A 57671-nucleotide genomic window follows, 5' to 3' on the forward strand; every position below is an offset into this window, starting at 1 on the left:
CCCATCCGCTGGCCAAGACACAGCCGCTGCCGGCGATAGCGATGGGTGTTTGTGCGGCACTCATTGTGCGTGCTCCTGGTATTTGCCCAGCACCAGGCAGGTATTGAGCCCACCGAAGCCGAATGAATTGCTCAGCGCCACGTCAACCCGGCGGTTGACCGTCTGATGGGCGCAGTAGTCCAGATCACAGTCGTCGGCGGCGCTGTGCAGGTTGAGGGTCGGGGTAATCCGGTCGTGCTGGCAGGCCAGTGCGGTGACGATGAACTCGGGTGCGCCAGCGGCCGCGATCAAGTGCCCGAACTGGGACTTGTTGGCGCTGATTGCCAGCCGTCGATAGTGCTCGTCCTGGGCGAATACCGACTTGATGGCCAGGGTTTCGGCGGCATCGTTGAGCGGGGTGGACGTGCCGTGAGCGTTGATCAGGTCCACCTGTTGCGGGCGGATGCCGGCATCGTGCAAGGCCGTCTGCATCGCCAGGGCGGCGCCTCGCCCTTGCGGGTCGGGTGCGGTGACCTTGTAGCCGTCCAGGCTGCTGCCAAACCCCAGCACTTCGGCATAGGGCACGGCGCCACGGGCAAGGGCGCTCTCCAGGGTTTCGAGCACTACAAAACCACCGCCTTCGCCAGCAACCAGGCCGCTGCGATGGCGATCGAATGGACGGCAAAGCCCTTCGCCCCAGCGTTGCTCGCTGCTGGCTGCGCCCAACAGGTAAAGCGCGGTCATGGTGTCCAGGCTCAACACCGAGTCGGCCCCGCCGGCGACAGCGACGTCGACTTCACCCCTGCGGATCATCTGGAAGGCATTCCCGATGGCCTGGGACGCCCCGGCGCAGGCGCTGCTGATGTTGATCACCGGGCCTTCGCAACCGCTGTCGTCAGCGATCACCCTGGCCAGCCGGTCGTTGCTCTGGCGCAGCGAGTGGGCCGCACTGACCTGGTCAGCCTTGGCCATCAAGTGGCGCCATGCAGGGCAAGCCTGCTGCTCGCCGGACACGGTCAGCAGCATGTCCTGAATGTTGTGGGCCGGTGCGCCGGACGCGCACAGGACGGCCGCATCGCGCAGTTGTGCGGCGCTCAGGCCGCTGTCGGTGATCGCTTGGCTGGCCGCCACCCAACCCAACTGGCTGCGTTTTTCCAGGGGCATCTGCCAGGCGCGATGGCCTTTCAAGTAGTCCGGCAGTTGGCGGGTGTCTACTGGCGCGGCGTAACGCACCGGGAAGCTACCGTCGGCCACGCCTTCGGGTTGCCATGGGCGGATGCAGTGCTCACCGCGCAGCATCTGCGCCCACATTGATTGCCATTCGAAACCGAAACCGGTCACGGCACCCAGGCCGGTTATCACAATCCTTGGTGGGCTCATGCCTGTTTCTCCATGGCTTCTTTGGCCAGTAATACGGCGCCCCAATGACCCGCACGGCTGTGATTGAGCAGCAATGTGTACCCATCGCGCTGGTCGTGAAGGGTCAGGGCGATTTCAGTCAACAGGGCGCTTGCTCCCAGGTCGCCGGTCATGGGCCGGGAGCTGTGAAGCGTCGCCTGGGTGTCTGCGAGCAGAAGCGGCAGGAAGGGGGTGTCCGGCGCGGCGACGACGTGTGCTACGTCGCGCAAACCTACTTTCTCTCGGCTTAATGCTTGTTGGATGACCTTGTGCGCCACGGCGTTCGAGCGTTCGGGGCAAGCACTGTAACCACGGGCGAACCCGGCGATGCGCAAGGCGCCGTGGGTTGGCGTGCACGACGTCAGCAACAGGCACGCTGCGCCTTCCCCATAACGATCCGGCGCCGGGAGTGCAGGCTGTTCGGTGCTGTCGCGCAGGTACAGCGCAGGCGAGAGGTTCGGGCTACTGCTGACCACAACCCCGGCGTCGGCCCGGCCACCGGCGATGTGTTCGAACGCCTCAATCAGCGCATCGACTCCCGCATTTCCCTGTGAGCAGAAACCGCCCATCGGGCCACGGCAGTGCAGCGCCTCGGCTACATAGGCCATGACGCTGCTGTTGAGCATCATCAGTGCGTGCAGCGGCGGGGTATAAGCGAAGAGTTGTGCGAGCAGTGCGTCCGGTTGTTCGGCGATGGCCTGCACGGCTTCCCAGCAGGAACTGGGGCCGTCCACTTCCGGAATGGCGGCCATCAGCGCCACGCGCTCGCCAGGCAGCTGCAAGTCATTCAACGGGCCGGCAAGCTGCCCGGCGCAATACAGCAAACGGGCGCCCTGAGGTTCGACGCTGCGTTGAATCTTGCGGTCGAACACCGTGGTGGGCAGTCGCGGTACGGTCACGGGATAGGCCAGGTGGTCCGGGGCAAAATCCAACGGCTGGGCAGCCCGCACCGGGCCATGTAAATCGGCGCACTCAGTGCCTGCGTGGTTGAACACCGACGCAGCGATCAAGTAGACGGGTTTTGTCTGGAGGCTGTTCATTTCATGCATTTCCCAACACCAGCGAACTGTTGACGCCGCCGAAACCGAACGAATTGGACAGCACCACCTTGATGGGCTGTTGCTGGGCTTCGGTCAGGAAGTTCAACTCAGGGAACTCGGCATTTGCCGGGTCATAGTTAAGGGTGGGGAGCAGCACGCCTTGCTGCAGACTCATCAGTGACAGCACCGCCTCAATGGCGCCGCTGGCCGCCAGGGAGTGGCCAATGGCCGATTTGTTGGCGGTGAATGTCATCGTGCTCACGGCGGTGCCGAATACCCGCTCAATCGCCAGGGCTTCACTGCGATCGTTGGCCTGGGTCGAGGTGCCATGGGTATTGACGTGATCGACGGCGTCGCAGTCCAAGCCGGCATTCGCGATGGCGGCTTGCATGCAGTGGGCGTAATGGCTGCCATCGCGGCTGCTGGAGGTGATTTTCTGCGCTTCGCAATAGTTGGCGTAACCCAGGACGCGGCCGATCGGGGTGGCCTTGCGTCGTTCGGCATGTTCCCTGGACTCCAGCACGATCATTGCCGCGCCTTCGCCGAGGACGAAACCGCAGCGGTCGTTCATGAACGGGCGGCTCTGTTGTTCGGCAGTGAGGTCGGCCCGCTGGCAAATGGCACCGAGGCCGTCGAAGCTGTAATAGGACAGTTCATGGGCCATCAACTCAACGGCGCCACAGATGGCCAAGTCGATCTCGCCGCGCTCAATGGCGCGAAACGCACTGCCGATCGCCATGGTGCCGGCCGCGCAGGCATCGGAATGGGTGCTGATATGGTCGCGAATGCCGAGCAGGTTGGCGATGTGCCAAGTCTGCTGATCAATCCGTCGAGCAAACGGGCCGCCCGCCAGTGCGTGCTGATCCAAGTAGCGATCAAGGTCGACGCTGCCGGCGTCGTCCATATAGCGGCTGGCCTCTTGCAGGTCACGGCTCACGCAATGCTTGTTGGCGCCGAGGAACACACCGCTGGCCGCGCGGGAGAAGTCCGCGGGAACCAGGGCGGCCTGCTGGAGCGCTTGCCTGGCAACAAACTCGGCGAGCAGGCACTGACGGGGCAGTGGCGTGGCGCCCACCGCAATCTGAGCGCCAATGGCGTGCCACTGATCGTGATCGATATAACCTGCGGCGTTTACCGCAAAACCCAGCTCGGCAAACACCGGGTGTTGACGAATGCACGACCGCTTGGAGCTGATCTGCGAAAACAACGTTGCAGCGTCCAGTACCGTGGGCGCTACCAGCCCGTAGCCTGTGACTAAAACCTCTCGCGGCCCCATGAAAAACTCCTAGGCCGTTTCTGGCAAACGGGACGCGGCAAACTGCTCTACCAGTTGGCGAGAAATTTCGTCGCCTTCCAGCGGCGTCAGTCGCGCACTGCAACCGCCGCACACCACTTGGCGACGCTCATTGAGACGTGCCTGCTCGGCGTTGCACTCAGGGCAGGTGGCGGGCAAGTGGTCAAACATCCGGTAGCACTGTTCGGCCCAATTGCGCACGGTCGTGGCCGCGAACACATCTGCCGGCTGCATGCCTGGACGCAATTGGCCGGGCGCAAATGCGCTCAGGCTTTGCTCCAGAAGGTCTACGCCGGACTGGGTGATACGGCCTTTTTCGACCAGCTCGCTCACGTCGCCAAACACCGCTACCGCATGGTCCAGCACGCTGGTCTTGGGCAATGTGCAGCCGTAATGGCGACCTAGCTGAAAACTCAGGTCGACGATATCCAGGGAGTCGGCATTGAGGTCCTCGACGATGCTGCTGTGTTCGTTCACCTCTGTGAGGTCCATCACCAACAGCTGCGCGAGGATTTCGCGGGTAGTGGTAATGACGCTGTTCAAGTCCAATGGATTGTTCATCGGCTATCTCCCTATAACGCGTGAATGGGGGGCTAAGCAGTGGCGCTGAGGGGCCATTTGCTTGAGGTGATGTGTGAAGGCGGCGCAGCGTAAACCCTCCCCTGAGGGGGAGAGTCAATGTGCCATTACCCTTTTTTGTCGGACAATCGAACGCGTCAAAAGCCAGATTAGGCTTTTGAATCCATTCGATATTCTGTAGCCTTGCGCAGCTTCACTTTTAGCCGTGCTTGATGAACACAATCACTTCGTCCGGCGGCGCCCGAAGGGCTCCAGAGCCGGTGGTACACTCGACTTTCGCGCTACTGCGCCTGCAGGTCTTGCGAACATGACGCAGATATCTGAACGCCTACTGGTTCAAGCCCACCTCGACGCCAAGCAGCCCAAGGCCCTCAGCGCCGATGAAGAGGCGAGCCTGCGTGCCGCCATCGCCGCCGAGCTGAAAGCTCAGGACGCGGTATTGGTTGCCCACTTCTATTGCGATCCGGTGATCCAGGCCCTGGCCGAAGAAACCGGCGGCTGCGTCTCCGACTCCCTGGAAATGGCCCGCTTCGGCGCCGCCCACCCGGCCAAGACCGTACTGGTCGCCGGTGTGCGTTTCATGGGCGAGACCGCCAAGATCCTCACCCCCGAAAAACGCATCCTCATGCCAACCCTGGAAGCCACGTGCTCCCTGGACCTTGGTTGCCCGGTCGATGAATTTTCGGCGTTCTGCGACCAGCATCCCGAGCGCACGGTGGTGGTGTATGCCAACACCTCGGCGGCAGTTAAAGCCCGAGCCGATTGGGTGGTGACCTCCAGTTGCGCGCTGGAAATCGTCGAAAGCCTGATGGACAACGGCGAGACCATCATCTGGGGACCGGACAAGCACCTGGGCACTTACATCCAGCATCAGACCGGTGCCGACATGCTGCTGTGGGACGGTGCCTGCATCGTCCACGAAGAGTTCAAGTCCAAGCAGCTCGAAGACATGAAGGCGCTATACCCCGATGCAGCGATCCTGGTGCATCCGGAATCGCCGACCGCGGTGATCGAACTGGCGGATGCCGTAGGTTCTACCAGCCAACTGATCGCTGCGGCGCAACGACTGCCGAACAAAACCTTTATCGTCGCCACCGACCGCGGCATCTTCTACAAGATGCAGCAGCTGTGCCCGGACAAGGTTTTCGTCGAAGCGCCCACGGCCGGTAACGGCGCGGCGTGCCGCAGTTGCGCGCATTGCCCGTGGATGGCGATGAACACGCTGGAGCGCACGTTGCAGTGCCTGCGTGAGGGCAGCAACGAGATTTTCGTCGAGCCGTCGGTGATTCCTCACGCTGTTCGACCGCTCAAGCGCATGCTGGATTTCACTCAGGCGGCGCGCCTGAAGCTGGCGGGCAACGCCTGAACCGAGGCGAGCTCGGTTAAAAATGTGAGAGGGGGCTTGCCCCCGATGACGGTGTATCAGTCAATAGAAATATTGAATGTAGAGCCGCTATCGGGGGCAAGCCCCCTCCCACATGTAGATCTTTAATTAAGAAGGGTTTTATTTCTTTTGCTTCGGGATGCGCACTAACTGGGTGTCCGAATAGATGTCATGCCAGCCGCGTTTCTGTTTATCGAACAACGCCCAGATAAACCCCAGCCCCACGCACAACCACGACGCAATCGACACCACAAAGCGCAACAGCGCCTGCCACAGGCTGATGCGCGAGCCATCGGCGTTCTGCACGCGCACGCCCCACACCTGCATGCCCAGGGTCTGCCCGGAATGGGTCCAGAACTTGGCGAAGAAGCCGAACAGCACAAAGAACAGAATCGTCGACAGCAGCGGGTCGCCGTCCAGGGCACCGGATTCGGTGAGGGTGCGCATCCTGGCTTCGCCTAGAAATGCCATCCACACCAGCTTGTAGATAAATGCGGTGACGATCAGCAGGGCGGTGCACAACAGGAAATCATAGAACATCGCTGCCAGGCGACGGCCCAGGCCAACGGCGGGGAATTCGCCTTGGGGGCTCAGCAGGGGTTTGGACATGGCAGGATTCTCTGAGGAAAAAACGCATTTTACGGAATCGCGTCCATAAAAAAGCCCCTGATGTCATATCAGGGGCTTTTTGTCGCAGTAAGGATCAACCTTCTGCTTGTACTTCGTCAGCCTGCATGCCTTTTTGGCCCTGCACCGCAACGAATGTCACTTTCTGGCCTTCTTTGAGGCTCTTGAACCCGTTGCCCTGAATAGCGCGGAAATGTACGAACAGATCCGGACCGCTTTCTGGAGTGATAAAACCAAACCCTTTTTCGTCGTTAAACCACTTGACGGTACCGCTCTGACGTTCAGCCATTTTCTTATTTCCTTGACGCTATAAATTGATGACAGTCCCTTTCACATGAAAGAGTACTGGGCTGGGTTGCAGGAAAGTAAGAGACGTCGAACGGGTTGTAGCACAACTACTTCAGCTACTGCCCAGGTCCAGGTTCCAAGCGACCCATGCAAACACAGTGGGCAAACTCTACGCCAACTAATAGAGAAAATACAAGCCCTGCAAAACTCCATGTTTTGCTCGGCCTCATGACACTTCGTTGAATAATGTAGAGCGGACTTATTCGATAGATTCGCTCACTTGTTATAGCTGTACACCTATAACAATAACTATCGTGAATGCACTGTTTTATGGCGGTTGCGTTACAGATTAGTGCACGTTAACGCAACCGCGTTACTTATAGGAACAGTCAATCAACCACGATAGTAACGCTGTGGCACGAATGGCATTTTACTTACACGAAGCGGCACCTTTTTCCCACGCACCAACGCAGAGACTTCGGTATCCAGTGCAATGAATGCGCTGTCCAGGTAACCCATGGCCAAAGGGCCGCCGAGGCTTGGGCCAAAGCCGCCGCTGCAGACGCTGCCGATCACAGTGCCGTGCTCATCGACAATTTCTGCCCCTTCGCGCACCGGAGTGCGTTCCTGGGGTAACAGGCCGACGCGTTTGCGGCTTACACCGGTCTGCTGCTGGGTGAAGATTCGGTCGGCACCCGGGAAGCCGCCGGCGCGTGCGCCATCGGCACGGCGGGCCTTGGAGATGGCCCACAGCAGGCTGGCTTCAATGGGCGTGGTTTCGGTGTTCATGTCGTGGCCGTACAGGCACAGGCCGGCTTCCAGGCGCAGGGAGTCGCGGGCGCCCAGGCCGATGGCCTGTACTTCGCTCTCGGCCAACAGGCTGCGCGCGAGGCTTTCGGCATTGGCCGCAGGCACGGAGATTTCAAAGCCGTCTTCACCGGTATAACCGGAGCGGCTGACGTAGCAGTCCACACCCAGCAGGCGCAGGGAAGCGAACTGCATAAAGGTCATCTTGGTCACTTCCGGCGCCAGGCGCGCCAGCACCTTCACCGCTGCGGGGCCTTGCAGGGCAAGCAGGGCGCGTTCTTCGAACAGCGGCTCGATGGTGCACTGATCACCAATGTGTTTGCGCAGGTGCGCCAGGTCCTGGTCCTTGCAGGCGGCGTTGACCACCAGGAACAGTTCGTCGTTGCCCAGGTTGGCGACCATCAGGTCATCCAGGATGCCGCCTTGCTCGTTGGTGAACATTGCGTAGCGCTGCATACCTACCGGCAGGTCGATGATGTCCACGGGCACCAGGGTTTCCAGGGCCTTGGCGGCATTGGCACCGGTCAGGCGGATCTGGCCCATGTGGGACACGTCAAATAACCCGGCGTGTTCACGGGTGTGCAGGTGTTCCTTCATCACACCCAGTGGATATTGCACCGGCATGTCATAGCCGGCGAAGGGCACCATGCGTGCGCCCAGTTCGATGTGCAGGGCGTGCAATGGGGTTTTCAACAGGGTTTCGGTGGACATATTCAGCTCCTGAAAAACGTGCTGCCGCGCCTTTAGGCGTCAGCACTCGATAATGTTGACCGCCAAACCGCCACGGGCGGTTTCCTTGTATTTGCTTTTCATATCGGCACCGGTCTGGCGCATGGTGCGGATGACCTTATCCAGCGAAACGAAATGCTGCCCGTCGCCGCGCAAAGCCATGCGCACCGCATTGATGGCCTTCACCGAGCCCATGGCGTTGCGCTCGATGCACGGCACCTGTACCAGGCCGCCAATCGGATCGCAGGTCAGGCCGAGGTTGTGTTCCATGCCGATCTCGGCAGCGTTCTCCACTTGGGACACGCTGCCGCCCAGCACTTCGCACAGCGCCCCGGCAGCCATGGAACAGGCCACGCCGACTTCGCCCTGACAACCGACTTCGGCGCCGGAGATCGACGCGTTTTCCTTGTACAAAATCCCGATGGCGGCGGCGGTGAGCAGGAAGCGCACCACGCCGTCTTCGTTCGCGCCTGGGATAAAGCGCATGTAGTAATGCAGCACGGCCGGAATGATCCCGGCTGCACCATTGGTGGGCGCCGTGACCACGCGTCCGCCGTTGGCGTTTTCTTCGTTGACCGCCAGCGCGTACAGGTTGACCCAATCGAGCACCGACAACGGATCACGCAGCGCCGATTCCGGGTGCTTGCACAGTTGGCGATGCAGCGCGGCGGCACGGCGTTTGACCTTCAGGCCACCGGGCAAAATCCCTTCATTGCGACAACCGGCGTCCACGCAGTCCTGCATCACCTGCCAGATTTTCAGCAGGCCGGCGCGGGTTTCCGCTTCAGGGCGCCAGGCACTTTCATTGGTCAGCATCACTTGGCTGATGGACAGGCCGTAAGTGGCGCAATGGCCGAGCAAGTCCTTGGCGTGTTTGAAGGGGAATGTCAGCGGCGTGGCATCTTCGACAATCCGGTCGGCACCGGCGGCGTCTTCATCCACTACAAAACCACCGCCGACCGAGTAGTACTCGCGGCTGCGAATCTGGATGTTGGCAGCGTCGAAGGCACGAAAAATCATGCCGTTGGGATGGTAGGCGAGGGGTTTGCGAATCATCGCCAAGTGTTCTTTCTCGTTGAACGCAATGCTGTGTTCGCCGAGCAGGTTCAAGCGGCCATCGCTGCGCATCTGTGCCAGGCGTGCGGCGACGGTTTCAGTGTTCACGGTGTCCGGGTGTTCGCCTTCCAGGCCAAGCAACACAGCCTTGTCGCTGCCGTGACCTTTACCGGTGGCACCGAGGGAACCGTAGAGTTCCACCTTGATGCTGCAGGTGGTGGTCAGCAGGTTGTCACGTTTGAGGCCTTCGACGAATCGAGCGGCGGCGCGCATGGGGCCGACGGTGTGGGAACTGGAGGGGCCGATGCCAATCTTGAACAGGTCGAACACGCTTAAAGACATGAGTGGTTCTCCGGTTTCTTATTATGTTTTGGGTGTACTCGGTCAGTGTGGGAGGGGGCTTGCTCCCGATGGCAGTGCGTCAGTCAACAGAGATGTTGAATGTAAAACCGCCATCGGGAGCAAGCCCCCTCCCACATTTGATTGAGTTCAGCCTCAGGTTACGCGTAGCTCTCGATTGAAGGGCATGCGCATACGAGATTGCGATCACCAAACACGTTGTCGACCCGACCAACCGGTGGCCAGTACTTGCCTTCGATCAGCGAAGCAACCGGATACACCGCCTGTTCACGGCTGTAGGGGTGGCTCCATTCGCCCACCAGTTCCGCCGCAGTGTGCGGAGCGTTCTTGAGTGGGTTGTCGTCCTTGTCCAGTGTGCCGTTTTCCACTGCGCGGATTTCTTCGCGAATGGCGATCATGGCGTCGCAGAAGCGGTCCAGTTCTTCTTTGGATTCACTTTCCGTCGGCTCGATCATCAAGGTGCCGGCCACCGGGAACGACATGGTCGGTGCGTGGAAACCGAAGTCGATCAGGCGCTTGGCCACGTCATCCACGCTGATGCCGCTGCTGTCTTTCAGTGGGCGCAGGTCGAGGATGCATTCATGCGCCACCAGGCCGTTGCTGCCGGTGTAGAGCACGGGGTAGTGCTCTTCCAGGCGGCGGGAGATGTAGTTGGCATTCAGGATCGCCAGTTGCGAAGCGCGCTTGAGGCCTGCGCCGCCCATCATGCTGATGTACATCCAGGTGATCGGCAGAATGCTCGCGCTGCCGAACGGTGCCGCACAGACCGCGCCTTCCTTGCGCTCCATGGCCGCGTGGCCCGGCAGGAATGGCGTGAGGTGGGACTTGACGCCAATCGGGCCAACGCCCGGGCCGCCACCGCCGTGAGGAATGCAGAACGTCTTGTGCAGGTTCAGGTGGGACACGTCGCCGCCGAACTTGCCCGGGGCGCAGAGGCCGACCATCGCGTTCATGTTAGCGCCGTCGATGTACACCTGGCCGCCGTTGTCGTGGATGACGCCGCAGATCTCGCGGATGCCTTCCTCGAACACGCCGTGGGTAGACGGGTAGGTGATCATCAGTGCCGCGAGGTGATCGCGGTGCTCGATGGCCTTGGCGCGCAGGTCTTCAATGTCCACGTTGCCTCGGGCGTCGCAGGCGGTGACGACGACGCGCATGCCAGCCATGTTGGCGGTGGCCGGGTTGGTGCCGTGGGCCGAAGACGGGATCAGGCAGATGTCGCGGCGTTCTTCGCCACGGCTCTGGTGATAAGCACGAATGGCCAACAGACCGGCGTATTCGCCTTGGGAACCGGCGTTCGGCTGCAGCGAGATCGCGTCATAGCCGGTGGCCGCGCAGAGCATGGCTTCCAGGTCGGAGGTCAGTTGCAGGTAGCCGGCGCTTTGTGCGGCCGGTGCGAAGGGGTGCAGGGCACCGAATTCGGCCCAGGTCACCGGGATCATTTCGCTGGCGGCGTTGAGCTTCATGGTGCACGAGCCCAGCGGGATCATGGTGCGGTCCAGGGCCAGGTCTTTGTCTGCCAGCTTGCGCAGGTAGCGCATCAACTCGGTTTCGGAGTGATAACGGTTGAACACCGGGTGGCTGAGGATCGGCGACTGGCGCAGTAGTGCGGCCGGCAGGGTGCTCTCAGTTGCCGCGAAGGCTGGCAGGGCCTTGCCGTCGGCGAAGATCGCCCATAGGGTTTCGATATCGGCTGGGGTGGTGGTTTCGTCCACCGACAGGCCAACACGCTCAGCGTCCACCACACGCAGGTTGATGCGCTGGGCGCGGGCCTTATCGTGCAGGGCGGCGGTGTGGGCGCCGGTGTTGAGGGTGAGGGTGTCGAAGAAGTGTTGCTGCTCGACGTTCAAGCCCAAGGCAGTCAAGCCTTTGGCCAGGATCGCGGTCAGCTGGTGAATGCGCTGGGCGATCTGGGTCAGGCCTTTAGGCCCGTGGTACACGGCGTACATGCTGGCGATGTTGGCCAGCAGCACTTGGGCGGTGCAGATGTTGCTGGTGGCCTTCTCGCGGCGGATATGTTGCTCGCGGGTCTGCATGGCCAAGCGCAGGGCCGGCTTGCCGAAGCGGTCAACAGACACACCGACCAGACGGCCCGGCATGTCGCGCTTGAACGCATCCTTGGTGGAGAAGTACGCCGCGTGAGGGCCACCGAAGCCCAGCGGCACGCCGAAGCGTTGCGCGCTGCCGATGGCGACGTCGGCGCCGAATTCGCCCGGAGGGGTCAGCAGGGTCAGGGCCAGCAGATCGGCGGCCACGGCTACCAATGCGTTGGCGGCGTGGAAGCGTTCGGTCAGTTCGCGGTAGTCGAACACGTCACCGTTGCTGGCCGGGTATTGCAGCAGGGCGCCGAAGAACGGGCTGACGTCGGTCAGTTCACGCTCATCGCCCACAACCACATCAATGCCCAGCGGTTCGGCGCGGGTACGCAGCACGTCGAGGGTCTGCGGGTGACTGTGCACCGAGGCGAAGAAGGCGTTGCTGCCTTTGTTCTTGCTCAGGCGTTTGCAGAAAGTCATGGCTTCGGCAGCGGCAGTAGCTTCGTCCAGCAGCGAGGCGTTGGCGATCGGCAGGCCGGTGAGGTCGCTGATCAGGGTCTGGAAGTTCAGCAGCGCTTCCAGGCGGCCTTGGGAAATTTCTGGCTGGTACGGAGTGTAGGCGGTGTACCAGGCTGGGTTTTCCAGCAGGTTGCGCAGGATCGGTGACGGCGTGTGGCAGTTGTAGTAGCCCTGGCCGATGTAGGTCTTGAACAGTTGGTTCTGGCTGGCGATGGCCTTGATCTTCGCCAGGGCCTCGGCTTCGCTCAGGCCGTCTTCCAGGCCGAGCACGCTGGTGCCCTTGATGCTTTCCGGGATCACACTGGCGCTCAGGGCTTCCAGGGAGTCAAAGCCCAAGCTGGCGAGCATGTGCTGCTCATCTTCCTGGCGCGGGCCGATGTGGCGGGCGATGAATTCGTTAGCGGTGCTGAGATTGATCGTCATGGTGCGCTCCTCAGGCTTCAGCGTTGGCTTTGATCAGGCGGTCGTACGCATCCTGATCCAACAGCTTAGCCACTGCGTCGGCATCGGCCGGTTTAAAGCGGAAGAACCAGCCTTCGCCCATCGGATCTTCGTTGACCAGTTCCGGGCTGCCATCGAGCTTGTCGTTCACTTCGAGGACTTCACCGTCCAACGGCATGTACACACCGCTGGCAGCTTTTACCGACTCCACGGTGGACGCTTCGGCGCCCTTGTCATAGGTCTGCAGCTCAGGCAGTTGCACGAAAACCACATCACCCAGCGCGTTCTGCGCAAATGCGGTAATGCCCACGGTGACGCTGCCATCGGCTTCGGCACGCAGCCATTCGTGATCTTCAGTAAAACGCAACTCGCTCATGGAAATTCCTCAGGGCCAGATTCGTCTGGTGGACGGGATTGGAATAATGGGGAGTTACTTAGCAAGATCGCGGCCAATGTTGTTAATCCTTTATAAATCAATAGCTTAATAATTAAGTCTGCAACGTTGGCCACGGCGGCTGTAGCGATTTCGATACAGTGCGGTGCGCGAAAAAAAGCCTATGTGGATCAAAGCCTTGCATGGCGCGTAAAAAGCAGGGCTGTAGCGATATCGTTCCGCTGTAGCGCTTTCAGTACGGTGAAGGTCGCTTTCAGCCCTTTGTGCAAGATAGATGTACTGCTTTGGGCGTTCCCTGACGCTTTAACGTGCCGTGATCTCGTTATCAGGATGCATCCCATGCGTGCTTCAACTGCAAATTCTCCGGAGCTCACCCAGGCGCGGATGTCCCGCGATTACTTATCCAAAGTGTTTGCCCATCGCTTGAGCCTGACCGCTGTGGCCCAGTCCATGATCCAGGGCTGGCTGGAGGAGCGGTTCGTCGGTGCGCGCCTGCGGGCGCCCACTGCTTGGATCGGTGTGATACAGGCTGGCGGTGGTTACACACAGCTCATCACGTTGAGCGATGCGCTGATCAAACGCTGCATGAGCGGCGAAGCGCTGAACTACACGCCAGGCCATCATCAACTGCTGACTCGCTCGGGCGAGCGGGTGTTCGAGGCGGTGACCGACGCGATCACCGTGGACGACATCGAACAGATGCTCAACGCCCTGGCCCCCGGTGTGCTGGAGGGGTTTGCCGAGCGGTTGGTGGACTACTGGAACGAGCGCGTGTCGGACGGTTCGGCGCACAGTCGCTGGGACGCGGTCGGCCGCCAATTGCGTGCGTGCCTGATGACGGCGCGGCAGAACCCGCCACTAAGCTCGGAGCACGCGCGCGCGCTGCTGGGGCAGGGCGATGAACATACCCAGGTCTGGAGCGACCGCGCGGATCGCGAAGCGTTGGGCCAGCCGCATGTATTGCGGATCTATCAGGTGTTTGCGGTCCAGAACGAACGCCAGGGCGAATGGCTGCCTTTGCTGGTGTTGCAACGTCAGGTGCAGGGCCAGCGTGTCACGCTGCTGTACGTCCCGGCGCTGAACCTGCTGACGCTCGATAACCTCGACGCGTTGGGCAATCTGTTGCCGCGCTATATGAACCACTATTTGCCCGGGGTTCCCGTCCACTGGGTGCTGCGTGAGCCCGAGGGCAACGTGTTCGATGCCCTGGCCCAGACGTTGTTGGAGCGCCAGTTACGCAGCCTGTATCGGGTCGATTGGTCGGCACTGCCGGAGATTGGCAGTTATGAACAGTTGTTCATTTCACTCACCTCACCGCTGGCCTGGTTCGACCCCGACGCACTGCAACAACCCCACGAAGAACAGTTGCCGCTCTGGTTGCAACTGGCCGGCAGCGCAGATCGTCTGGTTTATGGCCAGTGGCTTGAGCGCCTGCAGCAAACCACCGGTGGCGCATCATTTCTGGATGGCCTCGACTCAATAGATGTCTACGCGCGCAACGCCCTGCGCCGGCAAATGCGCCTGGACCGCCCCGGCCAGGCGATCATCGACCCGGATGATTACCAAGTTGGCTGGACCCAACGCACCGCCAGGACCTTGACCCAATGGTCGCTGGAAAACCCCTTCGTCACGGCATATGCCAGCGTGCAGATCAGCCATCAGACCCAGCCGGAAAGCGTGCCCGGCTGGCTGACAGCTGCGTACCTCAAGCAACTGATCGAACGCGTGGACGTGGGCAAGCACTATCCGACGCTGCTTGAGCGCGCGTTGATTTCGGACCCGGTGGACTGCCCACGTCGGCGTCGCTTGTTTGTTGATCAGATGACGATCCAACTGCCCATGCGCGCCTTTGAAAACAGCCTGCGCCGGCGCCACGGCTTTACCCGGACCGGCGCCCTGGTGGTGCGCACGATGCTGCAGGACGACCCGCTCAAGCGTGTGCTCAGTGGCGAGGTGATTGTGGCGCGGCCCCTGGCGTTCCTGCTCCATGCCGGCGGGCGTGCCCACAAGGCGGATAACCTGTTTGTGATCGGCCCGCGCGATAACAGCCCGCTGCCCCACATTCTTTATCGGCCGGATCACGTCGACGCCGTGTTGCAACAATTCCCCAGTCGCCAGGCGCTACTTGATGAAATCGCCCGCGTCGACAGCGATCTGCAGCACCTGGTGCTGCAACGCTTGCCGGACGCCAGTCGGGCGTTGTTCGGCAATGGCGGTTTTCTGCGGCCCCACGTTCAGCGTTTTCTACCGGGGGATGAATACGACGCGCAGCCCACTTCAAGCCCGGTCCTGCTCAGTGATGAAGTGATAACCGGTGATTTTCTGGCGGTCGTGTTCGATGAAAACGCCGACGGCCTCTGGCAACTGGCGGTGAAGCAGTCGGCGTCCAACGAGGCGTTGCGCTGGGCCGTGTTCAAGAATGATCTGTGGCAATTGTTCAATGCGCTGCTGCCCATGATTCGCGGGCCGGTGGCGGTCGCGGGCTGGCTGTTTCAAACCTTCAAGACGTTTCGCGCGGTCCTGGCGCTGCCGCCAGACGCCAGCCAGGAAGACGCCGCCGCTGCCCTCACCGAACTGATCGGTAGCCTGGCTGGCTTGCTCCTGAGCCCGGTGGTCAAACTGGATGAACGTTTGGGCCTGAGTGCGAGCAAAGCCGTCACCACCGGCACGGTGCACACCACGGACGTCATCCCGGTCGGCCAGGTTCGCCAACCAACGTCGACGTTTGCCTGGCCGCGTTCGCTCGCGGATATCACCGCTATGGATTATTCCTGGGCTAATTCACGGCTCAAGCTCAATCCGCAGCAGCAGGCAAAGCTTGAGACCTTCCAGTGGGCGCCTGGTCGGTTAGAGCGTGGGCCCGACAGGCCCGCGGTGTTCTCGGTCGACAGCCCGATGCGCGGCCAGGTCCAGGTGCTGCGCGACGGTGGCGCTGCGAGCCAGGAAAACTACACGTTGCTCGACAGCAAGATATACGGCGTGACGGCAGTGGAAGGTGGCTGGCGAATAGCTGATCTCAGGGATCCCCAGCGCCTGGGGCCGTGGCTCAGAAAGAGCGCGGATGACGTATGGACAATCGACCTCGGCCTGCGCTTGCTCGGTGGGCAGAAGAGAAGCCCGGCTGCGCGGCGCTATGCGCAAGTCGAGCGCAAGAGTCTCTTGATTAAGGATGAGTACGACGCGGCTGTCGCTGAACTCATAGCGTGCGAACGCAAAGTGAAGGCAGCCGAAAGCCTGTGCGAAAAGGCCCATTCAAGCGCTGAAGGGCAATTTACCGACCAGCACCGGCGCGATGCCAGGATGCGCTTTTTGGCGGAAATGGAAAAACAAGAGGGAGCGCAACAAAAACAACTCAATCTGCTTATCCGCAAGAACAGCATTAAGCCCATGGATGGTTTTGAAAGAGAGCATTGCGCGCAACTGAAGACCATGCTGGAAACCATGCGCCGACGCATGTACGTATTGACCTTCAATCGTCGTGAGGAGCAGTTGCCACCAGCGCGCATAGAGCAAGTGACCGCGCAGTTTGAGGATGCTGACGTGACGGTGTCCCAGGCCGCCGAGCGTGTGCTGAACGAAGAAGCGCATAAGATCGGCGAGTTTCAGCAATCCATGGTTAACCTGAGCTTCTGGGAACGTGTGTTCTACCAGCGTTTGCAGGGTGTACCTGGCTATAAATCCTTCGTCGGCGACTTGGCGCCTTCGTCCTATGGTGCGCCGCTCGACTGGAGGACGCTGCAGTTGCAGACCCTCAAACAGATGATCTGGCGTCGACGGCCGACGCCCGAAGAACACGACGATTGCATGCGGGTCAAGGGGGCGATCGACGAGGCGATTCAATCGGCCCAGTCGCAAAAAACCATTGATGAAGCGGGCGTGCTCAGTGTGCAGCAGCGCATTGAAGGTATTCGGGCGATTCTGCACGAGTACGCCAGCACCCTGGCGATACTCGCGGAGTACCGCGAAGCACTGCCGGAGGTGATTCACAGCGACATTGAAGTGCCTGTGGAGTCGACAATCCTCAGTCTGGATCAAGAGTCCCGAATATCGTTGGCCAAACTGCTGCGCGAGCAGGAGGGTAGCCCCCAGGCGACGGCATTGCGACGCCCTGGCGCCGATCAACGGCTGGTCCGTGACTCGAAAAAACGCTACCAACTGGGGCGGGTGCGTGCGCGTACGCCGGATTCGGGTGAAGAGATCGTCGACCTGATCAGCCCGGTTGATCAGCGCGTGGTGGTCAGTTTGCAGGAGCGGGCCGGTTCAACTGAGTTCGAAGCGATTGCCGAGGCGGCGCCCGTTGTGCCGCGTCCGACACGTTCCCTGGAAAACCTCAAGGGCGACGCCCGCCGTTTGTTGCAACGCGAACCCATGGTGCTGCAACAGGCGCGCAACGAGGCGCTCGGCAATACCCCGCCGGAGAACGTTGAGGCGCGGCTGACGCGGCAATCCGCGACCGTCCGGGCGGTTGCCGACAAGTTGCGCAAGGCGCTGCCAGCCGCGCCCGATGTTGTGTCGCAGACGTTGTTGGATGATCTGGAGAAGGTCGCGCGGCGGTACCTGGAACAGGGGCGATTGTTGCGCATCGAGATGATCAAGCGTATGCCGCCCAATGAAAGCGGGATCGCCTGGCTTCATGCTCAAGACCAACTGCAGATCGTGCGCATCGAGGGGCGTATTGCCCTCAAGCGCGTCGATGATTTTTTGCAGGAGTATGTGGTCAAGGACAAGCAGGGCAGGGTGCTGGCGTACGCGCACTTTCATTATTTGACGCCCACCGCAGCGGATGCCGATTTCAAGGCCGGGCATCTGAAACTTCCGGAGCAGCGCTTCACTAGTTTCCGCAGCCTGGCCGACAAGACCGATTCGGATGTGGTCGCGATCTATTACTCGCGCATCAGCGCGCCCATGGCCGAGCGGCTGTTCTTTCGCGCAACTGACTCGGTCAAGCACCGAGGGCGGCGGGCGTTCTGGTGACGATTGGGTTCAGGATTTGCCGGGAATGCCGTACTTGCGCAGGCGATGGGCGATGGCGGTGTGAGAGGTCTGCAGGCGGCTGGCCAGTTGTCGGGTCGAGGGGTAGCTGACGTAGAGCGTCTCCAGCAGGCCGCGTTCGAAGTCCTCGACCGCCTGTTCGAGGCTGTCGACTTCGCCGTCGCTCTGGCGTGCCACCGAGGTGCCGGCGATGTCCAGATCGCCGATGTCCACCAGGCTGCTTTCGCAGATCGCGGCGGCGCGGAAGATCACGTTCTGCAACTGGCGCACATTGCCTGGCCAGCGATTGCCCAACAGCGCCGGGTAGGTGCCTGGCGCCAGGCGGCAGACCGGACGCTGGATCTGCGCGCAGGCTTGCTGCATGAAGTAACGCGCCAGCAACAGAATGTCCTGGCCACGCTCGCGCAGCGGCGGTACTTCGACGTTGAGCACGTTGAGGCGGTAGAACAGGTCTTCGCGGAACGTGCCTTCGGCGACCATTTTTTCCAGGTCGCGGTGGGTGGCGCTGAGGATGCGCACATTGACCTTCACTTCACGGTCGCCACCCACCCGACGAAAACTGCCGTCATTGAGGAAGCGCAGCAGCTTGGCTTGCAGGTACGGCGACATTTCGCCGATTTCATCGAGGAACACCGTGCCCTGGTTGGCCAGCTCCATCAGCCCCGGCTTGCCGCCGCGCTGGGCACCGGTGAAGGCGCCGGGGGCATAACCGAACAGCTCGCTTTCGGCGAGGTTCTCCGGCAGCGCCGCGCAATTCAACGCCAGAAACGGTGCGCTGTGGCGCGTGCTGATAGCGTGGCAGGCGCGCGCCACCAGCTCTTTGCCGGTGCCGGTTTCGCCCTGGATCAACAGTGGCGCATCCAGTGCCGCGACCCGTTGGGCACGTGCCTTGAGGGTACGGATCGCCGGTGATTCGCCGAGCAGCGCATCAAAGCCTTCGGCGTGGTCGTGGTGCAGCGCCGACAGTTGTTCGCCGATGCGGTTGGGTTGGTAGAGCGTGAGCAGGGCGCCGGCGTCGGTGATCGGCGTGGCATCCAGCAGCCAGGTCTGACCGTTGATGCTGATCTCGCGCAAGGGCAGGCGAAAGCCCTGCTCCAGCAAGGTATCGAGCAACGCCGTGTCATTGAAAAGCTCGGCGATACTTTCCCCGGCCGGTTCGCGTCCGTACAACGCAATCAGCGCCGGGTTGGCCAGCAGGATCTTGCCCGCACTGTCCAGGGCCAGCACCGGGTCGGTCATCGCTGCCAGCAAAGCATCGAGTTGCAGGTGGCGGCGTTGGCCGGGGAGGATGTCCACCACCGTCACCGCCTGCACGCCCTGAACGCTGAACAGCGCGTCGCGCAACTCTTCCAGTACCTCGGCGCTCAGGGTCGGGGCGTCGATATAGACGTTGGGCGGCACCATTTCCACCGCATCCAGGTTGAGATTGCGCCCACCGAGCAAGGCCAGGACTTCCTGGGTAATGCCGACGCGGTCGATGAAGCTGACGTGGATACGCATGGGGCGCTAACAATTCTGGGGAGCGGGAGGCGGCAAGTATGCCTTGGCGCGGATGTAGATCAAAATGTGGGAGGGGCGGTGCAACGATTCGACTTGCTCCCGATAGCAGGGTGTCAGTCAGCTTATTTTCAGCTGACACACCGCCATCGGGAGCAAGCCCCTCCCACATTTGGAGCAGGGTTGTGTCAGTTATTCCAAGTGCTCAGGCTTGATCGGGTCGCCGGATTTCACATCCAGCTGATGCCGCACATCCTCGAACATCTGGTCGTACTGCTTGTGCATCGAGCCATTCAACACCGCGATCTTCGGCATCCCGTACTTCTGCGCGATGTTCATCGCGTGCCGCGCGAAGTCGAAAGCCTGGTCCTTGGGCAGATAGAACTCTTCGTTGATGTCCTTACCCTGCACCGAGCCGTGCAGCTTGAACAGCATGCCCGTGCCTTCCTTTGGGTCCTGGCTGACTTCATAGTCAATGCACAGGTTGTAGCTGTAGTCGTCCTTGTTAAGGGCGTGACGTTCGACGTGCAGGTGACCGGGTTCAAAGGTGGCCATAGGCGTATCTCCTCTACTTCACAGATAGGTGATGCCAGGTGTTGCCGTGCTGATGCGCGTGCCGGCGCTGCCCTGGACGATGGCTTCGATGTCCGAGAGTGAACCGATGACCGCAGTTTTGCCAGTCTGACGGGCGAATTCACAGGCGGCCTGCACCTTGGGCCCCATGGAGCCGGCGGCGAAGCCGAGTTTTTCCATGTCATCGGGATGGGCCTGGCCGATGGCCTTTTGCGTCGGTTTGCCAAAGTCGATGAACGCTGCGTTGACGTCGGTGGCGATCACCAGCAGATCGGCGTTCAGTTGCGAAGCCAATAGCGAAGAGCACAGGTCTTTGTCGATGACCGCTTCAATACCTCTGAGCTTGCCGTCCTCACCGTACATGGTCGGGATACCGCCACCGCCGGCGCAAATCACAATGGCGCTTTTTTCCAGCAGCCATTTGATCGGGCGGATTTCAAAGATGCGTTTGGGGCGCGGGCTGGCGACGACGCGGCGATATTTATCGCCATCCGGGGCAATGGCCCAGCCTTTCTCGGCGGCGAGTTTTTCCGCTTCTGCCTTGGAGTACACCGGGCCGATGGGTTTGGTGGGGTTCTGGAAGGCCGGGTCCTTGGCGTCCACTTCCACCTGGGTGAGCAGGGTGGCGAACGGCACTTCAAAGTCCAGCAGGTTGCCCAGTTCCTGTTCGATGATGTAGCCGATCATGCCTTCGGTCTCGGCGCCAAGCACGTCCAGCGGGTAAGGAGAGACGCTGGTATAAGCGGCCGCCTGCAACGACAACAGGCCGACTTGCGGGCCATTGCCGTGGGCGATCACCAGCTCGTTGCCGGAGTGAATCTTGGCGATCTGTTCGGTGGCGATGCGGATATTGGCGCGTTGGTTGTCTGCGGTCATGGGTTCACCACGGCGCAGGAGGGCGTTGCCGCCCAGGGCTACGACGATGCGCATAATTCAATCCTTCTATGGGTGTGAACACAGAGGCCAATGTGGGAGGGGGCTTGCTCCCGATAGCGGTATGTCAGGCAACTTATCTGTAGCTGATCCGCCGCCATCGGGGGCAAGTCGAATCGTCGCACCGCCCCTCCCACACTTAACCCGTGTAGCCTTTAGATATCCGCGAGTGCCGACACCAGGATCGCCTTGATGGTGTGCATGCGGTTTTCCGCTTGCTCAAAGGCGATGTTGGCCGGCGACTCGAAGACTTCCTCGGTCACTTCCACGCCATTGGCCAGGTTCGGATACCGCGCGGCAATGTCCTTGCCGACCTTGGTCTCGCTGTTGTGGAACGCCGGCAGGCAGTGCATGAACTTCACGCGTGGGTTGCCCGAGGCTTTCATCATCTTGGCGTTGACTTGGTACGGCAGCAGTTGCTCGATGCGCTCGTCCCACGCTTCCACCGGCTCGCCCATGGACACCCAGATATCGGTGTGGATGAAGTCCACGCCTTTGACTGCTTCTTTCGGGTCTTCGGTGATGGTGATGCGTGCGCCGCTTTCCTCGGCGAATGCCTGGCACTGTTTGATGAAGTCTTCATGGGGCCACAGGGCTTTCGGCGCGCCGATGCGCACGTCCATGCCGAGCTTGGCGCCGATCATCAGCAGCGAGTTGCCCATGTTGTAACGGGCGTCGCCCAGGTAGGCGTAGCTGATGTCATGCAGCGGCTTGTCGCTGTGCTCGCGCATGGTCAGGGTGTCGGCGATCATTTGGGTCGGGTGGAATTCAGCGGTGAGGCCGTTGAACACCGGAACCCCGGCGAACTTGGCCAGTTCTTCGACGATTTCCTGTTCGAAGCCACGGTATTCAATGGCGTCAAACATGCGGCCCAAAACGCGGGCGGTGTCTTTCATGCTTTCTTTGTGGCCGATTTGCGACGAAACCGGGTCGATATAGGTGACGTGGGCGCCTTGGTCATGGGCCGCCACCTCGAACGCGCAGCGGGTGCGGGTCGACGTTTTTTCGAAGATCAGCGCGATGTTCTTGCCTTGCAGGTGCGGACGCTCGGTGCCGGTGTATTTGGCGCGCTTGAGGTCGCGGGACAGGTCCAGCAGGTAGTTCAGCTCGCGAGTGGTGTGGTGCATCAGCGAGAGCAGGCTGCGGTTGCGCATATTAAAAGCCATGGTGGATCTCCTTAGGTTTCGGTTATCCCCTCGGCTGCTGCTGGATAAGCAGCGGCCAAGGCCAAAAATTAATAGTCGATAGGGTCGCGGATGATCGGGCAGGTCATGCAGTGGCCGCCGCCACGGCCACGGCCGAGTTCGCCGGCGCTGATGGTGATGACCTCCACGCCAGACTTGCGCAGCAGGGTGTTGGTGTAGGTGTTGCGGTCGTAGCCGATCACCACGCCTGGCTCCAAGGCCACTACGTTGTTGCCGTCGTCCCACTGCTCGCGCTCGGCGGCGAAGCTGTTGCCGCCGGTCTCGACCACGCGCAGGGCCTTGAGGTTGAGCGCGGCGGCAACGGTCTCGAGGAAGTTGGTTTTCTCCCGTTGGATGTCGATGCCGTGGGGCTTGCTGTCGTCAGGGCGCAGGGTGAAGGGCACGATCTGGTTGACCACTTCCGGGAAGATGGTCACCAGGTCGCGGTCGCAGAAGCTGAACACGGTGTCCAGGTGCATCGCCGCGCGGGATTTCGGCAGGCCGGCAACGATTACCCGTTCCACAGCTTTGTTCTTGAACAGGTTGCGCGCCAGTTGGCCAATGGCCTGGTGGGACGAACGCTCGCCCATGCCGATCAACACCACGCCATTGCCAATGGGCATGACGTCGCCGCCTTCCAGCGTGGCGGCACCGTGTTCCTGGTCGGGGTCGCCGTACCAGATCTGGAAGTCGGCGTTGGTGAACTCGGGATGGAATTTGTAGATGGCGCTGGCCAGCAGGGTTTCCTGGCGTCGCGCCGGCCAGTACATCGGGTTGAGCGTCACGCCGCCGTAGATCCAGCAGGTGGTGTCGCGGGTGAACTGGGTGTTGGGCAGCGGCGGCAGAATGAAACTGGCGTGGCCGAGGAAGTCGCGGAACATCTCGATGGTCTTGCCACCGAAGCTGCTCGGCAGGTCATCGGCCGACACGCCACCAATCAGGAACTCGGCGATCTTGCGCGGCTCCAGGCTGCGCAACCAGGAGCTGACTTCATCGACCAGGCCCAGGCCCACGGTGTTGGAGGTGATCTTGCGTTCCAGGATCCAGTCCAGGGCTTCGGGGATGGCAACGATATCGGTCAGCAGGTTGTGCATTTCCAGCACATCAATATCCCGCTCGCGCATTTTGGTCACGAAGTCGAAATGGTCGCGCTTGGCCTGGGCCACCCACAACACGTCATCGAACAGCAGTTCATCGCAGTTATTCGGGGTCAGCCGTTGGTGGGCCAAGCCTGGGGAGCACACCATGACTTTGCGCAGTTTGCCGGCTTCGGAATGTACGCCGTACTTCACTTTTTCCGTGGTCATTACAGATCCTCCAAGGAGCAACAGTTACAGAGTCAGGAAGCCGTCGTAGAGGCCATAGGCAGCCACCAGGGCGCCAATGACGACTGCGGCGAAAATCAGCTTCTCGACGTTGGTGAAAATCGGTTTGCCCAGTTCATGCTTAGCCTTGGCGAACAGGATCGCGCCGGGGGCATAGAGCAGGGCGGACAACAGCAGGTACTTGGTGCCGCCGGCGTAGAGCAGCCAGACCGCGTAGATCAGCGCGACTGCGCCGATGAACAGGTCTTTCTTGCGCTCTTTGAGGGCGTTTTCGTAGGTTTCGCCGCGCACCGCCAACAGTAGGGCGTAGGCCGCCGACCACAGGTAAGGCACCAGGATCATCGAGGTGGCGAGGTAGATCAGCGACAGGTAGGTACTGGCGGAAAACAGCGTGATCACCAGGAACACTTGGACCATGGCGTTGGTCAGCCACAGGGCGTTGACCGGCACATGGTTGGCGTTTTCCTTACGCAGGAACTCCGGCATGGTGTGGTCCTTGGCGGCGGCGAACATGATCTCCGCACACAGCAGCACCCACGACAGCAACGCCCCCAGCAGCGAGATGATCAAGCCGACGCTGATCAGCACCGCGCCCCAGTGGCCTACCACATGCTCCAGCACCGCAGCCATTGACGGGTTCTGCAACTTGGCCAGTTCCGGCTGGGTCATGATGCCCAGGGACAGCACGTTCACCAGCATTAGGAACAACAGCACAGTGATAAAGCCGATCACGGTGGCCTTGCCGACGTCGCTGCGTTTTTCCGCACGGGACGAGAAGATGCTCGCGCCTTCGATGCCGATGAACACCCACACGGTGACCAGCATCATGTTGCGCACTTGGTTCATCACGCTGCCCAGGTCTGGGTTTTTTACGCCCCAGATGTCAGCGGTGAAGATGTCCAGCTTGAACGCGAACACGGCGATCAACACGAACAGTACCAGTGGCACCACCTTGGCGACCGTGGTCACCAGGTTGATGAACGCCGCTTCCTTGATCCCGCGCAGTACCAGAAAATGCACGGCCCACAGCAACACCGACGCGCCAATCACCGCTGCGGGTGTGTTGCCTTCGCCGAAGATCGGGAAGAAGTATCCGAGTGTGCTGAACAGCAATACGAAGTAGCCGACGTTGCCCAGCCAAGCGCTGATCCAGTAGCCCCAGGCTGACGAGAAACCCATGTAGTCGCCGAATCCGGCCTTGGCGTAGGCGTACACGCCGCCATCGAGGTCGGGCTTGCGATTGGCCAGGGTCTGAAACACGAACGCGAGGGTCAACATGCCGATGGCGGTAATCACCCAACCGATCAATACCGCGCCAACATCAGCGCTGGCGGCCATATTTTGCGGCAGGGAAAAGATCCCGCCGCCGATCATTGAGCCCACGACAAGTGCAACCAGTGCACCTAATCGAAGTTTTCCGGGGGATTCAGACATTGCATAACTCCAATGCAGGAGAAGAGAGACCACAGAATAATTCCGTGTGCTAATCAAACAGCTGACTCAGATCACTTCATTGGCACATCCCATTGTGAATAAATGACTTAGGCTGGAAACTCGTGGGCGATAAAAATCCTTGGAAACGCGCTGCGCAGAGCGGTTAACCCCATTAAATTTAATTATTTGGCCGGTGAGATGGACGTTTGAAGCTAAACCTTTTTGCCGGATGTGCAAACTATTTGAGCGGTGTTTCACTTATTCGCTATAAATATTAAGAGTTGATGCACTATTTAAAATCTAAATAAGCCTAAATGTTGTTAATTTAAATGCCATTTGGTTATGAACGGATTGATTTAATCGCCATCCCTAATAAACGCTACACTCGCTGATTTAATTAGTTGAGTGCTCAGTTGTCAGCTCAACTCGGTCTTTCAGTCAGGAGTGTTCATGTCTCAACCGGCCCAGAAACTTCGACTCAGCGCCCTGATCGCCTTGGTGGTGGGGTCGATGATCGGCGGCGGGATCTTTTCCCTGCCGCAAAACATGGCCGCCCGTGCCGAGGTGGGCGCGGTATTGATCGGCTGGGCGATCACCGCCGTCGGCATGTTGACCCTCGCGTTTGTGTTCCAGACCCTGGCCAATCGCAAACCCGAGTTGGATTCAGGGGTGTATGCCTACGCCAAGGCCGGTTTTGGCGATTACATGGGGTTTTCGTCGGCTTGGGGCTATTGGATCAGTGCCTGGATGGGCAACGTCGGTTACTTCGTGTTGCTGTTCAGTACCCTTGGCTACTTTTTTCCGGTATTCGGCCAGGGCAATACGCCGGTTGCCATCGGCTGCGCATCGCTGTTGCTGTGGGCGGTGCATTTCCTGGTCATGCGTGGGATCAAGGAGGCGGCATTCATCAACCAGATCACTACCGTGGCGAAGATCGTGCCGCTGCTGATGTTTATCGTGATCGCGGCCGTGGCCTTTAAAGCCGATATCTTCACCCGTGACATCTGGGGCTTGGGCAACCCGCAGCTCGGCAGCGTGGTGGATCAGGTGCGCAACATGATGCTGGTCACGGTGTTCGTGTTTATCGGCATCGAAGGCGCCAGCGTCTATTCGGCGCGGGCCGAGAAGCGCTCGGATGTCGGGCGCGCCACGGTGATTGGCTTTCTTGGCGTGCTGGCGCTGTTGGCGCTGGTAAATGTGCTGTCCCTTGGGATCATGAGCCAGCCAGAGCTGGCCAGCCTGCAAAACCCCTCCCTGGCGGGCGTGCTGGAGCATATTGTCGGCCCTTGGGGCGCCCTGCTGATCAGCCTGGGCCTCGCGGTGTCGCTGTTGGGTGCATTGCTGTCCTGGGCGTTACTCTGCGCGGAAATCCTCTACGCCACGGCTCACGACAAGACCATGCCGGCGTTCTTGAAGAAGGAAAACGCCAACCAGGTGCCGGTCAATGCCTTGTGGCTGACCAATGTGATGATCCAGATTTTTCTGGTGATCACGCTGTTTTCCCACAGCACTTACACCACGCTGATTTACCTGGCGTCGTCGATGATTCTGGTGCCGTACCTGTGGTCGGCGGCGTATGCCGTGCTGTTGAGCGGGCGGGGAGAAACCTATGAAGGTGCCCACCGCCATCGCATCAAGGACCTGCTGGTGGGGTTGATCGCCCTGGGCTACGCCCTGTGGCTGCTCTACGCGGGGGGGCTGAAATACCTGCTGCTGTCGGCGCTGCTGTATGCGCCGGGCGTGATCCTGTTCGCCCTGGCCAAGCGCGAACAGGGCCAGCCGTTGTTTACCCATGTTGAGAAGGGCATTTTCAGCTGCGTGATCGCCGGTGCAGGGCTGGCGGCGTATGGGTTGTACAGCGGGGTGTTGTCGTTGTAGTGGGGGGACGGTGCTGGCCTCATCGGGAGCAAGCCCCCTCCCACATTTTGATGGGTGAACATATTCAAAATGTGGGAGGTCCCACTACCTTTTCGACGTAGCGCTGTCGCGCAGCAAACGGGCGAGCTGGCTTGCCCCGTGTTGGGGGGGAAGCGCCCCTGATTAAGACGAATGCGGTGTATCAGGCACTCTTCTGCGCCTGGTTTTGGGGCTGCTTCGCAGCCCAACGCGGGGCAAGCCCGCTCGCCACAGTTACAGTGGTCCTCTTTAACTGACTGGCATTAGGACAAGCCCGCTCGCCACAGGAATGCGCTCGTCTGAAATGGTTTATGCAAGACTCAGGGCTTGCTCCCCATAGCGGCGGTCAAGTCACCATTGCGGCCTGTGCGAGCCCAACTCTCCAGCCGGCAAATCCCATTGCAATGGCGTACCGACGATGGTCAGCGGGGGCAGCAGCCGGTGGGCCTGGCCCCAGGCGGTTTGTTCCACGACCAGGCCTTGATCTCCAGGTTCTTCCTCTCGCAACGCCGGTTGCTCCGGAGCCTGGCCTGCTTCCACCAGTAACGTCGCGGTGCGCGCCAACGACAACCGCGCCGAACCACCGCGCCCGGACTGCAATCGTTCGTCCAGCGCCTGAATCGCACTGGCCGCCATGAGGTACCCGGTCGCGTGATCCAGCGCCTGCAACGGCAGCGGCACCGGTTTATCCGCGTGTTTCCAGAGCATGCCCGCCTCGGCGATCCCGCTGCTCATCTGCACAAGGCTGTCGAAGCCCCGACGATTTCGCCACGGGCCGCTCCAGCCGTAGGCGTTTAGGCTGACGTCAATCAGGCCGGGGGCGATGTGTTGCAGTTCTGGGGCGGTGTAGCCCAGGTGCTCCAGGGCGTCAGCGCGGTAACCGTGGAGCAGGATGTCGGCGTCCTTGAGCAAACGCTCGAACATCATCCGGCCTTCGGGCGTTTTCAGGTCCAGGCGCGCGCAGCGTTTGCCCAAGGTCATTTCCGGGACCACGCCGGGTTCGTTCCAGGTGGGGGAGTCGATGCGCAGTACATCCGCGCCGAGGCCGGCAAGAAAACGACTGGCCACGGGGCCGGCCAATACGCGGGTCAGGTCCAGCACCTTGAGGCCGGCCAGCGGGCGTGCCGCCGAACCGAGCCAGGGTTTGTCGGTTGTGGTTTCGAAAGTCCGGCGTTGGACCAACGCCTCGGCGTTCACCGCCAACCCTTGCGGATGTCGCTGCCAGGCGCGCCACGCACGCATCTGCGCCGCGCAGCCACCTTGGTCGACAATCGCCTGTTCCAGTTCGGCGGCGTTCCACGCAGCGACCTTGCCGGCCATCTCGGCGCGGTCGGCGACCTTGCCCAGCACCCGTTCGGCGGCTGCGCGGTGATGGGGCGCGTTGGTGTGCAGGCGAATCCAGCCATCGGCGCTGGCGTAGTCGCCGGCTACCGGGTCCCACAGTGGCGGCACTTGCCAGCCTATCGGGCGGATCGAGGAAGAAAACCAGAACGAGGCGAGGCGCCGGTCCACACTCACGCTGGGCAAGCGCCCGGTCTGTTGCTGGATCAGTTGTGCGACGGCCTGCCCGGCGGCGCCGATGCTGGCACTGGCCAGTTCGGTGACGGCGTAGGTCGAGGGCAGGGCGCCAGCCTCGGTGAAGGTCAGCGGGGTGTGGGGTAGATCGAGTGCGGCTTGGATGGGAGTCAGCAGGTCAGTCATCGAAGGCCCTCCGTAAGAGAAGGGCCACTATAGAAGATCATCACACCGGCGTTGCAACCCCTGGTTCCAACGGCAGGTCGATGCTGGCGATAAAGCCGCCGTCAGGATGATTGGCCAGGATCAGGCTGCCGCCATGGCGTTCGGCTGCACGCCGCGCAATCGCCAAGCCCAGGCCGTGGCCTTGGGCAGTCTGGCCGGGCGCGCGGTAGAACGGCTCGCCCAGTTGGCTCAGGTGTTCGGCGTCAACACCGGGGCCATGGTCGCGCACGCTGATCAGGATGCGCTCGCCGTGGCGCTGCGCCCGTAACTCGATCGCCTGGCCTGGCGGGTTGAACCGTTGGGCATTGCGCAGCAGGTTGTCGACGGCGCGTTCGATCATGGTCGGCCAGCCCTTGAGCTGCAGGTCATGTTCGCTGGCCAGTTGGACCACTTGGTCTGGCGCGCCGAGCTGGGCGTCTTTTTGCAGGGTCTTGAGCAGGGGGTTGAGGTCGACATCCTCAGCGCTGGCGTTGTCGGCATCGACGCGTGCCAGTACCAGGATCTCGCTGATCAAGGCTTCCAGGCGGTCGCATTCGCGAGTCAGGCGCGGCCAGAGTTTTTCTCGTTCTTCGGGCCCGGCGCGTTCGGCCAGGGCCAGCGCGATCCGCAGGCGGGCCAGGGGCGAGCGCAGTTCGTGGGACACATCGCGCAGCAACTGGCGCTGGCTGCCGATCAGGCTTTGCAAGCGCGCGCCCATGCGGTTGAAGTCAGTGGCGAGTACACCGAACTCATCACGCCGATTGGCCAGGCGCGCCAAGCTGTTTTGCTGGTAGGTGGCCTGGCCAAGGTCATGCACCGCACCGCGCAGGCGGCTCAGCGGGCGGGTGATGGATAAGGTGACGAACAGGCTGAACAGGGTCAGCACCACTAGGGCAATGGCCAATGCGCTCAATGGCCACGTCAGGCTGCTGCGGTGCCATTCGTCGAGCTCCGGGTGGGCGATGCGGTAGATCAGCAGGTACGTGTCGCCGGTTTTCTCGCTGGTGTACTCGGCGGTCAGACGGCGCCAGGGAAGGTGGCCTTCCTTGCTGTCGTTCTGTCGGGCTTCAAAGGCGGCGGCGCGGCGCGGGAAGGTGCCACGCACCACTGGCTCGCCGCTTTCGTTCAGCACTTGCACGTCGAGGTGATACTGGCGCTTGCGCTGTTGCAGCAATTCCTGGGCAGCATCTTCGCCCTGGGTTTCGTAGAGTTGGGTCCACTCTTCGGCCAGGTTTTTGAGGCCAGGGTGCCGGCTGAGAATCCAGGCGTCTTGATTGAGCATATGCCCAAGCAAGATCGACAACCCGGCAACCAAGGCGATGGCCAGCCAGAAACTGGCCAGGATGCGCCAGAACAATGAACGCACAGGAAACCCTCAAACAGGAAAAGCCCAGTGGCGGGAGCCACTGGGCTGGGAGCTTTAACGCGGGAGCATTATTGCGCTTTTTGCGGCTGTTGCGCTTTCCAGGCCTGGAATTCCTTCCATTCGGCTCGACGCTGTTCCTGCTTCTTGACGATCTCGTCAAACTTCTTCTGCTGGTCAGGTTTGAGCACGGCACGGATATCGGCCTGCGTTTTCTGCTTGCCGGCGGCGATTTCATCCTGCATGGCTTTCTGGTCAGCGGCCGGGAGTTTGTCCAGGTACTTTTTGGTCAGGTCTTTGCGAGCGTGCCATTGGTCGCCCATCAGCTTGCCGATCTGCTGGCGCTGTTCCTTGCTCAGGTCCAGTTGGCTGAAAGGGCCGCCTTTGCCACGCGGACCGTGTTCACCGCCGTGGCCCGGGCCGCCCATCATGTGGCCTTCAGGACCGCCCATCGGGCCTGGGCCTTCGGGCATCGCGGCCATGGCAACGGTTGGCAGGGCAGCGGCGAACATCAAAGCGATAAGGGTCTTGCGCATGGTGATTCTCCTGTCTCTATTCCGGTGAGTCCGGATGTGAGTAGGTTACCCAGATCAAGGTCAGCGGCAGTCAGGGGAGCGTAAAGCTTGGGTAAAGACGATTTTGTGCTAACTGACAAAACTTTCAGGGGGCGTAGTAATAGCCTCGGCTGCGCAACGCCACGATCCGTGGACGTCCGTCCGGGTGCGGGCCGATCTTTTTGCGCAGGTTGCTCACGTGCATGTCCAGGCTGCGGTCGTACAGGGTCAACTTGCGGCCCAGGGCGATCTGCGCCAGTTCCTGCTTGTCCAAGGGCTCGCCGGGCTGGCGCAGCAAAGCTTCCAGCAGGCGGCTTTCGGAGACGGTGAGGGTAAATTCCTGTTCATCGATGCTGACCACGCCACGCACCGGGCTGAAACACAGGTCGCCCAGCTCAAGCTGGCTGGACACGGCGGCCGGGTGGCTGCGGCGTAATACCGCGCGCAGGCGGGCGGTCAGTTCACGGGGGTCGCAGGGCTTGGCGAGGTAATCGTCGGCACCCAGTTCCAGACCGAGGATGCGGTCCAAGGGTTCGCCCCGGGCCGATAGCATCAGCACCGGCAGCTCCGGGTGATCGTTGCGCAATTGCTTGAGCAGCTCCAGGCCGCTGCCGTCTGGCAGCATTACGTCGAGCACGACCGCTGCCGGAGCACTGTCGGCCAAGGCCTTGCGCGCGCTCAAGCCATCGTGGCAGGCATGCACCTGAAAGCCTTCCTGGCTCAACCAACTGGTCAGCAGCTCGCAGAGCTCCTGGTCATCATCTATCAGTAACAGCTCGCTCATGACTCACTCAATTTAGCCATTGTCGACGGCGACGGTGCCCCCCGCTGGCGAAGATCCCGCACAGCAAGGCGATCAGTGCGACGGCCCCGCCGGTGACAAACCACTGCTGTTGCTCGGTCAGCCATCGGCTTAAGGTACCGCCCTGTGAATCTTTGAGTTGCTGGGCCAGCTTTTGGTTCTCTTGGCGAAGGCGACTCAATTGGGCGCTTTCGCGCGTAGCATCCGCGCTTTGCAGTTGTTTGGTCAGTGCTTCACGCTGCCGTTCGCTTTCTTTCAAACGTTGCTGCAGCTCGCTGATCTGGCTGCCGGCACTCAAGGACAAGGGCGTGGAACTGCCGGTGTTCGAGGTTTCTTCAGCGTGGGCCGTAGCCCCGATTGTTAACACTGCCAACAGACAAAACTGACGTAAGCGCATCGGAACTCCTGATTCCACACGAATATTCAGAACGTTGTCGGCAGGTTATCGAGAATAATGAGTAATAAGCAGCGCGCCGAACGCAATCGGTTCGGCGCAGCTTGGGTTAAGGCAGGACTTGTTTGAACGGCTTGATCACGACATCGGCGTAAACGCCCGCCGCGACATAAGGATCAGCCTTCGCCCAGGCCTGAGCATCGGCCAGGGAGGCGAACTCGGCGACGATCAGGCTACCGGTGAAGCCAGCGTCGCCTGGGTCGTTGCTGTCTACGGCCGGGTGCGGGCCGGCCAGTACGATGCGGCCTTCGGCTTGCAGCACTTTGAGGCGCTCGACGTGTGCCGGGCGAACGGAAAGGCGTTTTTCCAGCGAGTTGGCAACGTCAGTAGCAATGATTGCGTAGAGCATGTCAGTCCTCGGTTTTCGGCGTAGTGGTCTCGGCATCATGCAGGTGGCGCGACAGATAAATGCCCTGGGCGACCAGGAACAACACGGTCATGCCCAGGCTGCCGAACACTTTGAAGTCGACCCAGTAATCCTGGAAGGTAAAGGCCACGAACAGGTTGGCGGCGCCGCAGAAGATGAAAAACACGATCCAGGCGATGTTCAGGCGCGTCCAGACCGGTTCTGGCAGGGTGAGCGCGTGGCCCATGATTCGCTTGATGAGCAGGCGGTCGCCGATGAAGTGGCTGCCGATAAACGCCAGGGCAAACAGCCAGTTCACCACCGGGGCTTTCCATTTAAGAAAGGTTTCGCTGTGGAAGGCCAGGGTCAGGCTGCCGAAGACCAGGCACGCGACCAGGGTCAGCCATTGGCTTTTTTCCAGTTTGCGCTGGGAGATGAAGATAGCGCCGTAGACCACGACAGAGCTGATGATCAGCACAGCGGTGGCGCTGTAGATGCCGCCGAAGGTGAGCTCGTGGCCGGCCAGATCGATGACCCGAGGGTCGAGTTTGTAAACGATGAAGAACAGCAACAGCGGGATGAAGTCGATGAATTGTTTCACAGTAAGAGCCAGAAGCTGGATGTGGCGGCATAATAACAAACATCCTTGGTTGCGAAAGCGCCAGCTGACTTGAGGTTACACACTCCCGTGAATGTTGATTTGCACTGCCACAGCACGGCCTCCGACGGCGCCCTGGCGCCTGCGGTACTGGTTGCGCGTGCGTTTGAAAAAGGCGTGCGAGTCCTGGCGTTGACCGACCACGACACCCTTGAAGGTCTTGACGAAGCGCGCGCAACCGCCCACTCGTTGGGCATGCAACTGGTCAACGGTGTTGAATTGTCCTGCACCTGGGGCGGGGCCACCATTCACGTGCTCGGTTATGGTTTCGATCAAAACGCCGCGCCGTTGATGGAGGCTATCGCGCAATTGCACGATGGCCGCTGGCTGCGGTCCGAAGAAATAAGCCGCAAGCTGGCCCTCAAAGGCATGCCTAATGCCCTCGACGGCGCCCGCGCGATCCAGCAGGAGCTGGGCGACAGCGGCAATGCGCCGGCCCGTCCGCACTTTGCCGATTGGATGGTGCGTGAAGGTTTTGTTAAAGACCGCGCCGAGGCTTTTCGCAAATGGCTGGGCGCCGGCAAGTTGGGCGATGTGAAGCAACATTGGCCGACCCTTGAAGACACCGTCGAGACCCTGCGGGCCTCCGGGGCCTGGGTCAGCCTGGCGCATCCCTGGCATTACGATTTCACTCGCAGCAAGCGCCGCAAGCTGATCAGCGACTATATTGGAGCGGGTGGCCACGCAATCGAAGTGGTCAACGGGCATCAACCCGCCGAACAGGTCGGCAGCCTGGCGATTCTTGCCCGCGAATTTGGTCTGCTGGTCAGTGCCGGCAGTGACTTTCATGGCCCAGGCGGCTGGTCCGAGATCGGCGAGTACCGCGCGATCCCGGAAGATTTGCCGCTTTTGTGGGGGCGATTCAAGCATGACCCCATTGTTGCCACCGTCTGAACAGGTAGAGCTCGTGAGTCAATTCTTCCAGATTCATCCGGAAAATCCCCAGGCGCGCCTGATTAAACAGGCCGTGGAGATTATTCGCGCCGGCGGCGTGGTGATCTACCCAACAGATTCGTCCTACGCCATCGGTTGTCAGATCGGTGACAAGGGCGCGGTCGAACGTGTGCGGCGCCTGCGTCAGCTGGACGACAAGCATAACTTTGCACTGATCTGCAGCGATCTGTCCCAACTGGGGCTGTTCGCCAAGGTCGATACCGGTACTTTCCGCCTGCTCAAGGCCCACACGCCGGGGCCTTACACCTTCATTCTCAACGCCACACGCGAAGTGCCGCGCCTTCTGCTGCATCCCAAAAAGCGCACCATCGGCCTGCGTGTGCCGGAGCACCCGATTGCCCTGGCGTTGCTGGCGGAGCTGGGTGAACCGCTGATGAGCGTTTCGTTGATCATGCCCGGCGACACCGAGCCGCTGGAAGACCCGTACGAAATGCGCCAATTGCTGGAAAAGCAGGTAGACCTGATCATCGATGGCGGCTTCGGCGGCGGCAAAGCCTCCACCGTGATCAACCTGGCCGACGGCGAACCTGAAGTGATCCGTGTGGGTTGTGGCGATCCGGCGCCCTTTATGGTCGAGGCCTGAATGTCGTCAGTGGAAACCGTCGACCCCCAGGCAGGTGCGCAGCAGGAGCTGCCGTTTGCGATGGTGTACGGCCAGGCCGTGCTGGAAATGCCCCTGGATCTGTACATTCCGCCGGACGCCCTGGAAGTCTTCCTTGACGCCTTCGAAGGCCCGCTGGATTTGTTGCTGTACCTGATCCGCAAGCAGAACATCAACATCCTCGACATCCCGGTGGCGGAAATCACCCGGCAGTACATGGGTTATGTCGAATTGATGCAGTCGGTGCGCCTGGAGCTGGCAGCCGAGTATCTGGTGATGGCCGCCATGCTGGCCGAGATCAAATCGCGCATGCTGTTGCCGCGTTCGGAGACGGTGGAAGCCGAAGAGGACGACCCGCGCGCCGAACTGATCCGTCGCCTGCAAGAGTACGAGCGCTTCAAGGCGGCCGCCGAAGGCATCGACGGTCTGAGCCGCGTGGGCCGCGACGTGGTGGTGCCCAAGCTGGATGCTCCCGAAGCTCGCGCACGCAAGCTGCTGCCGGACGTAAGCCTGGAAGAGTTGCTGATGTCCATGGCCGAGGTACTGCGCCGGGGCGATATGTTTGAACACCACCAGGTCAGCCGCGAGGCCCTGTCTACTCGCGAACGCATGAGCGATGTGCTGGAGCGCCTCAAGGGCGGTGGCTTTGTGCCGTTTGTCGAGCTGTTCACTAAAGAAGAAGGGCGACTGGGGGTGGTGGTGACCTTTATGGCGATCCTCGAATTGGTCAAGGAATCCTTGGTCGAGCTGGTCCAGAATGAGCCTTTTGCGGCTATCCACGTGCGGGCGCGAGCCGAATAAAGAGCTGAATCGATGAATCTGACTGAACCCCGCGAACTGGCGCCGTTGCTGGAAGCCTTTCTCCTGGCCTCGGGTAAACCGCAATCCCTGGAGCGCCTGTTCGAACTGTTTGAAGAGGCTGAGCGCCCTGAGCCGCCGGTGTTCAAGAAAGCGCTGGAGATCTTGCGCAAGTCCTGTGAAGGCCGCGCGTTTGAACTGCGCGAAGTGGCGTCGGGTTATCGCCTGCAAATTCGTGAGAAATTTTCCCCGTGGGTTGGCCGCCTATGGGAAGAACGCCCGCAGCGTTATTCACGGGCGATGTTGGAGACCATGGCGCTGATCGCCTATCGCCAGCCGATTACTCGGGGTGAAATCGAAGATGTGCGGGGCGTGGCGGTCAACAGCCATATCGTCAAGACGTTGCTGGAGCGCGAGTGGATCCGCATTGTCGGCTACCGCGACGTGCCGGGCAAACCGGCGATGTTCGCCACTACTAAGGTGTTCCTCGACCACTTCAACCTGAAAAACCTCGACGACCTGCCGCCGCTGGCCGAATTGCGTGAGATGGAAGCCGAGCCGGTGCTGGACTTCGACGACGCCCCAGTGCCGCCAGGTTTGCAGGAACTTGCCGATGCCACGGCCGAGCCTGAAGAACCGAAAGACGAAACCAGTTTCCACACCCTTTTGCTGGAACTGGACGACATGGAGCAGGGGATCAAGACCGACTTCGATGATTTGCTGCGTGATGGTGCGGCTGAGCCTGAAGCCGAAGTGAACGTTGAAGTTGAGCCTGAAGTCGAAGCTGAACCTGAGGAAGATATCCTTGGAGTGGCTGAAGCCCGCGAGAAACTCCTGGCTGCCGTTGCCGCTCTCGAACCGCCGCCGCTGAGCGATGAAGAAGACGAAGCCCGTGCATTGGCCGAAGCTATTGAGGCGGAACGCCGCGAATTCGAAGACTGATGCGGTCAATGCGGGATGTGAGAAGACATGAGTTCAACCAAAGACCCTTGCATCAGCGTCTGCAAATTCAGCGATGAGATCTGCGTCGGGTGCGGTCGCAGCAAACGCGAAATCCGTGCCTGGAAGAAACTCGACAAGACCGACAAGCGCACTGTCCTGGCCGAAGCCGAACTGCGTTTGTTGGCCTTGGGCGCCACCGGTCGGCGGAAAAACAAATGACTTGGCGCATATCGACTAGTCTCTGATGCGCAACGCGCGCCTTACGCGTATGATTCGCGACCCTTTGCCGACCTATTCGGCCAAAGCCCCGCTTTCAACACTCTTCAGGCCACGCCTGAATCGACCCACCGGGAGGTGCTTAAGATGAACGATAAAGACCAGAACGACAGCCAGGAAATCGGCCCTGCAGGCGAAAAGCTGCAAAAGGTGCTGGCGCGTATCGGCGTGGGCTCGCGCCGCGACGTCGAAGCCTGGATCACTCAGAAGCGCATCAAGGTCAACGGCGTCGAGGCTACCCTCGGTCAGCGCGTCGATCTGCACGATGCAATCACCATTGATGGCAAAGTCATCAAGCGTGAAGAGGCCGCCGAATCGGTGCGCCGCGTGATCATGTACAACAAGCCCGACGGCGAGATCTGCACCCGTGACGACCCGGAAGGCCGTCCGACCGTGTTCGACAAAATGCCTAAGCCTAAAGAAGGCCGCTGGATCAACATCGGTCGTCTGGACATCAACACCACCGGCTTGCTGATGTTCACCACCGACGGTGAACTGGCCAACCGCCTGATGCACCCGTCCTACGAGATGGACCGTGAATACGCGGTACGTGTACGTGGCGAAGTCGATGACGAGATGATCGAGCGCTTGAAAGCTGGCGTCGTCCTCGAAGACGGCCCGGCCAAGTTCACCGACATCAAGCAGGCTCCAGGTGGTGAAGGTTTCAACCACTGGTACCACTGCGTGGTGATGGAAGGCCGTAACCGTGAAGTACGTCGCCTGTGGGAATCCCAGGGCCTGGTGGTCAGCCGCCTGAAGCGCGTGCGTTTTGGTCCGGTGTTCCTGAACTCCGACCTGCCGATGGGCCGCTGGCGCGAAATGAGCCAGTACGAAGTCGACATCCTCAGCGCCGAAGTGGGCCTGACGCCAGTTGCCATGCCGCAGATGAACGCCAAGAGCAAAGACAAGCTTGAGCGCATGCAGCGTAAATCGTCGCGTCCTGTGGCACGTGCCGAGCGCGTGGCGCGCACTGTGCGCCCGGCGCTGGATGCTCCGGCGACCGGCGGGCGTATCTCCCGTCAGCCGCATATTGAAGGTGAGCGTCGTCCAACGGCCCCATCGCGTCAGGAAGGCGAGCGCGCACCGCGTGCACCGCGTCCTGCGCCGGCCGGTGGTCGCAGCAACCGTGGCGAAACGGATCGCCCGGCCGACAACGCCAGCACCAAGCGTCCAGCCAAGCCGGCGGCGAACAAGCGTCCCGGCCCGAAACTGGTCGCGGACGAGCCGTCGGGCAAGCGCCGTGGCGCTCCAGCGGGTTCGGGTCAGCGTCCGGGGTTTGGTCGCAAGAAGCCGCAGTGATGCAATAAGCGCTGCATAAAAAAAACGCCAACTGTTGAAGTTGGCGTTTTTTTTTGCGGCGGGATTTGCGCCTGGAGCGTTTCACCGGATCGTTATTCGTCGAGTGATGGTGTGCGGTGTGGGCTAAACAGTTACCACCGGCGTTCACCACCGCGGCACTAGATTGAGCCCTGCACTCACTTATGCCACGAGGCGACGACCATGGATATCCGCATCAATCACCGCTACATGACCCGTGAACAGAAAGCCCTTTTTATCCAGGCCATCCTGCTGCTGAAAAACGACGTCCAAAGTGTCCTGCGTCCCGGACAGCAAATGCGCTATGACGATTACGTACAGGTTCACAGCAACGCCTTCGACGGCCCGGAGGCTTTCACGCCGATGCCGCACCGCTCGCCGCTGTTTTTCCCTTGGCACCGCGTATTCCTGCGTCAATTCGAGCGGGATCTGCAAAGCGCGGTTAACGATACCAGCGTCACCCTGCCATTCTGGGACTGGTCGATGGAGGGCTCAAGCAATCCATTCACACCTGGCTTTTTGGGCGGCGATGGCGACAGTGCTCAAGCCCAGCGTGTAACGTCGGGCCCATTCGCTTATCAGGACGGGCGCTTTGAAATTCGCCAAGGGGTTCCGGAGGGGGATAAGGGCTTGCGCCGCGAACTGGGCGCAGGGCCCGGCGCGCATCTGCCGAACTCCGAACAAGTGCTGGATGCGCTGGCCAAGACGCCGTATGCCCCGGGGCCGGACAGTTGGGGCAATTTCTGTGAAGGCGTGCTGCATGACCCTGTGCATCGCTGGGTGGGCGGTAACATGTCGATGCCGTCCTCACCCAACGATCCGGTGTTTTTCCTGCACCACTGTTACCTTGACCTGTTGTGGGAGCGCTGGAAGCGTCAGCATCCCACCTCTTTGCCCTATTATCCGGTATCGGATATGCCTGGGCTGGACCGTCAGGCCACACTGGTCTTCCATGCTCCGAACAATCCCGCTCCTTGGCCGGAGACCTGGACTGTTGACAGCGTGATCACGACTGAGAGTCTGGATTACACCTACGGTCTGTTCACCTCAGTACCCGCATCCCTCGGCTCGCCGACGCTGACGACATGCGAGATGGGCTCGCAGAACGTGTGACTTTCCTCTGACACACCTGATCGATCAAGAAAACAGCAGCAGGCTTGCTCGCGCAGACGGTGTGTCAGGCGCTTTACACAGGCGTTGTCATACGGCCTCGCGAGCAAACCCATACTGGGAATATCGTTAGAACGCAAAGGTGCCATCGAACACGGGCTTGTCATCCAGTGCCAGCACCCCACTGGCGAAGATCAGGTCCAAGTGATGGCTGCCTTTCTGCCCTCCACCCAGACCCAAGTGCAGTCCACAGTGGCGCTCCTCGAACCCGGCATTGCGCGCATACAAGTCTTTCACCCCTTCATTGGTGCCAATTCCCAATTCCTCCACCCGACGATTGGACGGGTTGGCGTTCAAGTATTTGTTGAAGTCATCCACCAGCCCGGGCACATCGCTGGCCACGCTGCAGACGGTCGAATTCTCAATCCACAGCTCCAGCGGTGATTGCAGCACGCCGTATTTGCGCGCGAACGGGATGGTGCTGAGAAAGGTGCCGACAAACCGTACCTGCCCGTTGATGGCCTCGCTGTGGGTGGCGATCTCACCGGGGGCAAGGTCGTGGTTGCCCACGCCGTTGATATTGGTCCACTTCTTGATGCTGCTCAGCGGCGCCTCAAGGCGTGAGCCGTGCTTGTCGGTAAAGCTCAGCACAGTGGCCTGGCCCATGCGTCGGATCAGCGTGGCGTTGAGGTCGGCAATGCGTTGCGGTTCGACGCTGAAGGTGTCGTAGAAGTAGTCACCGTAATCCTTGAACAGCAAGGACTTCTTCCAGTGTTCAGCCATCACACCCTGCAGGGCACGGATAAAGTCAGGGCCTTCGGCGCGAGGGTTGGGCAGGGTCGAGGAATCGTACAGAAACAGATACAGGTCACAGCCTTCAATAGCCTCGGCCAGGGTGTCGCTGGCGGTCAGGTCCAGGCGCTGCACCTGGAAGTTGAAGCGTGCGGCGTTGCTGTGGTTGATGGCTTGGGCGATGGCATCGTAGCGCTCAGTATGGCCCAGCAGTACGTTTGGGCAGTTCAGGCCGCTGAGGGCCGGGTGGTGGGCGAGGTAGTAGAGAAAGTGTTCAACGGCGCGGGCCTTGTCCATGACGTCTGTCCTTGTGTGCCTTGGGTAAGGGGGCAGGCGCCGTGCACAGCACCTGCCGGATGCCTGCCGGTTAGAAAGGCCACATCGCGGTGCCAAATGGCACTACGGCATCAGCTTGCATCATTTCTACGGCGGCCTCATGGGTCGGCGCTTCAAACCAGTCGTCGAGTTGCAGTTCGGTTTCCAGGTCGTTTTCCAGTGCTTGCATGGTGTATCTCCTAGAGGACGGTGTTTGAGAACGGCCTGCCAACGGGTGTCGCTGGCAAGTGGAATGAACCTAGGAGACCCTGTTGTTTAATGCAAAATATTTATTGACACGGTTTCATTTGGATTTTTTCTTCTATTTTTTTAGCGGGCGTTTTTTCTGAGGAAATACAGTGAGCTGCCAGCGCTTTTTGCGCGGAAATTTCTTACCGCCAATTTTTCCAAAGATGACAGCTGTAACGCAGTGTTTCCGCTATGTAACGATTAGTTTACGAGTAAGTCTCGGCGTTGTTGGTCGACTCAAGGCTGTAAGGAATCCCTGACAGATCGTCGCACGCACCGTTCGGGGGCGGGCGTAAGCTGTCGAGCGGTGTACAATGCGCCGCGTTTTACTGTGACCCCCTTTGCGTAACCCGCAAAAGGCCAAGACCTCGGGGTTTGCCGACCCTGATCATTCCGCCTGGCCACGAGCCTGGCGGGTTCGATTTCGTCACAGATAAAAACAAACAGGTGACGCATGACCGTTAGAAAGACGCTGTACTCCTGGTGCCTTCGCTGGGGTTTGAGCGGCGCTGCTTGAGGCGGAATTCAAGTCAGCCACGTGCATTCACATCATCAAACCTTGCGTGAGACCCTTTTCATGAGTGGACCCAATTCCTCTTCAGGCGAGCTGAAACGCGGCCTGAAAAATCGGCACATCCAGTTGATCGCCCTCGGTGGCGCCATCGGCACCGGCTTGTTCCTCGGCTCGGCCGGGGTGCTCAAGTCCGCCGGCCCGTCGATGATCCTGGGCTATGCCATCTGCGGCTTCATCGCCTTCATGATCATGCGCCAACTCGGCGAAATGATCGTCGAAGAGCCGGTCGCCGGTTCCTTCAGCCACTTTGCCCACAAGTACTGGGGCGGTTTCGCCGGCTTCCTGTCGGGTTGGAACTGCTGGATTCTGTACATCCTGGTGGGCATGTCCGAGCTGACCGCCGTCGGAAAATACGTGCACTACTGGTGGCCGGAGATCCCGACGTGGGTCTCGGCAGCGGCGTTCTTCGTGTTGATCAACCTGATCAACCTGGCCAACGTCAAAGTCTTCGGTGAAGCCGAGTTCTGGTTCGCCATCATCAAGGTAGTGGCGATCGTCGGCATGATCGCCTTGGGCAGCTATCTGCTGGTCAGCGGCAGCGGCGGCCCGCAAGCCTCGGTGAGCAACCTGTGGGAACACGGCGGGTTCTTCCCCCATGGCGTGGGTGGCTTGGTGATGGCAATGGCGATCATCATGTTCTCCTTTGGCGGCCTGGAAATGCTCGGCTTCACCGCCGCCGAGGCCGATCAGCCACGCACTGTGATCCCCAAGGCGATCAATCAGGTGATCTACCGCATCCTGATTTTCTACATCGGCGCCTTGGTGGTGCTGTTGTCGCTGACGCCATGGGACAGCCTGCTGGCGACCCTTAATGCGTCCGGCGATGCCTACAGCGGCAGCCCGTTCGTGCAGGTGTTCTCGATGTTGGGCAGCAACACCGCCGCGCACATCCTCAACTTCGTGGTCTTGACCGCAGCGTTGTCGGTGTACAACAGCGGCACTTACTGCAACAGCCGCATGCTACTGGGCATGGCCGAGCAGGGCGATGCACCCAAGGCCCTGGCCAAGATCGACAAACGCGGTGTACCGGTGCGATCCATCCTTGCCTCGGCGGCCGTGACCCTGGTGGCCGTGCTGATGAATTACTTCATCCCGCAACATGCCCTGGAACTGCTGATGTCCCTGGTTGTGGCCACGCTGGTAATCAACTGGGCGATGATCAGCTTCTCCCACTTCAAGTTCCGCCAGCACATGAACCGCACCGGCCAAGTGCCGCTGTTCAAGGCGCTGTGGTACCCGTATGGCAACTATGTGTGTCTGGCGTTCGTGGTGTTTATCCTGGTCATCATGCTGATGATTCCGGGGATTCAGGTGTCTGTGTATGCGATCCCGGTGTGGGTGGCGTTTATGGCGGTGTGTTACTGGATCAAGAACAAGCGCAGTGCCGAAGCGGCGCTGACTGCGGCAAGTGCGCTGAAGTAAGCCCGCTCGCATAAACAGGAAACCCGGCGCTTTGCCGGGTTTTTTGTTGGCTGGGCGGTGATTTGAGCGGATTTCGTCTCAATGATGCCAAACTGTTCAAAGGCGCCGTGATTTCCAAAGCCCAGGCGTCGATGTTGTTGTCCGAGTAGGGCTTGTCCGTTTCGTAAGGTTTTTGATTGATGCTGGTTATTTCCAACAACGTGCACCTGCCCGACGCCGAGATCGAGCTGACCGCCATCCGTGCCCAGGGCGCGGGTGGGCAGAACGTCAACAAGGTGTCGAGCGCGGTGCACCTGCGTTTTGACATTCCGGGGTCGTCGTTGCCGGAGTTCTACAAGGAGCGGTTGCTGGCGCTGCGCGACAGCCGGATCACCAGCGAAGGGGTGCTGATACTCAAGGCCCAGCAATATCGCACGCAGGAACAGAACCGTGCCGATGCGTTGGAACGTCTGGTGGAATTGATCCTCAGCGCCACCAAGGTGGAGAAAAAGCGCCGGCCGACCAAGCCTACCCTGGGTTCGAAGAAGCGGCGCCTGGAATCCAAGACCAAGCGCGGCAGCATCAAGGCGGGGCGTGGCAAGGTCGACTTTTAGTCGCCGCGTGCCTCGCGGGCCAGGGGTGCTTGCCGGTAGAGGTACACGCTCAGCAGCAAGCCACCGAGGGCGGCGAGGGCGGCGAACAGGAAGATCGACGCAAAACCGAAGCCTGCCGCCACGGCCCCGGCCAACGGACCGGTGATGCCTAGGGACAGGTCGATAAACAGCGAGTAGGCGCCCACCGCCGAACCGCGGCTGGACGCGGGCACCAGGTTGACCGCTTCCACCCCCAGTGCCGGAAACACCAGGGAAAACCCGAACCCGCTCAATGCCGCGCCGGCCAAGGCCAGGTTGGCGTCAGGCGCCAGCCACAGCAACAGCAGGCCGAGGATCTCTACTGACAGGCACGCAATCGCCACGCGAAAGCCGCCGATGCGGTTGATCAAATTCCCGAACAGTAGCCGTGCGCCGATAAAACTGGCGCCAAACAGGCTCAGGGCCCACACCGCGTTATCCCAGTGCTGAGTGGTGTAATACAAGGTGATGAAGGTGGCGATGGTGCCAAAGCCGATGGACCCCAAAGCCAGCGCGCAGCCGTGGGGAAATACGCGGCCCAGCACGTTCATGAACGGTAAGCGCACACCGGCCACGATCGGCGCGGCAACCTTGTTCCAGGCCAGCAACAGGCCGACGACGGCCAGCAGGATAATGCTGACGCCCATGCTCCACAGCCCGAAATTCTTCACCAGCATTACGCCCAGCGGCGCGCCGACGGCCAGCGCGCCATAGCTGGCAATTCCGTTCCAGGAGATGACCTTGGCCGTATTCGCCGCGCCAACTCGGCCGATGCCCCAGCCGATGGCGCCAGACCCCACCAGGCTTTCTGCGCTGCCCAGTACCAATCGACCGACGAGCAGGCTGCCCAGGCTGACAGCCGGCAGGTTTGAAAACCACGCAGCGAGCAACATGAACACGCCACTCAGGCCGCAGCCCGCCAGGCCGATCAGCACCGCGCGCTTGCTACCCAGGTTATCGATGATTTTGCCCGCGTAAGGACGGCTCAGCAGGGTGGCCAGGTATTGCACGCTGATCACCAGCCCTGCGATCACCGCGCCATAGCCCAACTCACTGTGGACATAGCCCGGCAACACGGCCAGGGGGATACCGATATTCAGGTAGCCGATAAAGGTGAACAACACGATGGAAACAACTTGCAGCGTGACCGCCATGGGGCGCTGGGTATCTGGCATGGGGAGAGGTCCACTGTCGCAGCAGGTAAAGATAGGCTGCTAATGATACCGGTGCTTTGACGTGTGCAGGGCGGTAAAACGCAAAAACGTCAGATCAAAAAGACGTCAGGTTTTGGTCGGGGCCAGTAATTGGGTGGTGACCAGAGCAGCCAAGGCGTTTTCCTGGGTACCGAAGCGCTTGAGCAGTACGGCTTGCTTGTCCGCGCTGAGGCGGTTCCACACCTCGACCATCTGCAAGGCGGCGTCGAGTACGGCGGTGTCCGGGGTATTGGGGAGGGTATCGGTCATGGCGGGGATCTCGGAGGATTCAGGCAGTGTGGAAAGCGCTCAAAGCTGCGCTTTCCACACGGTCTGGTACGGCGTCAGTCCTGGCTTTTGCTGTCGACTGGTTTTGCTTCTTTGGCCTCAGGCTGCTTCGCGCTGGCCTGCTGCGGTGTTGGCTGCTCAGTTTCGTGCAGGCTTGGGAAGGGGAGATTAGGTATCTCGTGCATCGTCGTCGCTCCTCGCAAGGTCTGTTTTTTCAATCGCAGGTGATTCCGCGCTCTCAAAAAGCTTTGGCAGGATACAGCACTGTAAATGACAAAAAGACTTTTATATCGGCGGATGCACGAACCTTTATGGCTTTACGCAAGTGACAAGAGGTCACACCGTTCAGAACGGCACCTTGCCCAGGATCATGTCGCGGTACATCACAAAATCTCCCAGCAGGCTGTAAAACGGGTGCTGAAAGGTTGCCGGGCGGTTCTTTTCGAAGAAGAAGTGTCCGATCCAGGCAAAGCTGTAGCCGGCAATCGGCACTGCCAGCAATAGGCCTAACGACCCCCTGCCAATGGCATAGGCCAAAATACCGATCACGAGGGTGGTGCCGATAAAGTGCAGGCGACGGCAGGTGCTGTTGGCATGTTCGGCCAAATAGTAAGGGTAAAACTCGGCGAAGCTATTGAATCGCTTGACGTTTTCCACGGTGACCGGCCCTTTTGATTGTTGTGCCGCCCAACAGATGTTCGGCGGGGAGCTTATTTGAGTCTAGAGTGATCAGTGGTAACAGCCAGTGACATTAGATGCCACTTTAGTATCCTTGGATTCCTGGCTGCCGTTATGAGCCTGCTTTATTAAGAAGACGCCATGAGCGAACGAACAACTTCTGCAAGCTGGGCGATGGGGATAGTCAAGGCACTGGAAATGGAAGGTCTGGATTGCCGCGCCCTGTTCAAGCAACTGGGCCTTGACTACGCCGCCCTCAATGACCCCGATGCTCGGTTCCCGCAAGACTCCATGACGCGCCTGTGGCAACGGGCGGTCGAGCTGTCGGGCAACCCCGCGATTGGCCTGAACATGGGCAAGGTAGTGCGCCCGGCGTCGTTTCATGTGGCGGGTTATGCGTTGATGTCCAGTAACACCCTGGCCGAGGGGTTCATGCGGCTGGTGCGTTACCAGCGGATCATTGCCGAAAGCGCCGACTTGAGTTTCCGACTGCTGCCCGAAGGCTATGCGCTGATTCTGACGGTGCATGGCGATCATCTGCCGCCCACAAGGCAAAGTGCCGAAGCCTCTCTGGCCTGTGCATTGGCACTATGCGGCTGGCTGACCGGCCGTACCTTGCAGCCGCGCAAAGTCATGTTGCAAGGTGAACAACCGGCGGATCTGGAGCCTTATAAGCAAGCTTTCCATGCACCATTGGAGTTCAACGCGCCCTATGACGCGTTGATTTTCGAACGCGCCGACATGGACGCACCGCTGCCGACGGCCAACGAGGCGATGGCGTTGTTGCACGACCGTTTTGCCGGTGAATACCTGGCGCGCTTTTCCGAGAGCCGCGTGACCCACAAGGCGAGGCAAGTGCTGTGTCGTTTGCTGCCCCAAGGCGAACCCAAGCGTGAAGTGGTGGCCCAGACGTTGCACCTGTCCCAGCGCACCTTGCAGCGGCGTCTGCAGGAGGAGGGCACGAGTTTCCAGACCCTGCTCGACGACACCCGCCGCGAACTCGCCGAGCAATACCTGGCACAGCCGAGCATGACGCTGCTGGAGATTGCCTACCTGCTGGGCTTTGCCGATCCGAGCAACTTCTTTCGCGCGTTTCGCCGCTGGTTCGATACCACGCCCGGCGAATACCGTGCGCGGTTGCAAGACACGTCGACCGTCAGTGACGCCAGAACGCCGGGATGCACAGAACAAAGACTGTGATGATCTCCAGCCGGCCCAGCAGCATGCCCAGGGACAGGATCCACTTGGCCGCATCCGGCAGGCTGGAGAAGTTGCCCGCCGGGCCGATCGTTTCCCCAAGGCCGGGGCCGACGCCGGAGACGGTACTGGCGGCGCCGGTGAGTGCGGTCATCCAGTCCAGGCCCAGGAGCGACAGGGCTAACGCGATAGCGCAGATGGTGATGGCAAAGAAAAACGAGAAGGTCAGGATCGAGCGCACGATCTCTTCGTCGAGACGGTGGCCGTTGTACTTCTGCTTGATCACCGCGCGCGGGTGAATCAGCTGGTTCAAGTTGGCCTTGAGGAGGATATAGGCGACCTGGAAGCGGAAGATCTTGATCCCACCGGCGGTGGAACCTGAACAGCCACCGATAAAGCCCAGGTAGAAGAACAACATCAGTGAGAAGTTGCCCCACAGGCTGTAGTCCCCCAGCGCAAAGCCGGTGGTCGTGACGACTGAGGTGACGTTCAACGCCACGTGCCGCAGTGCATCCAGCCAGTGCAGGTTGGTGGTCCACCAGTACCAGGTGCCGAGCACCAGCCAGGTCACTACCAGCAAACCGAGCAAGCCCTGTACCTGCTGGTCCCTGAGCAGCGCCCGGCGGTTGCCGCGTAAAGTGGCGACGTACAGGGTGAATGGCAGGCTGCCGAGGATCATCACCACCACCGCGACCCAATGCACCGCCGGTTGTTTCCAGTGGGCCAGGGATTCGTCGGAGGTAGAGAACCCACCGGTGGAAATCGCCGACATCGCATGGTTGATCGCGTCAAACAGGCCCATGCCGGCCCACCAGAACGCCAGGCTGCCGAGGATGGTGATGCCTACATACGCCGCCACAATCAGCCGCGCCACCATGTGTGAGCGGGGCATAACCTTTTCCGAACGATCCGAGGACTCGGTCTGGAACAGGCGCATGCCGCCAATGCGCAGCAGCGGCAGGATCGCTACCGCCATGCCGATAAAGCCGATACCGCCTAGCCAGTGCAGCAGCGAACGCCACATCAGGATGCCCGGCGACATACTGTCCAGCCCGCTGAGCACCGTAGAACCGGTGGCAGTAATGCCGGACATGCTTTCGAAAAACGAGTCGGTGTAGCTGATGTGCTGGGTCAGCAAAAACGGCAGCGCGGCGAATACACACACCACCACCCAACTGGTGACCGTGAGCAGGTACATGTCCCGCGGGCGCAGGTGCACGTGCTCGGGGCGACCGGGGATTACAAGGGCAAGGCCGGCGATAAAGGTGATGAGGCTGGCCCACAGGAACGAGGGCAGGTCGCTGGTGCGTTCGAAGATCACCAGGGTGGCCATGGGCACGACCATGGCGATCGCGAGGGTGATCAGGAAGATGCCGATGATGAAACCGATGATGCGTAGGGTCGGCAACGCCATGAAATGAGCTCGAAATAGGGCAGAGGCGTCATTCTACCTAGGGTGCAGGGCATGTAAACCGGGCCTTGAAAGCGACGCAAATCAAATGAGGGAGGGGGCTTGCCCCCGATGGCGGTGCGTCAGCGAAGGAAATATCTGCTGAACCAGCGCTATCGGGGGCAAGCCCCCTCTCGCATCGGTTCCTGGGTGGTGGTACTGCTGTGAAAGGCAGGTAAAAAAAAGGCGACCCGAAGGTCGCCTCATTCAACACGGCACTGATCAGAACTCGTGATCAGCGTTATCCGGGTTCAGGTCGCTGATGCCCAGCTTGCCCGCTGCGGCTTCGATCGAACCGGTCTGCTTGACCAGCGAAGCAATCGCGTCGCGCACGATTTGGTTGCCTGCGTCGTTGCCGGCCGCGATCAACTGGTCGTAGTGCTCACCCTTGTTGGCATGATCAACGATGACCTGCATCTTGGCTTCGGTCGCAGCCAGGTCGGCCTTCAGAGCGGTGTCGGCAGCCGGATCGGCCTTGGCTACCAGGGACGACAGGCTCGCGCCGGTCATCTTGGTGCCGTCGACGCGGGTGTATTCGCCCAAGTAGACGTTGCGGATGCCCTTGGCGTCGTAGAACTGCGAGTTGTGGGTGTTATCGCTGAAGCAATCGTGTTCGTCTTCCGGCGAGTTGGCTTCCAGGGAAACCTTCATGCGCTCACCGGCCAGCTCGCCCAGGGACAGGCTGCCCATGCCGAACAGCATTTTGCGCAGGCCGTCGGTGGCAGGTTCTGCCTCCAGGGTGGCGCGGTAGTTGTCTTCGACGTTGGGTTTCCAGTTGCCGACCATTTCCTGCAGGTCGCTGACCAGCAATTGGGTCACGGCGCTGAGGTAGGCACGACGACGCTCGTTGTGGCCGCCAGTGGCGCCATCGCCAGTCAGGTAGTCCGAGGCAGGACGGTTGCCGGCGCCAGGGCCGGTGCCGTTCAGGTCTTGGCCCCAGAGCAGGAATTCGATGGCGTGGTAGCCGGTGGCGACGTTGGCTTCGGAACCACCCAGCTCGTTGAGACTGGCGAGTTTTTCCGGGGTGATGTCCTTCACGTCGATCTTGTCTTCGCCGACCTGGATCTCGGTGTTGGCGATGATGTTGGCAGTGGCGCCTGGGTTACCCAGGGCGTGCTCGTAGGATTTGTCGACGTAGTCGATCAGGCCTTCGTCCAGGGGCCAGGCGTTAACCTGACCTTCCCAATCATCAATGATGGTGTTGCCGAAGCGAAACACTTCGCTCTGCAGGTACGGCACGCGCGCTGCAACCCAAGCGGCACGGGCGGCTTTCAGGGTTTCGTCGTTGGGCTTGGCGAGGAAGGCGTCGATCGCGGTTTGCAGGGTTTTTGCGGTGGATTCGGCATCGCTGTACACCGCGAAGACCATATCGGCGTAATGCGCGACAACGGCCTTGGCAGCCGCTTCGTCGACCTGACCGGCAGGAGTGGCAGCCGCTGGAGCGGTGGTGCTGGCGGCCGGGGTCGGCGCCTGGGGCGCTGCGGCCTTGTCTTTACCTTCGCCGCAACCGGCGAGAGAAATGGCAATGGCCAGCAGACTGGCGGTGGCCAGGGGCATACGAATCATGGCGAACATCCTGCTTCGGTTGTTAATAGGGCACGCGGGGGCGCGCAAAACTGCAACATAATGCGAAAGATTTGCATTTTGTGTAAAGGGTTAAACGCGGGAAATATTCAGTATCGTTTTGCCACGTCAGAGAATGGCTGCGTTATTACGCTCAGCCTGCTTCAGAAAAACTGCCAGCTCCCGGGCCTGCAAGGGTTTGCTGTAGTAGTAGCCCTGACCTTCATGACAGCCCTCAGAGATGATGTAGGCCTCTTGCTCGGCGGTTTCCACGCCTTCAGCGATGACCTGCATGCCCAGGCTTTTGCCCAGTTGGATAATCGCCCGCACGATGGTGGCATCGTCGTCGTCGTCCAGCAGGTCTTGGACGAAGCTTTTGTCGATCTTGATCTTGTCCAGCGGCAGGCTCTTGAGATAGCTGAGCGATGAATAGCCGGTGCCAAAGTCATCGATGGCGATCAACGCCCCGGAGCGGCGCAGGCTCAGCAGGTGTTGGGCGGCGGTGCTGATGTCTTCCATCAGCCCGGTTTCGGTAACTTCCAACTCCAGGCTGCGCGGCGGTAAACGGTAAATCTGCATCAGGTTATTGACCACCCGCGGCAATTCGGCGTGGTGCAACTGCACGGTGGACAGGTTGACCGCCATGCGCAGGTCGATGAAGCCCTGGTCATGCCATTCGCGCAATTGCCGGCAAGCCTGGTCCAACACCCATTCGCCGATCGCAATAATGGTGCCGTTCTGTTCGGCCAGCGGGATAAACAGGTCCGGCGGCACCAAGCCGTGTTCTGGATGTTGCCAGCGGATGAGCGCTTCCACACCGACCACATGCTGGTCGCGATAGCTGATCTGCGGTTGGTACACCAGGTGAAACTGGTCGCGTCCCAGGGCTTCCCGCAGGTCTTTCTCCAACTCACGGCGACGGCGCATCTCGCTGTCGACGCTGGCGATATAAAACTGATAGCGGTTGCGCGAACGGCTCTTGGCCAGGGTCATGGTCTGTTCGGCTTTTTGCAGCAGCTTCTCGGTGCTGTCGCCGTCTTCCGGGAACAGGGTGATGCCGATGGTGGCCCGCAGGCGAATCTGTTCGTGGTCGAGGGCGAATTCCCCTTCCAGATCGTCGAGGATACTTTGCGCCAGTTCGGCGGCTTCATAAGGCTGTTCGATATCGGCCTGTACCAGGGCGAACTGGTCACCCCCCAAGCGGGCGAGCGCGCCGAGGCGGCCGCTGTGGGCCCGCAGACGGTCGGCCAGGGCGAGTAGCAATTTATCGCCGGCCTGGTAGGTGAACTGCTCGTTCACGCTTTTAAAATCATCCAGCCCCACGCACAACACCGCCACGCGGCGCTGACGGCGGCCGGCGTCGATCAGGATCTTGTCCAGCTGCTCCTGCAGTTTCTGGCGATTCGGCAGGCCGGTCAGGAAATCATACTGGGCCATGCGCAGCAGGCTGCTTTCTGCTTCGTGGCGCAGATGGGTATTACGTTCGATAGATTCGAGTAACTGATTGGCGGTATTGATCCACAACCCTAATTCGTTGCGTTCATGGCCCTTGAGCTGCGGGATCTTGTGTTCGCTGGGGCGGTCCGGGTTGATCGACGTCAGGTGCCCGATAATCCGCGACAGCGGCTTGGTCAGCAGCCAGTGATACACCAAGTACAACACCAGGCCCATGGCCAATGCGCGTAATACCCCGGAAATAAAGATGATCACTGAGCTGACAATAAAGCCTTTGCCATAGGTGGCGGTGTCGAGGGTGATGCTCAGGTCGCCGTAGTACTCGCTGTAGGGGCCTTTGCCGACCAATGCGGTGGTGAACGTGCGCTCCTGTCCCAGAATCAGGTCGGTCAACCAGCGGCTGGAGGAATGCTGCAAAGCGCGGCTTTTTTCCGCGAGCATGGTTTCGTTGGGATGGCCGATGGAGGCCATGCGCACGGCATCGTCCTGAAACAGACCTTCAATCACCTGCATACCCATCTCGCGGTCCAGGCTGTAGACAGCCTGGGTCGAGGGGTCGCGGAACATGTCGAGGATGCGCTGGGCATCTTCGGCCACGGCCTGGCGCGTCTTGTAGGCATCGAAAACGATCTGCGCCACGCTCAGCGCAACGCCCACGATCAATGCCGACAGCAGCACAACCCGTAGCAACTTCACCGACAAGCTGTTTTTGAGTTCCAGCTTCAAAGGGGCATTCCTTGTCTCATGCGGGTGGCCTTCAATATGCCATGAGTATTGGCAATCTGGTGATGGCAGTCAAAGGAACATTGCAGTGAGAACGGGATGGATGTTTTGTTCGGGCAGGGGGCAGGAAAACGGCGGATTTGATCCGCCGTTATTTGTTACGCGTGCGAGTGCGAAGGGGCGTCAGCGGGTGGCGGATTAAAACTCAATCTTTGGCGGGGCTGGTGGCAGTTGATCCGCCCCTAACTGAGGGGCCTTGGCGCCCAATATGTCCTTAACCACATCCATCCCTATTTCCGCCGCTTTACCCAGGACAGGCAAGAGCGCGGAGGCTGCGCCGCCGATCATCGACATTGGATTCATCACTGATTCTCCGACATTGAGTGAGAGGTGTATTCCTCTCACCGGTTGGGTGGCGTATTCCGCTTATTGAGTTCCGCACTTCCCGGTCGGTCCAGAGTCGACGCCCACAAAAAAGCCCGGCAATCGCCGGGCTCTTTCTACTGCAAGGGTTGCTTAGGCAGTGAAGGTCTTGCCTTCGAACTGCTCAGCCACGAACTTCCAGTTGACCAGGTTCCAGAACGCTTCCACATACTTTGGACGTACGTTGCGGTAGTCGATGTAGTAGGCGTGTTCCCAAACGTCGCAGGTCAGCAGCGGGGTGTCGCCGCTGGTCAGCGGGTTGCCGGCGCCGATGGTGCTGGCCAGGGCCAGGGAACCGTCAGCCTTTTTCACCAGCCAGCCCCAACCGGAACCGAAGGTGCCGACGGACGTCTTGGTGAACTCTTCCTTGAACTTGTCGAACGAACCGAACGCAGTGTTGATGGCTTCAGCCAGAGCGCCGGTTGGTTGGCCGCCGGCGTTTGGCGCCAGGCAGTTCCAGTAGAAAGTGTGGTTCCAGACCTGAGCGGCGTTGTTGAAGATGCCGCCCGAAGAAGATTTGACGATCTCTTCCAGAGTCTTGCCTTCGAACTCGGTGCCAGGCACCAGGTTGTTCAGGTTCACGACGTAGGTGTTGTGGTGCTTGTCGTGGTGGAACTCCAAGGTTTCCTTGGAGATGTGCGGCTGCAGGGCATCGTGTGCGTAGGGCAGCGGCGGCAATTCGAAAGCCATGATGATTCTCCTAATCAGGTCAGTTGCGGTGAGCGCAAGGCCGATCACGGGCGGCCAAACAAGCGCCGGGGAGTTTGTACTCTTTGCGGCGCAGGGGCAGGATCATAGCACCGGGGGTGCGGCAAAACCACGCAACAACTGTGTGGGATAGAGGTTCCAGAGCCTTTTGGAATAAGTTCATGGCGCGCTTATTAATTGGTAAGCCACGCTGAACATCATCACTGCCACCACCAAGTCCAGCAGCCGCCATGTGGCCGGGCGTGCGAGCCAGGGGGCCAGCCACGCGGCGCCGAGTGCCAGGGTGGCAAACCACAGGAATGATGCACTTGCGGCCCCTGCTACGTAGGCGCCAGGTTCGGTCTGTTGCGCGCCGAGTGAGCCGATCAGCAGCACCGTGTCCAAGTAAACGTGGGGGTTGAGTAGTGTCACCGCCAAGGCACTGAGCATCACCGCGCGCAACGAGCGCACTTTGAGGTTGCCGCCTTGTTCCAGGCTCTGTGTCGAGAACGCCCGACGCAGTGCCAGGGTGCCGTACCACAACAGGAAGGCCGCGCCGCCCCAGCGGGCAACTGCCAACAGCAGCGGGTTCTGCGCAAGGACCGTGGCCAGGCCGAACACCCCGGCCGCCACCAGTAGCGCATCACACACCACGCACAACGCCGCCACTGGCAGGTGATGTTCACGGCGCAGGCTTTGCGCCAATACAAAAGCGTTCTGCGTACCGATGGCCATGATCAGGCCCAGCGCCACCAACAGCCCATTCAGATAGCTTTGCCACATAGGGTTTACTCCGAGTCCGTGGCCAGTTGCCGCAACACATGCATCGCGCGTTCTGCATCGGCCCGGCCGACAAATAGATGGTCGTGGTAGTAGCCGGCAATCACGTTACAACTGATCCCAGCCTTGCCCAGCGCACTGGCGAAGGCGGCCGTCAGGCCAACGGCTTCCAGGGCTGAATGCACATTCAGGGTGATCCAGGCGGCTACGTAATCGAAGGCCAACCCAGCGTGTTCGGCTTGCTGGCGTTCCAGGATCAGCGTCAGGCCTTCCTGTTCACGGAAGCTGCCGATCACTTCGCATCCTGCCGGGATGTTGTGATCGGGCAGGGTGCAGAACACGTAATCACCGTCATTGAGGTGAGGGCTCATACTGCGCAACAGGGTTGCCAGGGCGGTTTCGCCAGCCATGTGAGATTCCTTGATAGAGGTAAGCAATGCTGGTCATTCTCACGGGCTTACCTGTATAAGAAAAACCAATACTGCTGATCGCTCATTAGAGAAACTGATGTTCGACTATAAATTGCTTTCCGCCCTGGCGGCGGTGGTGGAACAGGCTGGCTTTGAACGAGGCGCCCAAGTGCTGGGGCTGTCGCAATCGGCGATTTCCCAGCGCATCAAATTATTGGAAGCGCGCATCGGCCAGCCGGTGCTGGTGCGCGCCTCACCGCCGACGCCGACCGATATTGGCCGACGTCTGCTTAACCATGTGCAGCAGGTGCGCTTGCTGGAGCGCGATCTGCAAAGCCAGGTGCCCGCGCTGGACGAAGAAGGCATGCCCGAACGCCTGCGCATCGCCCTCAATGCCGACAGCCTTGCCACGTGGTGGGCTGAGGCCGTCAGTGACTTCTGCGCCGAACAGCATTTGCTGCTGGATCTGATTGTGGAAGACCAGACCGTTGGTCTCAAACGCATGCGCGCCGGTGAAGTGGCTGCGTGTATCTGCGCCAGCGAACGTCCGGTGGCCGGCGCCCGCAGTCTGTTGTTGGGCGCCATGCGCTATCGGGCCCTCGCCAGCCCGGCCTTTATTGCCCGTCACTTTCCACAGGGAGTACGCGCCGATCAACTGGCCCGCACACCAGCGCTGGTGTTTGGTCCGGACGACTTCCTACAGCACCGCTACCTGGCATCCCTCGGCGTGGACGGTGGTTTCGAACACCATTTATGCCCATCGTCCGAAGGCTTTATCCGCCTGGCGGAATCCGGGCTTGGCTGGGGATTGGTGCCTGAACTGCAGGTGCGCGACCAGCTGGAAAAGGGTGTGCTGGTGGAGTTATTGCCAGATAAGCCCATCGATGTGCCGTTGTACTGGCATCATTGGCGCAGTGGCGGGCAGTTGTTGGGCCTGCTGACCGATCACTTGGCCCACGCATGTGGCCAATGGTTGGTGCCGTTGGACTGAGAGCGGTCGTCAAGGCAACAGCGATGAAAAACGAAAGAACACGGGGTAATACATGAAGATTCTGGTCACCGGCGCAAGCGGCTTCATCGGCGGGCGCTTTGCGCGTTTCGCCCTGGAGCAGGGCCTGGACGTGCGGGTCAACGGGCGGCGCGCCGAGGGTGTGGAACACCTGGTACGGCGCGGCGCCGAGTTTATCCAGGGTGATCTGAACGACGCCGACCTGGTGCGCGACCTGTGCCGCGATGTCGAAGCCGTGGTGCACTGCGCGGGTGCGGTGGGACTGTGGGGGCGTTACCAGGACTTTCACCAGGGCAACGTGCTGGTCACCGAAAACGTCGTTGAAGCCTGCCTTAAACAGCGGGTTGGGCGCCTGGTGCACCTGTCGTCGCCTTCGATTTATTTTGATGGCCGCGATCATCTGGGCCTGACTGAAGAACAAGTGCCAAAACGCTTCAAACATCCCTACGCTGCGACTAAATACCTGGCGGAACAAAAGGTTTTCGGTGCCCAGGAGTTCGGCCTTGAAGTGCTCGCCCTGCGCCCGCGTTTCGTTACTGGTGCCGGGGACATGAGCATTTTCCCGCGCTTGCTGAAAATGCAGCGCAAGAAGCGCCTGGCGATCGTCGGCGACGGCCTGAACAAGGTCGACTTCACAAGTATCCATAACCTCAACGAAGCCCTGCTCAGCAGTTTGCTGGCTCCCGGTTCGGCGTTGGGGCGGGCCTACAACATCAGCAACGGCGCGCCAGTGCCGGTGTGGGATGTGGTGAACTACGTGATGCGCCAAATGGAACTGCCCCAGGTCACCCGGTATCGGTCCTACGGCTTGTCCTACAGCGTGGCGGCGCTGAACGAGGCAGTCTGCGCACTGTGGCCCGGGCGCCCGGAGCCGGCGTTGACGCGTCTGGGCATGCAGGTGATGAACAAAGATTTCACCCTCGACATCAGCCGCGCCAGGCATTATTTGGATTACGAGCCGAAGGTCAGCCTGTGGACCGCCCTAGACGAGTTCTGCAGTTGGTGGAAGGCGCAGGATCCGGGGCTCAAATAAGGTCACACCAGGCAACACATCGGGAACCGAATTCAGGGTTCCGGGTCGATCAGTGCGACGGGGCTGGGGTTTATACTCCCGTCGCTCGGCCACCAGCCAGCTAACTCACCGATTCAGGGTTGATTCATGCGTAACGATGCTAAAGACGATTTCGACAACGTTCCCAGCCTGCGGGCCGATCATGGGGATGACGATGATTTCGAACCTTCCCCGGCCACCTCGGTGCGTTCGCGCAACGTGCCGGTCGTCAAGGTCAAGGGCGCCAGCACCGGCCCGCTGTGGGCATTGATCGGCGCGCTGCTGATCGCCTTTGCCGGCCTGGCCTGGTGGAGCTTCCAGCAGATATCCCTGATGGGCCAGCAGTTGGTTGCCACCCAGGAAAGTTTTGCGCGGATCAGCGAAGAAGCGGCGGGGCGCCTGCAGGATATCTCCGGCAAAGTGGTAGCCAGCGAAGCCAGCGTGAACAACGGCAGCGAAGCATTGAAACTGCAGATCAAGCAGTTGGAAAGCCAACTGCTAGAGCAGGGCAAGCAGCAACTCGGCGTTGCCGGCCAGGCCACCGAACTGGACAAGCGTCTCGCACAAATGACGTCCAGCACCAACGAGCTGTCGAGCGCCAATGCCAAGCTGCAAGGTCAGGTGCAGGCCCTGACCGACGCCGTAGCCAGCCTCAAGGCTGCGCAAGGTGATGCAGGCAAGCGCGACGGTGAGATAAAGGAGTTGGTCGCCGACGTTGCCGCGCTGAAAAAACAAGGCAACCCAAGCGCCGCCATCGCCCGTCTTGAGCAGGATTTGGTTGTGCTCAAAAGTGCGCAGGACAACCAGCCGGCCAATAACGATGCGCCGACCAATAAAGAGTTCGATGTGTTCCGCATCCAGACCACCCGCAATATCACTACCCTGCAAAGCCAGGTGCAGAACCTGCAACAACAGCTCAACGCACCGGCGAAGATCACCCCTCTGGGTCAATGACCAAAACCGGCCCTAATGTGGGAGGGGGGTTGGTCCCGATGGCGGTGGATCAGTCAATAGATGTAACGACCGACACTCTGCTATCGGGAGCAAGCCCCCTCTTACATTTGGATTGGATGTTTAGGGTGGAATAATGCTCACCTATAACATTGTCACTGCTTGGTGACATTTACCTTCCCCTTCGTTACTTGCCCTCATCTCGCCCTTGTTTAGACTCCGGTCACCCCACAAAAAATAATAAGGGCCACCCATGACTACGCAACGACTGCCTGCCAGCAGTTGGCTGAACGCACCTGCCCATCACGCTTGGCTCGCCGCCGAAGGGCAGCGCTTGCTGGCATTCGCCAAGGCCTCGCGTCTGCCTGAAGGTTTTGGCAACCTCGACGAAAAAGGCCAACTGCCAGCCAATGCCCACGCCGAAACCATGAATACCGCACGCATGACCCACAGCTTCGCCATGGCCCATGCCATGGGCTTGCCGGGCTATGCCGAATTGGTTGAGCACGGTGTTGCGGCCCTCAGTGGCCCTTTGCGTGATAGCAAACACGGCGGTTGGTTCGCCACGCCTCAGGCCTTCGATGGCAATACCGGCAAGGCCGCCTACCTGCATGCTTTCGTCGCCCTGGCAGCCAGTTCTGCCGTGGTGGCGGGCGCGCCTGGTGCGCAAAACCTGCTCAATGATGCGACCCACATCATCGACCAGTTTTTCTGGAGCGAAGAGGAGGGCGTTATGCTCGAATCCTTTGCTCAGGATTGGAGTGGCGTCGAAGCCTATCGCGGCGCCAACAGCAATATGCACGCGACCGAAGCCTTCCTTGCCTTGGCTGATGTGACGGGCGATACCCGCTGGCTGGACCGTGCACTGCGTATAGTCGAGCGCGTGATCCACACCCACGCCGCCGGTAACCAGTTTATGGTCATCGAGCATTTCGACCCGCACTGGCGCCCTTTGCTGAACTACAACGAAGACAACCGCGCCGACGGCTTCCGCCCCTACGGCATCACCCCAGGCCACGGTTTTGAATGGGCGCGGCTGGTGCTGCACCTGGAGGCCGCCCGTCTTCAAGCGGGGCTGGCCACGCCGGATTGGTTGGTGAGCGACGCCAAAGGCTTGTTCGCCAGCGCCTGCGAATACGCCTGGGCCGTGGATGGCGCCCCCGGCATCGTTTACACCCTGGACTGGAATCA

The 57671-nt window shown here is 60.5% G+C and carries 52 protein-coding genes (2 of these 52 running past the window's edge); 17 read left to right on the forward strand and 35 right to left on the reverse strand.

The window, feature by feature from the left end; all coding sequences use genetic code 11:
* The 5 genes in view from ACKZ62_RS05630 to ACKZ62_RS05650 are tightly spaced (at most 9 nt apart) and all read right to left on the reverse strand, a layout consistent with a single transcriptional unit that may run on beyond the window.
* On the reverse strand, positions 1-64 hold the 5' end (the start) of the coding sequence (locus tag ACKZ62_RS05630) for a beta-ketoacyl synthase N-terminal-like domain-containing protein (RefSeq protein ID WP_447096419.1). Its footprint begins 1154 nt before the window's first position; only the first 64 of its 1218 coding nucleotides appear in the window; its start codon is at positions 62-64; its stop codon lies off the left edge, out of view.
* Positions 61-1359, reverse strand: coding sequence for a beta-ketoacyl-[acyl-carrier-protein] synthase family protein (locus tag ACKZ62_RS05635; protein WP_447096420.1), 1299 nt, complete (start codon positions 1357-1359; stop codon positions 61-63). The genes ACKZ62_RS05630 and ACKZ62_RS05635 overlap by 4 nt, the downstream gene beginning before the upstream one ends.
* A complete protein-coding gene (locus tag ACKZ62_RS05640; RefSeq protein WP_241150256.1) occupies positions 1356-2417 on the reverse strand; it encodes a beta-ketoacyl synthase in 1062 nt (353 codons plus the stop codon). Before ACKZ62_RS05640 ends, ACKZ62_RS05635 begins: the two co-directional genes overlap by 4 nt.
* Position 2418: 1 nt before the next feature.
* Positions 2419-3693, reverse strand: coding sequence for a beta-ketoacyl-[acyl-carrier-protein] synthase family protein (locus ACKZ62_RS05645; RefSeq protein ID WP_339483697.1), 1275 nt, complete (start codon positions 3691-3693; stop codon positions 2419-2421).
* A gap of 9 nt (positions 3694-3702) precedes the next feature.
* Positions 3703-4272: an acyl carrier protein gene (locus tag ACKZ62_RS05650; protein ID WP_032890945.1), complete on the reverse strand. Its 570-nt coding sequence runs from the start codon at positions 4270-4272 to the stop codon at positions 3703-3705.
* 325 nt (positions 4273-4597) lie between these two features.
* On the opposite strand from ACKZ62_RS05650, the gene nadA reads away from it, so the two are divergent.
* Positions 4598-5656, forward strand: a complete 1059-nt coding sequence (nadA, locus tag ACKZ62_RS05655; protein ID WP_447096421.1) for a quinolinate synthase NadA — start codon at positions 4598-4600, stop codon at positions 5654-5656.
* Positions 5657-5794: 138 nt separating this feature from the next.
* Here the strand turns inward: nadA and ACKZ62_RS05660 are convergent, their stop codons facing one another.
* The 6 genes from ACKZ62_RS05660 to gcvH form a co-directional block, all read right to left on the reverse strand.
* Positions 5795-6283, reverse strand: coding sequence for an RDD family protein (locus tag ACKZ62_RS05660; protein ID WP_032890948.1), 489 nt, complete (start codon positions 6281-6283; stop codon positions 5795-5797).
* Between the two features lie 94 nt (positions 6284-6377).
* Positions 6378-6590, reverse strand: coding sequence for a cold-shock protein (locus ACKZ62_RS05665; RefSeq protein ID WP_003365337.1), 213 nt, complete (start codon positions 6588-6590; stop codon positions 6378-6380).
* A 392-nt stretch (positions 6591-6982) separates the two neighbouring features.
* Complete coding sequence (gene gcvT, locus ACKZ62_RS05670) at positions 6983-8107, reverse strand: glycine cleavage system aminomethyltransferase GcvT (protein WP_032890950.1); 1125 nt, start codon at positions 8105-8107, stop codon at positions 6983-6985.
* Positions 8108-8146: 39 nt separating this feature from the next.
* A complete protein-coding gene (locus tag ACKZ62_RS05675; RefSeq protein WP_032890951.1) occupies positions 8147-9523 on the reverse strand; it encodes an L-serine ammonia-lyase in 1377 nt (458 codons plus the stop codon).
* 158 nt (positions 9524-9681) lie between these two features.
* Positions 9682-12519, reverse strand: coding sequence for an aminomethyl-transferring glycine dehydrogenase (gcvP, locus tag ACKZ62_RS05680; RefSeq protein ID WP_122753120.1), 2838 nt, complete (start codon positions 12517-12519; stop codon positions 9682-9684).
* Positions 12520-12529: 10 nt separating this feature from the next.
* A complete protein-coding gene (gcvH, locus tag ACKZ62_RS05685) occupies positions 12530-12913 on the reverse strand; it encodes a glycine cleavage system protein GcvH (RefSeq protein WP_032890954.1) in 384 nt (127 codons plus the stop codon).
* Positions 12914-13270: 357 nt separating this feature from the next.
* Here gcvH and ACKZ62_RS05690 point away from each other — a divergent pair, with 357 nt between their 5' ends.
* Entirely contained in the window at positions 13271-17905 is a 4635-nt protein-coding gene (locus tag ACKZ62_RS05690; RefSeq protein ID WP_447096422.1) for a hypothetical protein, read from the forward strand.
* 9 nt (positions 17906-17914) lie between these two features.
* Here ACKZ62_RS05690 and ACKZ62_RS05695 read toward each other — a convergent pair whose 3' ends face one another.
* The 6 genes from ACKZ62_RS05695 to arcD (ACKZ62_RS05720) form a co-directional block, all read right to left on the reverse strand.
* On the reverse strand, positions 17915-19423 hold the full coding sequence (locus ACKZ62_RS05695; RefSeq protein WP_122680760.1) for a transcriptional regulator GcsR: 1509 nt from the start codon (positions 19421-19423) through the stop codon (positions 17915-17917).
* 189 nt (positions 19424-19612) lie between these two features.
* Positions 19613-19975, reverse strand: coding sequence for a DUF5064 family protein (locus ACKZ62_RS05700; RefSeq protein ID WP_032890958.1), 363 nt, complete (start codon positions 19973-19975; stop codon positions 19613-19615).
* Between the two features lie 18 nt (positions 19976-19993).
* Complete coding sequence (gene arcC, locus ACKZ62_RS05705; RefSeq protein WP_095185751.1) at positions 19994-20923, reverse strand: carbamate kinase; 930 nt, start codon at positions 20921-20923, stop codon at positions 19994-19996.
* A 158-nt stretch (positions 20924-21081) separates the two neighbouring features.
* On the reverse strand, positions 21082-22092 hold the full coding sequence (locus ACKZ62_RS05710) for an ornithine carbamoyltransferase (RefSeq protein ID WP_015885593.1): 1011 nt from the start codon (positions 22090-22092) through the stop codon (positions 21082-21084).
* Between the two features lie 68 nt (positions 22093-22160).
* Positions 22161-23417, reverse strand: coding sequence for an arginine deiminase (gene arcA / locus ACKZ62_RS05715; RefSeq protein WP_447096423.1), 1257 nt, complete (start codon positions 23415-23417; stop codon positions 22161-22163).
* A 24-nt stretch (positions 23418-23441) separates the two neighbouring features.
* The gene (arcD, locus tag ACKZ62_RS05720; protein ID WP_032890966.1) at positions 23442-24869 is read right to left on the reverse strand and encodes an arginine-ornithine antiporter; all 1428 of its coding nucleotides are present in this window, start codon (positions 24867-24869) and stop codon (positions 23442-23444) included.
* A gap of 450 nt (positions 24870-25319) precedes the next feature.
* On the opposite strand from arcD (ACKZ62_RS05720), the gene arcD (ACKZ62_RS05725) reads away from it, so the two are divergent.
* Positions 25320-26747: an arginine-ornithine antiporter gene (gene arcD / locus ACKZ62_RS05725; RefSeq protein WP_032890967.1), complete on the forward strand. Its 1428-nt coding sequence runs from the start codon at positions 25320-25322 to the stop codon at positions 26745-26747.
* A gap of 369 nt (positions 26748-27116) precedes the next feature.
* Here arcD (ACKZ62_RS05725) and ACKZ62_RS05730 read toward each other — a convergent pair whose 3' ends face one another.
* The 7 genes from ACKZ62_RS05730 to ACKZ62_RS05760 form a co-directional block, all read right to left on the reverse strand.
* Positions 27117-28466 (reverse strand): CoA transferase, encoded by a 1350-nt coding sequence (locus tag ACKZ62_RS05730; RefSeq protein WP_447096424.1) that lies wholly within the window; start codon positions 28464-28466, stop codon positions 27117-27119.
* Positions 28467-28506: 40 nt separating this feature from the next.
* Entirely contained in the window at positions 28507-29850 is a 1344-nt protein-coding gene (locus ACKZ62_RS05735; RefSeq protein ID WP_095185748.1) for a sensor histidine kinase, read from the reverse strand.
* A 68-nt stretch (positions 29851-29918) separates the two neighbouring features.
* Positions 29919-30383 carry an LTXXQ domain protein gene (locus ACKZ62_RS05740; RefSeq protein ID WP_032890971.1) on the reverse strand — a complete coding sequence of 155 codons (465 nt, stop codon included), beginning with the start codon at positions 30381-30383 and terminating at the stop codon, positions 29919-29921.
* A 124-nt stretch (positions 30384-30507) separates the two neighbouring features.
* Positions 30508-31185: a response regulator transcription factor gene (locus tag ACKZ62_RS05745; protein WP_032890972.1), complete on the reverse strand. Its 678-nt coding sequence runs from the start codon at positions 31183-31185 to the stop codon at positions 30508-30510.
* A 7-nt stretch (positions 31186-31192) separates the two neighbouring features.
* Entirely contained in the window at positions 31193-31600 is a 408-nt protein-coding gene (locus tag ACKZ62_RS05750; protein ID WP_032890973.1) for an SH3 domain-containing protein, read from the reverse strand.
* Positions 31601-31706: 106 nt separating this feature from the next.
* A complete protein-coding gene (locus ACKZ62_RS05755) occupies positions 31707-32006 on the reverse strand; it encodes a YciI family protein (RefSeq protein ID WP_027605568.1) in 300 nt (99 codons plus the stop codon).
* A 1-nt stretch (position 32007) separates the two neighbouring features.
* The gene (locus tag ACKZ62_RS05760) at positions 32008-32604 is read right to left on the reverse strand and encodes a septation protein A (RefSeq protein ID WP_032890974.1); all 597 of its coding nucleotides are present in this window, start codon (positions 32602-32604) and stop codon (positions 32008-32010) included.
* 87 nt (positions 32605-32691) lie between these two features.
* Between ACKZ62_RS05760 and ACKZ62_RS05765 the strand changes: the two genes are divergently transcribed.
* From ACKZ62_RS05765 to ACKZ62_RS05795, 7 genes are all read left to right on the forward strand, one after another.
* A complete protein-coding gene (locus ACKZ62_RS05765) occupies positions 32692-33555 on the forward strand; it encodes a PHP domain-containing protein (RefSeq protein ID WP_032890975.1) in 864 nt (287 codons plus the stop codon).
* A 13-nt stretch (positions 33556-33568) separates the two neighbouring features.
* On the forward strand, positions 33569-34198 hold the full coding sequence (locus tag ACKZ62_RS05770) for an L-threonylcarbamoyladenylate synthase (protein WP_015885581.1): 630 nt from the start codon (positions 33569-33571) through the stop codon (positions 34196-34198).
* A gap of 120 nt (positions 34199-34318) precedes the next feature.
* Entirely contained in the window at positions 34319-35017 is a 699-nt protein-coding gene (locus tag ACKZ62_RS05775; protein WP_177326464.1) for a segregation and condensation protein A, read from the forward strand.
* 12 nt (positions 35018-35029) lie between these two features.
* Complete coding sequence (scpB, locus tag ACKZ62_RS05780; protein ID WP_032890978.1) at positions 35030-35956, forward strand: SMC-Scp complex subunit ScpB; 927 nt, start codon at positions 35030-35032, stop codon at positions 35954-35956.
* A gap of 27 nt (positions 35957-35983) precedes the next feature.
* Positions 35984-36175, forward strand: coding sequence for a DUF1289 domain-containing protein (locus ACKZ62_RS05785; RefSeq protein WP_095185745.1), 192 nt, complete (start codon positions 35984-35986; stop codon positions 36173-36175).
* Between the two features lie 144 nt (positions 36176-36319).
* Complete coding sequence (gene rluB / locus ACKZ62_RS05790; protein ID WP_032890980.1) at positions 36320-37531, forward strand: 23S rRNA pseudouridine(2605) synthase RluB; 1212 nt, start codon at positions 36320-36322, stop codon at positions 37529-37531.
* A 201-nt stretch (positions 37532-37732) separates the two neighbouring features.
* Positions 37733-38662, forward strand: a complete 930-nt coding sequence (locus ACKZ62_RS05795) for a tyrosinase family protein (RefSeq protein WP_081797857.1) — start codon at positions 37733-37735, stop codon at positions 38660-38662.
* A gap of 126 nt (positions 38663-38788) precedes the next feature.
* Here the strand turns inward: ACKZ62_RS05795 and ACKZ62_RS05800 are convergent, their stop codons facing one another.
* Positions 38789-39748 carry a M29 family metallopeptidase gene (locus tag ACKZ62_RS05800; protein WP_122756146.1) on the reverse strand — a complete coding sequence of 320 codons (960 nt, stop codon included), beginning with the start codon at positions 39746-39748 and terminating at the stop codon, positions 38789-38791.
* A 70-nt stretch (positions 39749-39818) separates the two neighbouring features.
* Positions 39819-39956: a hypothetical protein gene (locus ACKZ62_RS05805; protein ID WP_003175756.1), complete on the reverse strand. Its 138-nt coding sequence runs from the start codon at positions 39954-39956 to the stop codon at positions 39819-39821.
* Positions 39957-40592: 636 nt separating this feature from the next.
* Between ACKZ62_RS05805 and ACKZ62_RS05810 the strand changes: the two genes are divergently transcribed.
* Together ACKZ62_RS05810 and arfB are read left to right on the forward strand one after the other, a co-directional pair.
* Positions 40593-42011, forward strand: coding sequence for an amino acid permease (locus ACKZ62_RS05810; RefSeq protein WP_099602783.1), 1419 nt, complete (start codon positions 40593-40595; stop codon positions 42009-42011).
* Between the two features lie 179 nt (positions 42012-42190).
* The gene (gene arfB, locus ACKZ62_RS05815; protein ID WP_095185741.1) at positions 42191-42604 is read left to right on the forward strand and encodes an alternative ribosome rescue aminoacyl-tRNA hydrolase ArfB; all 414 of its coding nucleotides are present in this window, start codon (positions 42191-42193) and stop codon (positions 42602-42604) included.
* Here arfB and ACKZ62_RS05820 read toward each other — a convergent pair.
* The 3 genes from ACKZ62_RS05820 to ACKZ62_RS05830 all read right to left on the reverse strand — a co-directional run bounded on the left by ACKZ62_RS05820 (position 42601) and on the right by ACKZ62_RS05830 (position 44760).
* Positions 42601-43797, reverse strand: coding sequence for an MFS transporter (locus ACKZ62_RS05820; protein ID WP_447096425.1), 1197 nt, complete (start codon positions 43795-43797; stop codon positions 42601-42603). The two genes, arfB and ACKZ62_RS05820, sit on opposite strands and share 4 nt — an antisense overlap.
* 105 nt (positions 43798-43902) lie before the next feature.
* A complete protein-coding gene (locus tag ACKZ62_RS05825) occupies positions 43903-44085 on the reverse strand; it encodes a hypothetical protein (protein WP_032890986.1) in 183 nt (60 codons plus the stop codon).
* A 363-nt stretch (positions 44086-44448) separates the two neighbouring features.
* Complete coding sequence (locus tag ACKZ62_RS05830) at positions 44449-44760, reverse strand: Mpo1-like protein (protein WP_032890988.1); 312 nt, start codon at positions 44758-44760, stop codon at positions 44449-44451.
* Between the two features lie 162 nt (positions 44761-44922).
* Here ACKZ62_RS05830 and ACKZ62_RS05835 point away from each other — a divergent pair, with 162 nt between their 5' ends.
* Positions 44923-45981 carry an AraC family transcriptional regulator gene (locus ACKZ62_RS05835; RefSeq protein ID WP_447096426.1) on the forward strand — a complete coding sequence of 353 codons (1059 nt, stop codon included), beginning with the start codon at positions 44923-44925 and terminating at the stop codon, positions 45979-45981.
* Here the strand turns inward: ACKZ62_RS05835 and ACKZ62_RS05840 are convergent.
* The 6 genes from ACKZ62_RS05840 to ACKZ62_RS05865 all read right to left on the reverse strand — a co-directional run bounded on the left by ACKZ62_RS05840 (position 45938) and on the right by ACKZ62_RS05865 (position 53469).
* On the reverse strand, positions 45938-47392 hold the full coding sequence (locus tag ACKZ62_RS05840; RefSeq protein ID WP_032890990.1) for a TrkH family potassium uptake protein: 1455 nt from the start codon (positions 47390-47392) through the stop codon (positions 45938-45940). The two genes, ACKZ62_RS05835 and ACKZ62_RS05840, sit on opposite strands and share 44 nt — an antisense overlap.
* Before the next feature lie 258 nt (positions 47393-47650).
* On the reverse strand, positions 47651-48994 hold the full coding sequence (locus ACKZ62_RS05845; RefSeq protein ID WP_032890991.1) for an imelysin family protein: 1344 nt from the start codon (positions 48992-48994) through the stop codon (positions 47651-47653).
* 126 nt (positions 48995-49120) lie between these two features.
* Complete coding sequence (locus ACKZ62_RS05850; protein WP_032890992.1) at positions 49121-51172, reverse strand: putative bifunctional diguanylate cyclase/phosphodiesterase; 2052 nt, start codon at positions 51170-51172, stop codon at positions 49121-49123.
* Positions 51173-51685: 513 nt separating this feature from the next.
* The gene (locus ACKZ62_RS05855; RefSeq protein WP_032862548.1) at positions 51686-52282 is read right to left on the reverse strand and encodes a superoxide dismutase; all 597 of its coding nucleotides are present in this window, start codon (positions 52280-52282) and stop codon (positions 51686-51688) included.
* Positions 52283-52459: 177 nt separating this feature from the next.
* Entirely contained in the window at positions 52460-53062 is a 603-nt protein-coding gene (locus ACKZ62_RS05860; RefSeq protein WP_032890993.1) for a LysE/ArgO family amino acid transporter, read from the reverse strand.
* Positions 53063-53067: 5 nt separating this feature from the next.
* Positions 53068-53469, reverse strand: a complete 402-nt coding sequence (locus tag ACKZ62_RS05865; protein WP_032890994.1) for an ACT domain-containing protein — start codon at positions 53467-53469, stop codon at positions 53068-53070.
* 97 nt (positions 53470-53566) lie between these two features.
* Here ACKZ62_RS05865 and ACKZ62_RS05870 point away from each other — a divergent pair, with 97 nt between their 5' ends.
* The 4 genes from ACKZ62_RS05870 to ACKZ62_RS05885 all read left to right on the forward strand — a co-directional run.
* Positions 53567-54460: a LysR family transcriptional regulator ArgP gene (locus tag ACKZ62_RS05870; RefSeq protein ID WP_032890995.1), complete on the forward strand. Its 894-nt coding sequence runs from the start codon at positions 53567-53569 to the stop codon at positions 54458-54460.
* A 52-nt stretch (positions 54461-54512) separates the two neighbouring features.
* On the forward strand, positions 54513-55511 hold the full coding sequence (locus ACKZ62_RS05875) for an NAD-dependent epimerase/dehydratase family protein (RefSeq protein ID WP_032890997.1): 999 nt from the start codon (positions 54513-54515) through the stop codon (positions 55509-55511).
* 126 nt (positions 55512-55637) lie between these two features.
* A complete protein-coding gene (locus ACKZ62_RS05880) occupies positions 55638-56483 on the forward strand; it encodes an ATPase (protein ID WP_032890998.1) in 846 nt (281 codons plus the stop codon).
* Between the two features lie 250 nt (positions 56484-56733).
* Positions 56734-57671, forward strand: partial view of a D-mannose isomerase gene (locus ACKZ62_RS05885; RefSeq protein WP_286819041.1) — the 5' portion only. Its footprint extends 322 nt past the window's final position; 938 of the gene's 1260 nt are visible here — the first part of the coding sequence; its start codon is at positions 56734-56736; its stop codon lies beyond the right edge, outside the window.

Source organism: Pseudomonas sivasensis, assembly GCF_052938085.1.

Coding starts and splice junctions, on each gene's coding strand:
- ACKZ62_RS05740 (WP_032890971.1), bottom strand. CDS start 30,383: ATGCGCAAGACCCTTATCGCTTTGATGTTCGCCGCTGCCCTGCCAACC.
- ACKZ62_RS05690 (WP_447096422.1), top strand. CDS start 13,271: ATGCGTGCTTCAACTGCAAATTCTCCGGAGCTCACCCAGGCGCGGATG.
- ACKZ62_RS05795 (WP_081797857.1), top strand. CDS start 37,733: ATGGATATCCGCATCAATCACCGCTACATGACCCGTGAACAGAAAGCC.
- arcD (WP_032890967.1), top strand. CDS start 25,320: ATGTCTCAACCGGCCCAGAAACTTCGACTCAGCGCCCTGATCGCCTTG.
- ACKZ62_RS05860 (WP_032890993.1), bottom strand. CDS start 53,062: ATGTGGCAAAGCTATCTGAATGGGCTGTTGGTGGCGCTGGGCCTGATC.
- ACKZ62_RS05805 (WP_003175756.1), bottom strand. CDS start 39,956: ATGCAAGCACTGGAAAACGACCTGGAAACCGAACTGCAACTCGACGAC.
- ACKZ62_RS05730 (WP_447096424.1), bottom strand. CDS start 28,466: ATGACTGACCTGCTGACTCCCATCCAAGCCGCACTCGATCTACCCCAC.
- ACKZ62_RS05675 (WP_032890951.1), bottom strand. CDS start 9,523: ATGTCTTTAAGCGTGTTCGACCTGTTCAAGATTGGCATCGGCCCCTCC.
- ACKZ62_RS05645 (WP_339483697.1), bottom strand. CDS start 3,693: ATGGGGCCGCGAGAGGTTTTAGTCACAGGCTACGGGCTGGTAGCGCCC.
- arcA (WP_447096423.1), bottom strand. CDS start 23,417: ATGACCACGGAAAAAGTGAAGTACGGCGTACATTCCGAAGCCGGCAAA.
- ACKZ62_RS05855 (WP_032862548.1), bottom strand. CDS start 52,282: ATGGCTTTCGAATTGCCGCCGCTGCCCTACGCACACGATGCCCTGCAG.
- ACKZ62_RS05695 (WP_122680760.1), bottom strand. CDS start 19,423: ATGCGTATCCACGTCAGCTTCATCGACCGCGTCGGCATTACCCAGGAA.
- ACKZ62_RS05825 (WP_032890986.1), bottom strand. CDS start 44,085: ATGACCGATACCCTCCCCAATACCCCGGACACCGCCGTACTCGACGCC.
- ACKZ62_RS05810 (WP_099602783.1), top strand. CDS start 40,593: ATGAGTGGACCCAATTCCTCTTCAGGCGAGCTGAAACGCGGCCTGAAA.
- rluB (WP_032890980.1), top strand. CDS start 36,320: ATGAACGATAAAGACCAGAACGACAGCCAGGAAATCGGCCCTGCAGGC.
- ACKZ62_RS05865 (WP_032890994.1), bottom strand. CDS start 53,469: ATGGCTGGCGAAACCGCCCTGGCAACCCTGTTGCGCAGTATGAGCCCT.
- ACKZ62_RS05745 (WP_032890972.1), bottom strand. CDS start 31,185: ATGAGCGAGCTGTTACTGATAGATGATGACCAGGAGCTCTGCGAGCTG.
- ACKZ62_RS05710 (WP_015885593.1), bottom strand. CDS start 22,092: ATGGCTTTTAATATGCGCAACCGCAGCCTGCTCTCGCTGATGCACCAC.
- ACKZ62_RS05880 (WP_032890998.1), top strand. CDS start 55,638: ATGCGTAACGATGCTAAAGACGATTTCGACAACGTTCCCAGCCTGCGG.
- ACKZ62_RS05650 (WP_032890945.1), bottom strand. CDS start 4,272: ATGAACAATCCATTGGACTTGAACAGCGTCATTACCACTACCCGCGAA.
- ACKZ62_RS05635 (WP_447096420.1), bottom strand. CDS start 1,359: ATGAGCCCACCAAGGATTGTGATAACCGGCCTGGGTGCCGTGACCGGT.
- gcvT (WP_032890950.1), bottom strand. CDS start 8,107: ATGTCCACCGAAACCCTGTTGAAAACCCCATTGCACGCCCTGCACATC.
- ACKZ62_RS05800 (WP_122756146.1), bottom strand. CDS start 39,748: ATGGACAAGGCCCGCGCCGTTGAACACTTTCTCTACTACCTCGCCCAC.
- scpB (WP_032890978.1), top strand. CDS start 35,030: ATGAATCTGACTGAACCCCGCGAACTGGCGCCGTTGCTGGAAGCCTTT.
- ACKZ62_RS05640 (WP_241150256.1), bottom strand. CDS start 2,417: ATGAACAGCCTCCAGACAAAACCCGTCTACTTGATCGCTGCGTCGGTG.
- gcvH (WP_032890954.1), bottom strand. CDS start 12,913: ATGAGCGAGTTGCGTTTTACTGAAGATCACGAATGGCTGCGTGCCGAA.
- ACKZ62_RS05700 (WP_032890958.1), bottom strand. CDS start 19,975: ATGGCCACCTTTGAACCCGGTCACCTGCACGTCGAACGTCACGCCCTT.
- ACKZ62_RS05820 (WP_447096425.1), bottom strand. CDS start 43,797: ATGCCAGATACCCAGCGCCCCATGGCGGTCACGCTGCAAGTTGTTTCC.
- nadA (WP_447096421.1), top strand. CDS start 4,598: ATGACGCAGATATCTGAACGCCTACTGGTTCAAGCCCACCTCGACGCC.
- ACKZ62_RS05835 (WP_447096426.1), top strand. CDS start 44,923: ATGAGCGAACGAACAACTTCTGCAAGCTGGGCGATGGGGATAGTCAAG.
- ACKZ62_RS05665 (WP_003365337.1), bottom strand. CDS start 6,590: ATGGCTGAACGTCAGAGCGGTACCGTCAAGTGGTTTAACGACGAAAAA.
- ACKZ62_RS05870 (WP_032890995.1), top strand. CDS start 53,567: ATGTTCGACTATAAATTGCTTTCCGCCCTGGCGGCGGTGGTGGAACAG.
- arfB (WP_095185741.1), top strand. CDS start 42,191: ATGCTGGTTATTTCCAACAACGTGCACCTGCCCGACGCCGAGATCGAG.
- ACKZ62_RS05845 (WP_032890991.1), bottom strand. CDS start 48,994: ATGATTCGTATGCCCCTGGCCACCGCCAGTCTGCTGGCCATTGCCATT.
- gcvP (WP_122753120.1), bottom strand. CDS start 12,519: ATGACGATCAATCTCAGCACCGCTAACGAATTCATCGCCCGCCACATC.
- ACKZ62_RS05840 (WP_032890990.1), bottom strand. CDS start 47,392: ATGGCGTTGCCGACCCTACGCATCATCGGTTTCATCATCGGCATCTTC.
- ACKZ62_RS05785 (WP_095185745.1), top strand. CDS start 35,984: ATGAGTTCAACCAAAGACCCTTGCATCAGCGTCTGCAAATTCAGCGAT.
- ACKZ62_RS05660 (WP_032890948.1), bottom strand. CDS start 6,283: ATGTCCAAACCCCTGCTGAGCCCCCAAGGCGAATTCCCCGCCGTTGGC.
- ACKZ62_RS05875 (WP_032890997.1), top strand. CDS start 54,513: ATGAAGATTCTGGTCACCGGCGCAAGCGGCTTCATCGGCGGGCGCTTT.
- arcD (WP_032890966.1), bottom strand. CDS start 24,869: ATGTCTGAATCCCCCGGAAAACTTCGATTAGGTGCACTGGTTGCACTT.
- ACKZ62_RS05755 (WP_027605568.1), bottom strand. CDS start 32,006: ATGCTCTACGCAATCATTGCTACTGACGTTGCCAACTCGCTGGAAAAA.
- ACKZ62_RS05750 (WP_032890973.1), bottom strand. CDS start 31,600: ATGCGCTTACGTCAGTTTTGTCTGTTGGCAGTGTTAACAATCGGGGCT.
- arcC (WP_095185751.1), bottom strand. CDS start 20,923: ATGCGCATCGTCGTAGCCCTGGGCGGCAACGCCCTCCTGCGCCGTGGT.